This window comes from Dactylosporangium sp. NPDC000244, assembly GCF_040300725.1.
In the GTDB taxonomy this organism is placed as follows: Bacteria; Actinomycetota; Actinomycetes; order Mycobacteriales; family Micromonosporaceae; genus Dactylosporangium.
Genome location: NZ_JBEPEH010000048.1, coordinates 1 through 56203 on the forward strand (window position 1 = coordinate 1; position 56203 = coordinate 56203).

The window sequence follows — 56203 nt, forward strand, 5'->3', positions numbered from 1 at the left end:
CGCTCGACCGCGTCCTTCTCCATGACGACCTTGACGCCGTTGAAGGTGGGGGTGCTCGCCTTGCCCAACGACACCGGGAAGTCGAAGACCTGCTTGCCGTCGGAGGTCACGACCATCCGCAGGGTGCCGCCGTCGACCTTGCCGATGTTCGCCGCACCGGTCTTCATGTCGAGGGTCAGGCTGTTGTCGTACACCAGCCCGGTCCCGCCCGACTTCCCCTTCGTGTCGAGGCTCATCGCGATCGAGGCGTGCGCCGGCCAGTACTCGGCCGGGCGGTAGTGCGCCTCGATCGGGTAGCCGGAGTAGATCGTGGACTTCTGGAAGTACCACGCGCCCTGGGCGGGCTCTCCGTTGACGGTGACCTTGGTCGCCGCGCTGAAGTCCTTGGCGCTCGTGATCGACGCCGACAGGTACGCGATGATCGGCATGCCCACGCCGTACGTCGCCCCGTCCTTCTCGTACAGCCGCACGTGCACCGGCTTGCCGGTCGGCGCCGGCGACACCGACGGTGACGCGGCGCCGGCCGACGACGGCGCACCCGACCACGAAGCCTGCGGCGCGGAGTTCCCGCCGCACGCCGCCAGCCCCAGACCGAGACTGACCAGGAGCGCCGTCACCCGCCAACGGTGAGAAGATCTCATGGCCTCGACGATGCCCCCGATGCACGCCCGCCGCCACCTCTGCCCGGATCGGCCACATCACAATCGTCCGATCCTTCACCGTCCGTAGCCGCACGGACGCTATGCGCCCGCACCAGTGTCCCGACGCCCGATTGACGGCCGCCCGGAGTCAGGGCCAAACTGCGACTCATGCGGCTCGATGAGTATCTGGCCCGGAACGCCGTGCCCTCCGCCGACCCCGAAACGCCGCCCCGCACCGCCGACCCGGCCGAGCCGGTGCTGCTCGCCGGACGGCTGCTCAGCTCCACCGACGCCGAGCTGCGGGTGCTGCTCGGCAGCGTCGTCGCCCGCGTGCCGCACGACGCGGTGGTCGACATCGAGCCCGACCCGGCCCCGCCGACCGTCGAGCCCGGCGCCGCCTACGTGCGCCTGCGCGTGCGCGCCGATCAGGAACTCACGCTGGAGGCCGTCGCGGCGGCCCGGGCTCTGGCTGGGGCGGGGCTGCGCCCGATGGTGGCCGCGCAGGCGTCGCTCGCCCCGCTGTACCGCGTGTACGGCGACCGTGGCAACACCGGCGGCGACCTCAGCTCATCCTTCTGGCACACCGCGATGCGCACCGATCCGTGGGTGGCGCGGGCCGAGCCGCTGTCGTACAGCACCCGGGTACAGACGGCCGCCGAGTGCCGGGTCCCCTGCGACGTGGCCACGGTCGGCGACGGCGGCGTCGTCTCCACCGACCACGACATGTGCTACGTGGCCGACTGGCACTGGGACACGACGGTCGACACCGGCCCGCCGGCCCCGTGACGGCGATCTGCATCCTGTCCAGCGCCGAGGATGTCCACGCCCGGCGGGTCTTCGAGGAGGTCGCCGGGCTCGGGGCCGACGTCGCCATCGTCGATCTCTCCGGCGCCCGCGAGCTGACCTTCGACGGCGACGCCGTCCGGGTCGACGACGCCGTGATCGACGGTGGCACCGTGGTGTGGTCGCGGCGCCCGGGCCAGCGTGAGGTGGACGCGCGCGTGGTCGATCACCGCCTGGTCACGTTCGTGCAGCACCAGTGGCAGCACGGCTTCCACGGCGCGGTCGCGGCCACCGGCTGCCGGATCGTCAACGACCCGCAGCGGGAGCGGCGGGCGCAGTACAAACCGTGGCAGCTGGCCGTCGCCGCGGCGAGCGGGCTGCGGGTGCCGCGCACGCTCGTCACCAACGCGCCGGGCAAGGCCGAGGCGTTCCGGGCCGAGCTGGCCCGGCTCGGCCACCGCACGATCTTCAAGCCGCTGACCCCGCTGCTGTTCCACCTGGGCGAGACGCGCGAGTTCACCGAGGGGCTCGCGACCGGCGAGACGCTCGAACTGGCCCCGGTGATCTTCCAGCAGTGCGTCGAGCGGGGCGTGGACCTGCGCCTGTTCGTCGTCGGCGACCGGGTCGTGCCCGCGGCCGTGCGCAGCCGGCACGACGAGCTCATCGACTGGCGCGTCGACCCCGACGCCGCCTACGAGCCGGCCGAGCTGCCGCCCGCGACCCTGCGGTCCGTCGCCGCCGCGGTCGCCGCCATGGGCCTGGACACCGCGAGCGTCGACCTGCGTCTCGACGACCGCGGCGACCTGTACTTCTTCGAGGCCAACCCGGCCGGCCAGTTCCTGATGCTCGAGCCGCCGCTGCAGGTCAACCTCTCCCGGATACTCGCCGAGCACCTGATCGCCCAACGGACCGGCTGACAGCCGTCCAGTGGCGAGCGCCGGTGCCCGAATGCGGGACTGGGTCTTCGAGGTGTCGATGGAAGCCGTTCACCGCCAGGTATCCACACGTACAACTGGCCTCGGTTAGCTGCCGATCATGATTGGAGGGCTCCGGCCGACAACGGCCGAGCCGGTCCCGCTCGCCCCCGTCGCCGCGGACAGTCGCGGCTCGGCGAGGCGTGCCCGCCGGCGACGGACACTGCGCGAGGCGGCCGTGTTCGTCGCGCTGGCCGTGCCGAACATCGCGCTGATCGTCTGGTTCACCTACCGGCCGCTCGTGCTCAACGTGTACTACTCGACGCTCGACTGGACCCTGGGCTCCGACACGGCCCGGGCGGTCGGCCTCGACAACTACACGCAGTTCTTCCAGTCCGAGGAGGCCGGGCAGGTCTTCCTCACCACCGCGATGTTCACCGTCGCGACCGTGGTCCTGTCGATGGGTCTCGGGCTGCTCGTCGCGCTCGGGCTCAACCGCAAGGTCCGCGGCGCCGGGCTGGCCCAGGCGACGGTGTTCTCGCCGTACGTGCTGTCCGGCGTCGGCGTCGGGCTCGCGTGGCAGTACATCTTCGACCCGACCGTCGGCGCCCTCGGCGCGATCGTGCGCGGCTTCGGCGGCACCAGCCCGGAGTGGTTCAACGACGAGACGCTCAGCCTCGTCATGGTCGTCATCGTGTACGTCTGGAAGAACCTCGGCTACGCGGCGGTGATCTACCTCGCGGGGCTGCAGGCCATCTCGTCCGACATCCTCGAGGCCGCGGCCATCGACGGGGCGGGGCCGGTCCGCAAGTTCTTCTCCGTCACGTTCCCGCTGCTGTCGCCGACGACGTTCTTCCTGCTGGTGACGAGCATCCTCAACTCGCTGCAGGCCTTCGACCTCATCCGCGCGATGACACCGCTGGGCCGCGGCACCACGACCCTCATCTACGACGCGTACCTGCGCGCCTTCGGCGGGTACAACCAGGCGGGCTATTCGGCGATGCTCTCCACGGTCCTGTTCGTGCTGCTGGTCATCCTGACCCTCGTGCAGCTCGTCGTCCTCGAGCGGCGGGTGCATTACCGGTGAGCACCGCCGAGGCGAAACCGCTGTCCCGCCGCAACCTCGCGGCCACGCTGGTCACGGGGTACGTGCCGATCCTGCTCGCCATTCTCGTGGTGATCCTGCCGCTGGCGTACATGATCCTGTCGTCGTTCAAGACGCCGGCCGACGTCATCACGCGGCAGCTCGTCGTGCTGCCGAACCCGTGGCACCCCCAGAACTACGCGGACGCGGCCCGGGTGGTGCCGCTCGGGCGGCTGTTCCTCAACTCCGCGATCGTCACCGTCATCGGCGCCGGGATCAAGGTCCTGCTGTCCGTGCTCACCGCCTACGCGCTGGTGTTCGTCCGCTTCCCGGGCAAGCGGTACGTGTTCTTCGCCGTGCTCGCGACGCTCATGGTGCCGCCGCAGGTGAGCGTCGTGCCGAACTTCACGTTCATCAGCAGCCTCGGCGGCCAGGACACGTACTGGGGCATCATCCTGCCCGGGCTCGGCAGCGGATTCGGGACGTTCCTGCTGCGCCAGGCGTTCCTGCAACTACCCGCCGACGTGCTCGAGGCGGCCGAGACCGACGGCGCCGGGCACTGGCGGCGCCTCTGGCACATGGTGGTACCGATGGCCGCCCCGAGCATCGCCACCGTCGCGCTGGTCAACATCGTCTTCGAGTGGAACGACTACCTGTGGCCGCTGGTCATCGTGTCGAACCCGCAGATGATGACGCTGCCCGTCGGGCTCACCCTGCTGCACAACAGCGAGAGCGCCGCCGCCTCGTACGGCATCGTCATGGCCGGCACCGTCATGGTCCTGCTACCCGTCCTCGTCGTCTTCGCCGCGCTCCAGCGGTACATCGTCACCGGCCTGACGCAGGGCGCCGTCAAGGGATGACCACGCAAAACTGCGCTGTTCTCTAGAGAGGTAACCAACCATGTCCTTGTCCAAGCCGCAAGCCACCGAGCTCAGCCGGCGGCGGTTCCTCGGCCTCGCCGCCGGCGGGCTGTCGGCCGCGGCCCTGGCCGCGTGCGGCGGAGGCCCGTCGACGACCTCGACGGACTCCTCCGCCAAGCCGGATACCCTCGACTACACCGGCGTCAAGCCGGCGGGCAACATCACCTTCTGGTCGTCGAACCCCGGCTCGTCGCAGGAGGTGACCCAGCAGATCATCGACGCGTTCCACGCCAGCCAGTCCGACATCAAGGTGCAGCTGGTCTCCGCCGGGTCGAACTACGAGGACATCGCGCAGAAGTTCCAGGCCGCGCAGGCCGGCGGCACGCTGCCCGACGCGGTCGTGCTCTCCGACGTGTGGTGGTTCCGCTACTACCTGCAGGACTCGATCGTCCCGCTCGACGGGCTGTTCAAGGCGCTCAACTGGGACACCAGCGACTTCCGCGAGCAGCTGCTCACCGACTACAAGTACAAGGACTCGATCTGGGCCGTGCCGTGGGCGCGCTCCACGCCACTGTTCTACTGGAACAAGGCGCACTTCGCCGCGGCCGGGCTGCCGGACCGGGCGCCGAAGACCTGGGACGAGTTCGCCGAGTGGGCGCCGAAGCTCAAGTCGGCCAACGCCGGCCTGCAGAACGCGTTCCAGCTGCCGGCGCTGGCCGGATACGCCGGCTGGAGCTTCCAGAACAACCTCTGGGGCACCGGCGGCGGCTGGTCGGCCAAGGAGAGCTTCGACCTCACCTGCGACAAGCCCGAGTCGGTCCAGGCGCTGCAGTTCCTCGCCGACGCCGTCTACAAGGGCAAGTGGTCGGGCGTCGCCGGCAAGGACTCGACCCAGGACCTGTCGGCCGGCGCGGTCTCCGCGACCGTCGGCTCGACGGGCAGCCTCGTCGGCATCCTCAAGACCGCCAAGTTCGACGTCGGCGCCGGCTTCCTGCCCGGCGGCCCGAAGGACACCTCGCCGGTGTGCCCGACGGGCGGCGCCGGCATCGGCATCCCGAAGAAGATCAAGCCGGAGAACCAGGTCGCCGCGGCCACCTTCATCAAGTTCCTCACCTCGCCCGAGAACACGCTGAAGTTCGCGGCCGCGACCGGATACATGCCGGTGCGCAAGTCCGCCGACCCGTCGTCGCTGATCGCCAAGGCGCCCCAGTCGAAGGTCGCCATCGACCAGCTCGCGGTGACCCGCAACCAGGACTGGGCCCGGGTGTTCCTGCCGGGCGCCGACCAGGAGATGGCCAACGCCTGCGCCGAGATCCTGACCAAGAACGGCGACGTCCAGGCCCAGATGACCAAGCTCAAGGGCACCCTCGAGGGCATCTACAACTCGCAGGTCAAGCCGCACCTCAAGTAGCACGGTGTCACGGCGGCCGGCCCCGGCCGGCCGCCGTGACAGAGGCGTGACAGGCGGGTGTCAGGGCCCGCGCCGATCGTTGTCGGCATGAACGGATCAGCGATCACAGCCTCGGGGCTGCGCAAGACCTTCGGCCGCCAGGTCGTCCTCGACGGCATCGACCTCGACGTCCCGGCGGGCTCGATCTTCTCCCTCCTCGGCCCGAACGGCGCCGGCAAGACCACCACGGTCAACCTCCTCACCACCCTCATGCAGGCCGACGGCGGCACCGCCCGCGTCGCCGGGCACGACATCGCCGCCGAGACCAAGGCCGTGCGCAAGGCCATCGGCGTCACCGGCCAGTTCGCCGCCGTCGACGAACTGCTCACCGGCCGCGAGAACCTCCGGCTCATGGCCGACCTCAAGCGGGTGCCCGACGCCGATCGGGTCGTCACCGGGCTCCTGGAGCGCTTCGACCTCGCGGACGCCGCGCCGAAACTGGCGGCCACGTACTCCGGCGGCATGCGCCGCAAGCTCGACCTGGCGATGACGCTCGTCGGCCGCCCGCAGATCATCTTCCTCGACGAGCCGACGACCGGGCTCGACCCGCGCAGCCGCCGCACCATGTGGGACATCGTCCGCGAGCTCGTCGCCGACGGCGTCACGATCTTCCTCACCACCCAGTACCTCGACGAGGCCGACCAGCTCGCCGGCCGCATCGCCGTGCTCGACCACGGCCGCATCGTCGCCCACGGCAGCCCCGCCGAGCTCAAGCGCCAGGTCCGCGGCAACCACGTCCGGCTGCGGTTCCCCGACCACACCCAGCTCGAGGCGGCGGCCGGAATCCTGCCCGACGCCACCCGCGACGAACACGACCTGACCCTGCGGGTGCCCGGCGACAGCGACGTGCGCTCGCTGCGGGCACTGCTCGACCGCCTCGACACCCACGGCATCGCCATCGAGGAGTTCGCCGTGCACACCCCCGATCTCGACGACGTCTTCCTGGCCCTCACGGGCCGCCCGACCGCGGAGGTGACCCAGTGAGCGCTGTGACCGACTCGGCCATCATGCTGCGCCGCAACTTCAAGCACACGCTGCGCAACCCCGTCACCGTGTTCAACGCGGTGCTGTTCCCCATCGTCATGGCGCTGATGTTCGTGTACGTCCTCGGCGGCGCCTTCGACGTCGGCGTCAAGTACATCAACTACGTCACCCCGGGCCTGATCATCATGGCCGTCAGCTACGGCCTGGGCGCCACCGCGACGGCCGTCAACGCCGACATGACCACGGGCATCATCAACCGGTTCAAGGCCATGGACGTGTCCCGCGCCGCCGTGCTCACCGGGCACGTCGTCGAGACGACGCTGCGCGCGGTCGTCGCCGTGGCCGCCATCGTCGGCGTCGCGTTCGCGATGGGCTTCCGCCCCGCCGCGAGCCCCGTCGACTGGCTCGCCGCGGCCGGGCTCGTCGTGCTGCTCGCCTTCGCCGCCAGCTGGCTCACCGTCGCCCTCGGGCTGGCGGCCAAGAGCGCGGAGTCCGCCGGACTGGGCACCGTACCGCTGATCATGCTGCCGTTCCTGTCCAGCGCCTTCTCCCCGGCCGGGACGATGGCGACCGGCGTCAAGCAGTTCGCCGAATACCAGCCGTTCACGCCGATCATCGAGACCCTGCGGGGCCTGCTGACCGGCACCCCGTCGACCGGCACGGCCCTCGCCGCGGTCGCCTGGTGCGCGGGGATCGGGCTCGCCGGCTACCTGTGGGCGCTGCGCTCGTTCAAGCGGCGAGCGTAACCTCGGCCAGCTCCCGCCAGCTCGATTCCGCACCCTCCCGAGCCGCCTCGGCGTACCGCGCGTCGCCGAGGCGGCTCCGCGCGTCCCGCTCGATGCCCGCCATCCGCGGATGCGACCGGTCCGGCAGCCCCCGCACCGCCGCCGCGGCACCGAGCAGCCGGGCCGCCTCCTCCGGCCGGTCCAGCCGCAGCGCCAGATCCGCGACCCCGACCACCACGTGCGCGATCGTCTGCAGGTAGCCGATCTCGGCCGCCGCCGCGACCGCCGCCGCCCGGTGCACCCGCGCCTTGCCGAGATCGTCGGTGACGTAGCCGAGCAGATCGTGGACCACCGCCCGGTTGCTGGGCCAGTCGGCCTCCGGCCCGAGCAGCGTCCTCGCGACCGCGATCTGCCGGCGGGCCTCCTCGCCGTCGCCGGCCGTCGCCGCCAGACCGGCCTTCGCCAGCGCGAGATCGGCGAGCGCGTCCGGCCAGGTGACCCGCTCCGCGAGCCGCTCCGCCTCCGCGATCGTCGCCGCCGCGGCCGCCTCGTCCCCGGCCAGCCGGTACAGCGGCGCCAGGCGCGCCCGGGTGCGGATGATGTCCTCGGCCGAGCCGAGCTCGACGGTGACCGCGATCGCCTCCTCGAACAGCTCGCACGCGGTCGCGAACTCGCCCCGCGTGGCGACCCGGTCCGCCAGCTCCGTCAGCGCGAACTGGATCCCGTACCGCTCCCCGATCGCCCGGAACTCCGCCAGCGCCAGTTCGAGGAACGCGTCGGCGTCCCGCCCGCCGTGCCCGAGCACGATCCGCATCTTGCCCAGCTGCAGCCGGGCCAGCGCCCGCGCCCACGGATCCTCGGCGTCCAGCAGCGTCTCGAATGCGGGCAGCGCCTGATCCGCGCCCTGTAGCATCCGCTCCAGCGGCGCGATGAACTCCAGCAGCGGGTCGCTGGACTGGCCGCGCCCGCCGAGCTCGTACGCCTCATGGATGTACTCCGCCGCGTGGTGCTCGTCGTTGCGGCCACCGCTGGCGAACATCCCCATGAACGCCAGCGCCCGCGCCCGGATCAGGTCGGGCACCGCGCCCGGCAGCCGGATGGCGGCGCCCAGCAGCTCGATGCCCTCGGCCTTGTGCCCGGCGAGCCACCAGTAGAAGCCGGCGCCCGCCCCGAGCCGCATCGCCGCGTGCGCGTCACCGGCCGCGATCGCGGCGCGCATCGCCGCCGCGATGTTGTCGTGCTCCGCCTCCAGCACCGCCAGCCACTGCAGCTGCTCGGCCCGGCGCAGATGCGGGTCCGCGGCCTCGGCCAGCTCGATGCAGCACGCCAGGTGCGCGCGCCGGGCCAGATCCGTCTCCCCCGCCTCGGCGAGGCGCTGCGCCGCATACTCCTTGATCGTGCCGAGCAGCCGGTACCGCGGCGCGCCCCCGCCCGCGACGACCACCAGCGACTTCTCCGCCAGCGACGTGAGCAGCTCCAGGACCAGCTCCGCGTCGAGGCCGTCACCGGCGCACACCCGCTCGGCGCCCTCCAGGCTCGCCCCGCCTGAGAACACCGACAGCCGCCGCAGCACCGTGCGCTCGTCGTCGGTGAGCAGCTCCCAGCTCCAGTCGACCATCGCGCGCAGGGTGCGGTGGCGCGGCAGGGCCGTACGACTCCCGCCGGTCAGCAACCGGAAACGGTCATCGAGCCGGTTCGCGAGCTGCTCCACCGACATCGTGCGCAGCCGCGCCGCGGCCAGCTCGATCGCCAGCGGCATCCCGTCCAGCGCCCGGCACACTCGCGCCATCGTCGCCAGGGTGTGCTCGTCGGCCGTCAGATCCTGCCGTACCGCCCCCGCCCGGTCCCGCAGCAGCCGCACCGCCGGCGAGGCCTCGATCGCGTCCGGCCCGGCATGCCCGTCCGGCAGCCCCAGCGGCTCGACCGGCCACAGCGCCTCACCGGTGATGCCCAGCGGCTCCCGGCTCGTGGCCAGGATCCGCAGCCGCCGGCACCGGCCCAGCACCCGGTGCGCGAACCCGGCCGCGGCCTCGATCACGTGCTCGCAGTTGTCCAGGATCAGCAGCGCCTCCCGGTCCCGGACGGCGGCGATGAGCCGGTCCTCCGGGTCCGCGTCGGGCGCGCCGCCCAGCAGTGTGTCCCGCAGCCCCAGCCCCGCCAGCGCCGCCTGCGCCACATCGGCGCCCGCCCCGATCGGCGCGAGCTCGACCAGCCACACCCCGTCCGGCATCGCCCCGGCGAGGGTCCGCGCCGTCTCCGCCGCCAGCCGCGTCTTGCCCGCCCCGCCCGGCCCGGTCAGCGTCGTGAGCCGGTGCCCGGCGACGAGTTCCCGCACCGCGGCCACGTCGGCGTCCCGCCCGATGAATGTGGTCAGCTCGGCCGGCAGGTTCGTCTTGCGGTTCTCCTCCCGCCGCCCCAGCTCGCCCCGCAGCAGCGCCACGTGCAACGCCGACAGCTCCGGCCCCGGATCGACCCCCAGCGAGTCGGCCAGGGCCTCCTTCGCCCGCTGGAACACCAGCAGCGCCTCACTGTCGCGCCCCGCCGCCGCCAGCGCCCGCATCAGCGCCCCGGCCAGCCGCTCCCGCACCGGGTGCGCGGCCACCAGATCGGTCAGCTCGGTGACCAGCTCGGCCCCGCCCCCGTGCCCGGTCTCGGCGTCGAAGCGCTCCTCCAGCGCCGCCAGCCGCATCCCCTCGAGCCGCCCCGCGGCCGCGTCGAACGCCGCACTGTCCGGCAGCCCCACGTCCTGCATCGCCGCGCCCCGCCACAACGCCAGCGCCTCACGCACCTGCCCGGCGCCCAGCAGCCGCTCGAACCGCACCGCGTCCACGTCATCGGCCGGCACCGCGAGCCGATACCCGTCCGTGTGCCCCTCGATCGCCCCGTCCGGCAGGTCCTTCAAGGCCTTGCGCAGCCGCGACACCAGCCGCTGCAGCGCGTTCGACGCGTCCGCGGGCGGCTGCTCGCCCCAGATCCAGTCGACGAGCGTCGCCTTCGGCACCGCGTGCCCCGCCCGCAGCGCGAGCGCGGCCAGCAACCCGCGCAGCCGGGCCCCCGGCACGTCGGCGAGCACGCCGTCGTCCGCACGCACCTCAAACGGTCCCAGGAGCCGGATCTGCACGCGCAGATTCTGCCACGCGCCCCGCTGGCCGGATTCCGCCGGTCTGTGGCACTCTCGCCACTCCCGCCCCGTTACGAACCGATCTACGGTCGATCGCCGTGACCAAAGTCCTGCTGTCCATCCACGTCCTGGCCGCGATCGTCGCCGTGGGCCCCGTCACGGTCGCGGCGAGCATGTTCCCGCCCGCCGCCCGCCGCGGCGACACCGCCACGCTGCGGCTGCTGCACCGCATCTGCGTCGTCTACGCGCTCATCGGCGTCGCCGTGCCCGTGTTCGGCCTGGCCACCGCCGCGAACCTCGGCGTGCTCACCGACGCGTGGCTGCTCACGTCCATCGCCCTGACCGCCGCCGCGGCCGCCCTGCTCGGCCTGGTCATCCTGCCCCGCCAGCGCCGCACCGCCGACGGCACCGACGGCACCGACCCCGGCCCCCTGGGCATGCTGACCGGCGTGTTCAACCTGCTCTGGGCCGTGGTCGTGATCCTGATGATCGTCCGCCCCGGCTCCACCACCGGCGCGTGACGTGGCACCGATCACGCTGCTGCGCACCGCTGCCCTCGCCGAGCTCGCCAGCCTCGCCGTCCTCCTCGCCAACCTCGCCACCGTCCACCTGGCGCCGGTCGCCTCCCTCGTCGGCCCGATCCACGGCTGTGCCTACCTGCTCGTCATCGGCACCACCTGGCATCTGACCCGCACGGCGCCCGCCACCCTGCTCGCCGCGGTCCCGGTCCTCGGCGGCGTCCTCGCCCTGCGCCGAATTCGGGACCTTCGGCCCTGACGGCCGGGCGCGGCCCACGCGCACGCTCGGGACATGAGACGAGACGCGAGGTGCCCGTTGCGCAGGGGCGAGCCGTGCACGCTGTGCGTGCCGGGCGCGACCGGGCCGGCCGACTGCCCGACGGTCTACCTCGTGATGTCCGACCCCGAGCTGCGCGACCAGCTCCACGCGTTCCAGCGCACCGCTCAGGAGGTGAACACGCCCCAGCCGCGCGGCGGGAGCTGAATCCGGGTGCCGTCCAAGGTGGCGGGGCCGGCCGCGCGGGACTCGGCGCCGGCCGACGGCACCGCCGCCGGGTCGTCGGCCAGGTTCAGCGCCGTGATCAGGGCACCCGAACCGGTCGCCGTGCGCAGGACCGCCTGGCGGTTGTCGAGGTGCACCACATCCGTGTGGGCCCGCACGACCCACGGACGCGCCCGGCGCACCGCCAGCAGCTCCCGGTGCAGGCGCACCACGTCGTTGTCCTCCGGCGGATGTTCCGGAAACTCCGGTCGTACGGCGTCGTCGCCGCCCAGCCGCTGCTCCTTCACGCCCGTCCAGCCGTACTCGTCCCCGGCGTAGACGCTCGGCACGCCCGCGACCGTGAGCAGCACTGCCAGCGCGTGCGGCACGAAGTCCGCCCCGACCGCCGAGGCGATGCGCGTCACGTCGTGGTTGCCGACGAACGTCGCCGGGACGAACCCGGCGAGCAGGTCGTTGTGGCGCTTGAGCGCGTGCGCGAGCTCGAAGAGGTTCCGGTCCGCGATGCCGTGCCAGATGCCCTGCCACAGCTCGTACTGCGTCACCGAGTCCATGGTGGACTCCCGCACGATCGCGGCGTAGTCGCCGTGGATGACCTCGCCCACGAACCAGGCCCCCGGATGCCGCTCGCGGACGCGGGGCAGGACGGCGGCCCAGAAATGGGGCGGCACCGCGTACGCCGCGTCGAGCCGCCACCCGTCCGCGCCCCGGTCGAGCCAGTGCTCCATCACCCGCACCACGAGATCGGCGACGGCGGGACTGTCGTGGTCGAGCACGACCAGCGAGTCGTGGCCCTCGAACACCTCGTCCCTGGTCCCGGGCCGCCCCACGAGGGGGTGCGCCCGGCCGACGTGGTTGAACACCCCGTCGAGCAGGACCTTCAGCCCGCGCTCCCGGGCCGCGGCGACGAGCCGGTCGAAGTCGGCGTCGTCCCCGAGCCGCGGGTCGATGCGGAAGTGGTCCACGGTGTCGTAGCCGTGCGTCATCGACGCGAAGACCGGCCCGAGCGCGATGCCGTCCAGCCCGAGGCCCACCACGTGGTCCAGCCAGTGCTCGATCCGCCCCAGCCGGTGCACGACCTGTTCCGCGGCATCGGTACCGTCCGGGCGCACCGGGGAACCGACGAAGCCCAGCGGGTACACCTGCCACCAGCTCATGAATGCCCAGCATAACGGCCCCGATCCGTCCGGGCCCGGCTCGGTGGGCAGCGAGTACCGGGCCCGGACGGGTCATCCACGCCCTACACCAGGCCGCGCGCCGAGAAGGCGGAGCGCGTGGCCTGAGCGGCCGCGGAGCCATAGAGCCGCCGCGCGGCGGGTGCCGGGATGGCGGCGGCCGCCACCGCCACCAGAGCAATGCTTCGATGCATGCACCAAGTGGCGGGGCGGGCGGCCGGAGCGTTACACGCGCCCGGTGCGCCGGCTGCTCGGCGGCACCGGCGACCGGGGGCCGCGCGTCGGCGACGCCTCCGGTGCGGCACCGCCCAGCAGCCGCCGGCAGAACTCGTCGATCGCCGGCTCGCCCGGCCCGCCCGCGAGTTCGGCCAGCTCACGGCGCTGCGCGGCGGTGATCGGCCCTGACCGCGGATCGGCGCGGAACGCCTGCCAGGCCCGGCAGGCCTGCGCCGGCGGCACCGGGTCGGCGCCCGCGGAGCCGCTCGGCTCGGGTCCGGCCGGGACGGCGCGGGGGCTCGGCGACCGCTTCGGCCCGGGTGGTGCCGTGCTCGGGACCGGGCTTGCACCACCACCACCGCCACCACCGCCGCCGTCGTCGAGCCACGAGCGAACGGCGGCGGGCAGGTGACCGGTGCCGGCCGCGAACGCCGTGCCGCCGACCGACACCGCGGCGAGCGCCGCCAGCGCCGCGGCGACAAGCCGGCGACGGCGCCGGACCGGGCGGTAGGCGCCGCGGAACCCGGCCACGGCCTCGGCCTCGCCCGCGACCTCGTGTGGCTGACCCGGGGCGGCCGCCGCCCTCAGCAGTGGGCGGAGCCGCGGGTCGCGCACCTCATCAAGATCCATATTCGCCGTCCTCATCGCGGTGCGCCAGGACCTCGGGATGATCGGCGAGCCGCCGCAGCCCGCGCATGGTGGCCACCCGGACGGCGCCGGGGCGCTTGCCCAGCACCCGGGCGGTGCCGGCGACGTCCAGACCGGCCACCACGCGGAGCATGACGGCCTCCGCCTGTTCGCGGGGCAGGGTGGCGATGATCCGCACGGCCCGGTCGGTGTCGCTGAGCTCCACGACGTCGGCGGCGACATCGCGCGCGACGTCGCCGCCGGGCACGTCGTCGACGGACCCGTACGACTCCTCGTGGCGGCGCCAGGCCCGCCGGTTCTCGTCGATGCCGCGATGCCGGGCGACCCGGAACAGCCACACCCGGAACGCGACGGCACCCCCGCGGAAGCCGGCCAGGTCCCGCGACACCTGAAGCCACGTCTCCGACGCGACATCCTCGGCGACATCGCCGCAGACGACCCGCAGGTACCGCAGCATCGGCGGGTGCAAGGCGCGCCACAGCACCGCGAACCCGCCCGGGTCGCCGCCGACCGCCGCCGCGAGCGGGCCGGCGAGCTCCTCGTCGCGAATCTCGCGCATCGATGCGGTCATCTCGCCGCCGCGGCGAGGCCCGTCCGCGCCACGGCCTTCCAGCGCTGCCGCCCGCCCAGCAGCGCCGCCACGGTGCCCTGCACGACGACCAGGTACAGCAGCTGCCGGTAGACCACCTGCTGCAGCGGAACGCTCCACAGCGGGGCGAGCCGCTCGCCGTCGAGCCGCAGCGCGTACGCGGTCGTCGCCAGCTGCAACGCGGTGAACCCGCCCCAAACCGCGAGCACCTGCGCCCACGGCAGGAACACGGCGCCGTACACCGCGTAGACGTCGACCAGCGGCGCGGCCAGCGGCAACAGCACCTGGAACAGCACGAGGTAGAGCAGCCCCCGCCGGCCCATACGACCGGCGCCGCCCCGCTCGAACACCGCCCCGCGGTGCTTCCAGGCCGCCTGCATGGTGCCGTAGCACCAGCGGTACCGCTGCCGCCACAGCTGCCGCAGCGACCCCGGCGCCTCGGTCCAGGCGACGGCGTCGTCCGCGTACACCGCCCGCCAGCCGCAGCGCTGCACCGCCATGGTCAGATCGGTGTCCTCGGCCAGCGTGTCGCCCGCCACCCCGCCGGCATCGCGCAGCGCCTCCCTGCGGAACGCACCGATGGCGCCGGGAATGGTCGGCATGCACTCACCCAGATCGAACAGGCGCCGGTCCAGGTTGAACCCGACCACGTACTCGAGGTGCTGCCATCGCCCGAGCAGCCCGCCGCGGTTGGCCACCTTGGTGTTGCCGCTGACCGCGCCGACCGCCGGATCGGCGAACGGCTGCACCAGGCGCCCGACCGCGTCCGGCTCGAAGACGGTGTCGCCGTCGACGAGCACGAGCAGGTCCCCGCCGGCCGCGGCGATCCCGGCGTTGAGCGCGGCCGGCTTGCCCGCGTTCGCCTGTCGCCGCAGCCGCACCGCGGGCAGCTGCCGGGCCAGCCGGTCCACGATCGCCGCGGTGTCGTCGGTCGAGCCGTCGTCGACCACGACGATCTCGCAGCCCGGGTAGTCGTTCGCGGCCAGTGACCGGACGGTCGCGGCGATGTTCGCGGCCTCGTTGAAGGCCGGCACGATGATCGACACGCGACCCAGGTAGCGGGCCGGCCCGCGGCGGCGCCGCACCCGGCGGGCGTGCCGGCGAGCCGCCCAGACCTGCGCCGAGAGCCGCACCAGCGCCAGCACGGTGCCGACGATCACGATCCATTGGACGGCGGCCGCCAGCAGGCGTCCGGCCGTCTGGCTCCACCGCAGCGCGGTGCCCCGCGCGACCATCCCGGCGCTCGCCGCCGGTGCGGACAAGCCGAGCCCCTCGGACACCGTGACGAACCGGCCGCCGGCCCCGGCCAGGATGCGGCGCGTCGCCTCCACGGTCTGCGAGCGGTCGCCGCCACCGTCGTGCAGCAGGATCACCGCCCCGGCGCCGGCCGGGTGGCCGGCGGCGTTGTGGACGATCGCCTCGACGCCGGGCCGTTCCCAGTCGCGGGTGTCGCGGTCGGTCAGCACCGCCAGGTAGCCGTCGACGGTGGCCGGCATCGACAGGTACGGCGGGCGCATGAGCACCGGCAGGCGCCCGGTCGCCGCCGCGATCGCGTTCGCGGTGAGCGCGAGCTCGGCCCGCTGGCGCCACGACGGCAGTGCGGCGAGATCCGCGTGGGTGAACGTGTGCACCCCCACCTCGTGACCCTCGTCGACCATCCGGCGCACCAGCTCCGGGTTCCGGTTCACCTGGGCGCCGACGACGAAGAAGGTGGCGTGCGCATGGTACTGCCGCAGCACGTCGAGCACCTGCGGCGTCCACCGCGGGTCCGGCCCGTCGTCGAAGGTGAGCGCGAGCGTCCCGGCCGGCAGCCGCAGCGCCTCCGTGCCGCCGGTGCCGCCAGTGCCAAAAGTGCCGAAGCGCAGCACCGGACCGTCGGCGGCGGCGCGCGGGCCCGGGGCGGCCGGCCCCTCGGCGGCGACGCCGCCCGCGTATCCGTTGAGACACAACTCGGCCAGCACGATGGCGACGCCGAGCAGGAACAGCAGCCAGTGCGCCCGCGGCTCGCGGCGGGCTCGATGCCGTCGCACCCTTACCGGGTCCGGCTCGGCTTCGGATTGCCGGGCTTGCTGGAGGGGCGGTTCCCGGGCCGGGCGGTCGTGGTCGCGCCGGTCGGCGCCGGGGTGGTGGAGGCGCCGGTGACGGCCCGGCCGACGGGCGGCGCGGACGTGCGCACCCGTGACTCGGGAGTTGTGGCGGGCGCCACTCCCGCCCCGCCCACGTCGCCGCGTTCCAGCAGCCCTTGGCGGCCGCTCGGCAGTCCGGGCAGCGGCCCGGGCGACCAGCCGACCAGGCCGGCGACGAGCAGCGCTCCGCCGGCCGTGAGCAGCAGGCCGAAGGCGGCGCCGAGCACGGTGAACAGCCGCCGGCGCCGGCCGCGACGATCCATGAACACAGGTTCCACGAGGCAAATGGCGGACCGGTGCCTCTGTGCGTTACACCGGCCGGATCACATGTCGACCGCCACAAACACGTCGAATAGATGGCGGACGGGCGGGTAACCCTGATGGTGCAAGCAGCACGCACGAGCGAGGAAGGAAGGAAATCCCCCGTGACTTCCAACCAGACCAATGGCGCCACGTTGCTGGGCCGCGAGGTGTACGACCGCGACGGCGACAAGATCGGCAGTGTCGGCCAGGTGTACGCGGACAACGCGGGCCGGCCGACGTGGGCGAGCGTCAGCACCGGGCTCCTTGGCATGCGCCAGTCACTGGTGCCGCTGGCCGGGGCCACGAGCCGCGAGGACGGCGTGCAGGTGCCGTTCGACAAGGCCACCGTCAAGGACGCGCCCCGCGTGGACCACGAGGCCGACCAGCCGCTGACGAGCGAGCAGGTGCAGGAGCTGTACCGGCACTACCAGCTCCAGATGGACCCGGCGAGCACGACGCGGTACGACCGCAACCGGAACGTCTACACGGACACCGAGCCGATGGACGTCATCGAGACGGAGGACGACCTCCCCGGTGACGAGGGTCGCCGGCGTCTCGCCTGATCGGCCGGCGTAAACGGACACGGTGCCGCCCCGGGATCCCCGGGGCGGCACCGTTTCACATGTTCGCCAGCGCGACCGCGAACACCGCGGCCGACGCCGCGAGCAGCCCGCCCAGCGTGCCCCCATGAGATCCGGCGGCGACGCGACGGGGCACGGCGGTGACGCGTCTCACCGGCCCGCCGGGACGTCGGCCGCCCAGGACGCGAGCAGCGCGAGCGCGTGCGCCGTCGGCGAGTCGGGCTCGGCGGCGTAGATGGTCAGCGTCAGGCCCGGGTCGCCCTGCAGGTCCATGCTCTCGTACGCGAGCGCGAGGTCGCCCACGACGTGGTGGTGGAAGTGCTTGACCCCGGCGCCGTGGATGCGCACGTTGTGCGCGCCCCAGCGGCGGCGGAACTCGTCGCTGCGGGTCGACAGCTCGCCGACCAGGTCGTGCAGGCCCTTGTCGTGCGGGTCGATGCCGGCCGCCGTGCGGAGGTTGGCCACACTCATGTCGGCGAAGCGGCTCCAGTCCGGGTAGAAGCGGCGGGCCGCGCTGTCGAGAAACGTGAACCGCGCGAGGTTCGGCGGGTTCGCCGGGTCGGCGTACAGGTCGGCGTGCATGGCCCGGCCCAGATGGTTCGCCGCGAGCAGGTCGGCGCGGTTGTTCACCACGATCGCGGGCGTCGTGATGGCGTCCAGCGCCCACTGCAGGCTCGGCCGCACGCCCCGCGCCTTCGGCCGCCGGCTCGGCCGCAGCAGCGCGCCGCCGCCGTTGGCCTCCTGCGCGAGGCGCATCAGGTGGGCCCGCTCGGCGTCGTCGAACCGCAGCACGCGGGCGATCGCCTCGAGGACGCCGGCCGACACCCCGGCCAGCGAGCCGCGCTCGACCTTGGCGTAGTACTCGACGCTCATCCCGGCCAGCGCGGCGACCTCGCTGCGGCGCAGCCCGGGCACGCGGCGCTGCCCGGCGGCCGGCAGCCCGGCCTGCTCCGGCGTGACCCGGGCCCGGCGGGACGTGAGGAACTCGCGCACCTCGACTCGGTTGTCCACCCCTCGAAGGTACGGCCCGCCGGTCCGCCCTGGGGTGTACCGCTGGTACACCTCTCGCTGGAAACTCCCGCAAACGCGCCGGACAGGGTTGACTGGACACCGCTACCTGAACGTCTGCACCGGAGGACACCTTGCTCACCGTCAACGCCATCGCCGCGACCTCGGCCACCGACCCGCTCGTGCGCACCACCGTCGAGCGTCGCGACCTCGGCCCGCGCGACGTGCTCATCGAAATCCGCTACGCCGGCATCTGCCATTCCGACATCCACACGGTCCGCGGCGAGTGGGGCACGGTGCCCTACCCGCTGACCGTCGGGCACGAGATCGTCGGCCGGGTCGCCGAGGTCGGCGCCGAGGTCAGCCGGCACGCCGTGGGCGACCGGGTCGGGGTCGGCTGCATGGTCAACTCCTGCCGCGAGTGCGAGAACTGCCGGGCCGGGCAGGAGCAGTACTGCCTCAAGGGCAACGTCGGCACCTACGGCAGCCTCGACCGTGACGGCACCGTCACGCAGGGCGGCTACTCCACGCACGTCGTCGTCGACGAGGACTTCGTGCTGCGGGTGCCCGAGGCGATCCCGTACGAGGCCGCGGCCCCGCTGCTGTGCGCCGGCATCACCACGTACTCGCCGCTGGCCCACTGGAACGCGGGCCCGGGCACGAAGGTCGCCGTGGTGGGGCTCGGCGGGCTCGGCCACATGGCCGTGAAGATCGCCGTCGCGATGGGGGCCGAGGTGACGGTACTGTCGCAGACCCTCGGCAAGAAGGACGACGGTCTCGCCTTCGGCGCCGGCGACTACCAGGCCACCAGCGACCCGGCGACCTTCGAGGCGCTCAAGAACCGGTTCGACCTGATCATCAACACGGTCAGCGCCCCGATCGACATGGCCGCCTACCTCGGCCTGCTGCGCCTGAACGGCACCCTGGTCAGCGTCGGCGCCCCGCCGCAGCCGCTCGAGGTGCCGGTGTTCGCCCTGTTCCGCAACCGGCGCACGTTCGCCGGCTCCAGCATCGGCGGCATCGCCGAGACGCAGGAGATGCTGGACTTCTGCGCCGAGCGCGGGATCGCCCCGGAGGTCGAGGTCATCGGCGCCGACGCGGTCAACGAGGCCTACGAGCGGGTGCTCGCCTCCGACGTGCGGTACCGCTTCGTCATCGACATCGACACCCTGCGCTGAACCGGAAAGCCCCGCACACCTGGCATTGATGTTGCACAATGCCAGGTGTGCGGGGCATCGTCGCGCCCGGGGCGTACTGGGTCGGGGTCATCGCGGTCGTGCTCTTCGGGGCGCTGACCGCCGGGGTGATGGCCGTCCTGGTCGTGCACGGCTCGCAGGCGTGGCGGTACGGCCGCGCCCCGCTGTGCTCGGCGACCGTCGCGTCCGGGTGCCGGGACCGGGAGACCGTGACGGTGCTCGACGCCGGTCCGGTCGACACCCGCGAGGGCCGCAGCCGTGACCTCTTCCGGCTGAACACTGCGAACGGCGTCGAGGTGCTCGTCCCCGATCCGCCGCGCGAGTGGCGGTCGGTGCCGCCCGGCGGGATCGTCGTCACGCTGGAGCGCTTCGACGACGCGATCGTCGCCGTCTCCGCCGGCGGGCAGACCCGGAGCACCATCGACAGCCCCGGCGACCAGTTGCCCTTCTTCGTGCCGGCGGTCCCCGTCGCGGCGGGATTGACGTGGTACGCCGCCGCGTTCGCGGGGGCGGCGCGGGGCGGCCGGCGCGTGACGCGGCGGCCACGGGCCCGGCGGGTCGCGCTGGCGATCGTGATCGGCGGGTTCGTCGCGTTCTTCGCGGACCTGTTCACCGGGGTGTCGCTGTCGATGCCGGTCGTGCTGGCCGTGCAGGGCGCGGGCACCGTGCTGGCGCTGGCGGTGCTCATGCGCCGGCGAACGGCCAGCGCCCCTCCTCGCCCGACTCGACGAGCGGGATCATGCTGAACGCCCCGTCGGACAGCCCGCCGAACGTGTGCCGGTTCGGGCCCGCCGGGGCGTGCGCGACCCGGTACCCGGCGAGGTTCCACGTGTAGACCGGCACCTCCTTCGGCACCGCGGCCGCCACGTTGCCGGAGCCGTGGTAGTGCGCCTGCTCGTCGGTGAGGATGACGACGCGGTCGTGCCCGTCGTAGTGCTCGCGCACCGCCCGCTCGGTCATGGTGCCGTGGCCGATGAAGTACCCGCCCTGGCGGAACCGGCGCACCCCCGCGAGGACCGGCTCGCCGGGCACGGACGGGAACACCTTGCTGCCCCACGAGTACGACACGATCGTCGGCTCCTGCGCGCGGGCGGCGAGCGCGATGCCGAACACCACGGCCGCGTCCCAGAACTTCAGCGTGCCGTCCCTGCTGAACGGGTTGTCCATCGAGGCCGACGTGTCGATGAGGACGAGCAGCCGCCCACCGAGCGCGGGCACGTTCGGCAGCGCGTGCTGCAGCGCGGTTTCCAGCGCGCCGGACCACCGCGACCGCCGCACCGCGTTGGACGCGGACAGGAAGCGCATCGGCAGCACCCGCGACGCCGCGACCTCGCGGGGATCGGCCAGCCGCGCGGCCACCTGCGCGGCGACGGCGTCGCTCACCCCGGCCGCGTCGAAGTTGCGCAGGTTGCGCAGCAGCGCGAAGTAGCCCATGGTCGGCGCGATCGACTCCCACGCGCGAGCGTCCATCGTGGACTGACGCCACCCGGCCAGCGCCTCCCATGTCATGCCGGCCGCGCGCAGCAGCGCCGGATCGCCGGCCGCCGCCCGCTCCTCGACCGGCACCGCCATGAGCGCGGCCCGCGCCGCGACGACCGGCAGGGACGCCGGCGGGTCGCCGCCGCGCCGGTGCCGCCGGTCGAGCGCGTGCCGGAACAGCTCGCCCTGCCGCTCGTCCCGCGCGACCGGATGGGTCAGCTCGATGACGTCGCCGAAGCGCACCGCGCGCTGGTCGGAGTCGTACTTGAGCAGGCTCCGCTCGTGGTAGAGCCGCACCACGGCGTCCGCGATGCCGCGCTTCACCGGCTTCGGCAGCGAGCGGCCGTAGCGCGACAGCCAGTACGCGACCGCCTCGCCGGGCTCGTCGGCCCGCCGCAGCGCCGAGCTCACCACCGCCCGCGACCCCGGAATCCCGGCGGCGAGCTGCGCGCGGGCCCCTTCGAGCGCCGCGACGACCGAGGCCGTGCGCAGCATCGCCCCGGTCCTCAGCCACGGCACGAACCGCGCGAACCACTCGGGATCGGCCACGGCGACGTCGGCCACGAGCGCCCGGAACCGCGCGTCGCGCGCCTCGGCGGCCTCGTAGAACGTGTCCTCACCGACCATGTTGGACACTGCGAGCAGGAACAGCTCGGCCCGCGGCTCGCGCTCGAACCCGGCGGCGCCCTCCTCGGTGCGCAGCGGCTCGACGACGGGCTGCCACCGCACCGGCCACGGCCGCCACACGACCTTGACGTCGAACTCGGAGCCGTAGTCGGGCCGCTCGTGCTGGTTCTCGCGCAGCTTGAGGTTGAATCTGGGCACAGCGATCCCCCGGAATGACACCACATGTCGACTGCGAAGCATGGTTGGAGGGGTCGAACCTCCGCCGGGATGCTGTGCTGGGCGCTCCCCGAGACCAATGCGGCGACGGTGCTTTGTTTTCGGTAAAAGGAAGGAACCGTAGCCTTCGCACCGGGAAGCGCCCGATCACCCTAGGCGCGCGAAGTTCGCAGACGCAAACCATTTATTCCATGGCTCGGGCCGCGTCACCTGCGGACCGTTGCTCCCGCCAGACATCCCGGCCTCCGTGGGTGGCAAGAACCGCACCGGGTCCGACGCGCAGCCGCATGCGCATATCGCAATGCGATGTCTCGTTATCCGAAATGACAACGCGTATCGTCTCCGCGTCCACCCCGGTCGTCGAGGAGCGCCGATGCCGTACGCCGCGCACCACGAGCGCATCAGCGCACTGTTCCGCGCGCTGGCCGCGCCGCTGCGGCTGGCCATCGTCGAGCTGCTCATCGTCCACCACCAGCTGCACGTCCACGAGATCGTCGCGGCCACCGGCGCCCCGCAGACGCTGACCTCCCAGCACCTGCGCATCCTGCGCCACGCGCAGCTGGTCGAGCGCGCCCAGGACGGCCGCAGCATCGTGTACCGCCTGACCGACCCCGAGGTCGCGAGCGTCCTGGCCGCGGCGGTGCGCTTCTTCGGCGACCTGCCGTGACGCGGCCCGGGTCCGGCGCGGTCCGCGAGTTCAAGGACCTGCTGCACGGGCTCTACGTCGAGGCCGGGCGCCCGGCGTTCGCCGCCGTGGCCGAGCACGCCCGCAGCGTCGCCGCCCGCTTCGGCGCGGCACACGGCCCGACCCGCACCGCCATCGGCGCGATGCTGCGCGGCGACTCGGGGCTGCCGAGCGAGCAGTACGCGGTCATCGTGGGCGCCGCCCTGGCCCGAGCGGCCGGCCGCGACCCGTCGGCGGCGGGCGAGACCGTCCGGGCGGCCTGGCGAACGGCCCGGGCCGCCACCCGAACCCTGCACGGCCGCCGCCCCGGCATACCCGTGAGCGAGGCCGACCCAGCCACCCTCGACGCGCCCGCAACGTCTTCCCCCGACGAGACCGACACCACCGCCAAGCGCGAGTCCGACGAGACCGACACCGCCACCAAGCACGGGTCCGACGAGACCGACGCGCTCGACACCACCGCCAAGCGCGAGTCCGACGAGACCGACACCACCGCCAAGCACGGGTCCGACGAGACCGACGCGCTCGACACCACCGCCAAGCGCCAGTCCGACGAGACCGCGGCCCGGATCGTCGCCGCGGCCCGCTCCGGCGCGAGCCGCATCCTCGCGCTCGTCGGCCCGCCGGGACCCGCCCGCGCCCGCCCCGCGTGGACGGCGGTCCGGTCGCTGCCCGGCCTCTGGCGCCTCTGGCGGCCCGAGCGCGGCGCGGCACTCGACGCCGCCGGACCGTACACCGTCATCTGGCTGGCCGATGCCGCGCCCCGCGTGCACGTGGACGCCGCCCTGGAGCGGCCGGGCCTGCTGGCGCAGGTGCTCGCCCGGCTGCGCGACCCGGACCGGGCCCCGGTCCTGATCGTCCTGCCGCTGTGGCCCGCAGACTGGGCCCGGCTCACCGCACCACCCCCGCCGGGCACCCCCGACACCCCGATCCGGCCCCTGCTGCGCGACGCCGGCGTCCTCACGCCACAGACGCCCATCCCCGCCCCGGCGCTCGACCCCGGGCGCTTCGGTGGCACCGCCCACCCCGGCGTGCTCCCGCCCGGGCCGGCCCTCGACGCCGGGCGCTTCAGTGGCGCCGCCGTCCCCGAGCACGCGCCGCACAACGGGGCCACCCGCCAGGCCACCGAGTTCCCACCCGGGCCGGCGCTCGATGCCGCAATCGACGCCTGGCGATTCGGTGGCACCGTCGACCCCGCCGTCCCCGAGCACGCGCTGTACGACGGGGCCATCCGCCGGGCCGCCGTGTTCCCGCCCGCGCCGTTCTGGGCCGGATGCGCCGACCGGACCATCGGCGAGCAGGCCGAGCGACGGGGCCGGTACGCGCGGGCCGCCCAGGTGTACCGGCTCGCCGCCGCGCGCGGGGACACCACGGCCCTCGTGCGCCTGGCGATGCTGCGCGAGCGGGCCGGCGACCCGCGCGGGGCGGCCCGGCTCGCCATCGCCGCGGCCGAGCGCGGGGACGGCCTCGCGCTGCGGCGCCTGGCCGTGCTCGCCGACGACCGCGGCGACGCCGGGCGGGCCGACGCGCTGGCCAGGGCCGCGGCCGCGAACGGCGATCCGGAACTGCTGTGCGAGCTGGCGCGCCGGCAGCCACAACGCGACCCGACTGCGGGCACAACCCGGGCGGCGGCCGAGCACGCGTCAGTCCCGGCGGCGGGCACGACCCGGGCCGAGGCGCTGTACCGGGCGGCGGCCGAACACGCATCGGTCCCAGCGGCGGGCGCGCTGGCCCTCATCTCGCACGAGCGCGGCGAGGACGCCGAGGCCGAGCGGTTCGCGCGCCGGGCGGCCGCCGGCGGCGACACCACGGCCCTGCGGCGCCTCGCGGACCTGCACCGCCGGGCTGCGGCGACCGGCGCGGCGGGGCGTCCCGGGGCCACGGGGGCCACGGCGGAACGGTCGGGCGCCGCAGCAGAGCCGTCGGGCGCCACGGCGGGGCGGTCCGGCGCCACAGCAGAACGGTCCGGGGCCACGGCAGAACGGTCCGGCGCCACGGCGGGGCGGTCCGGGGCCGCGGCGGAGCGGTGCGCGGTCACGGCCGCGTCGTACGGGCACGCCGCCGAACTGCACGCGCTCCGCGACGACCAGCGGCGGCTCGGCAAGGCGGGGGCCGTCGCGGCGCTGCGGCAGCGGACGGCCGACATCACCGCGCCCGGCGCCCGGCACCGGCTCGACGCCTGCCTGGCGATCAGCGTCACGCGAGCCCTGGCGATGGCGCTGCGGCTGGCCTGCGCCCGCCACACCGGCCCGCTGCGGGGCCTGGCGGTCGAGCGCTTCCGCCGGGGCGAGCACGCCGACGGCCTGCGCCTGGCGGTGATCGCGGGCCGTTACGGCGACCCGTCCGCGCTGGCCGACATCGCCGTGCTCACCGCCGCCGCGGGGCGCGCGGCCGAGGCCGAGGATCTGGCCGGGCGGGCGGCGGTGCTGGGCGACGGCTCGGCGCTGCGGCGGCTCGCGCGGCAGCGGCGGCGCGGCGGGGACGCCGACGGGGCGGTACGGCTGCTGGAACGGGCCGTCGCGAGCGGCGACCCCGATGCGCTGTTCGACCTCGGGCGCATCCGGCAGCACCAGGGCGACGCCGCGGCGGCCGAGGAGCATTTCCGCGACGCGGCCCGGCGCGGGGTGGCCGACGCCGCGAGCGCGCTCGTGCGGCTCCTGCACCGCGACGACCCGGCGGCCGCGGGCACGTACGCGCGGCGCGCCGCCGAGCTCGGGCACACTGCGGCGCTGGTCGAGCTCGGGTCGGCCCGCGCGGCCGCCGGCGACGTGGCCGGGGCCGTGACGCTGCTGCGGCTGGCCGTCGAGCGCGGCGACGACGCCGCCGCGCAGTGCCTGGCGCCGCTGGACGACGCGGCCGGGCACCCCGCGGTGCTGCGGCACCGGGCCGCGCTGCGCGACCGGCAGGGGCGGGCCGCGGAGGCGGAGGCGCTGCGGTGGGCGGCGTACGAGGGCGGCGACGCGGAGGCGCTGAGCGGCCTCGCCCACATGCGGGCCGAGGACGACGGGGAGCCGGACCGCGCCGAGCGGCTCGCCGTCGCGGCCGCCCGCGACGGGCACCCGCGCGCGGTCGACGATCTCTGTGCGCTGCGGGCCATGACGGGCGACCTGGCCGGGGCCGAACGGCTCGGCCTGCGGGCGCGGCCCGCGAACCTCGCCCCGCTCATCGCCCGGCGCCTGGCCACGGACGAGCCGCCGGCGGTGCGGGCGGCGCCGCTGTACGCGCACGCACCGCTCGTGCTGGCCCGCATCCACCCGGACCGGGGCGAGGCGTACTGCGTGCGCGCGGCGAACCTCGGCGACCCCGCCGCCCTGCCCGAGCTCGCCCGCCTCCACCGCAGCCGCGGCGACCGGGTCACGGCCGAGATGGTGGAGCGCTACGGCCTCGACGACGACGGCGCACCCGCCCAAGCCTGGTGACCCGGTCAGCGAGGGTTGGCGGCGCGCCAGGCGACGTAGTCGGCGACCGCGGCGCGCACGTCGAAGGCCGGGGTGAAGCCGGTGTCGGCGGTCAGTCTCGTGATGTCGAGGTACGGGTCCTCGCCGGGGCCGTGCTCGCGGCCGGGGTGCAGTTCCAGCCGCAGGCCCGGGATCGCGGACTCCAGCGCGGCGGCGAAGTCGCCGTTGGTGGACGGCACGCCGCTGGAGACGTTGTACGTGTCGTACCGCAGGGTCGGCGCCGTCATCAGCAGCGCGATCGCCCGGCCGGCGTCGGGTGCGTAGCAGCGGTCGCCGCCGTCGGAGCCGTACAACCGGGGAGGCTGCTCGCCGCGGAGCACGGCGCTGATGTAGGACGGGATGTGGAAGAACGGCGACTCCGGGTCGACGAGCGGGCCCCAGATGGTGCCGATCCGCAGCACGACCGGCTGGATGCCGGTGCCCTGCAGGGCGTGCAGGGTGAGCGGCTCGACCGCCTTCTTGAAGGCGATGATCAGGTGCGGCAGCTCCGCGGCCGGCAGCGCCAGGTCCTCGTGCCAGGGGATTTCGGGGCGGCCGAGGTACACCCCGAGGCTGCTCGCCACCGCGAAGCGGCGCACCCGCCGGGCGCGGGCCGCGTCCAGCGCGTTCAGCAGGCCGGCCAGGTCGTGGCGGAAGAACGCGACCGGGTCGTCGCCGGGGATGCTGCCGGCCAGGTGGACGATGTCGCTGACGGCGTGACGGTCGGCGAGGGCCAGGAAGGCGGCGCGGTCGGTGACGTCCAGCGGCTCGACGGTCACCCGGCCCTCCAGCCACGCCGGGACCTCGGCACGGTGATGGGTCGTGACGAGGACGTCGTGGCCCAGGTCGGCCAGGGCGCGGGCGGTGTGCGCGCCGATCATGCCGAGCCCGCCTGTCACGAGGATCACCGGATCACCTCGTAGTGCAGGTGCGTGACGCCGTCGGCCGGGACGATCTCGAGCAGGCGCAGGCGGACGTGGCGGGGCAGCTCCCGGAAGTAGCGGTGGCCGCCGCCGAGCAGGACGGGCACCTGGTGCAGCACGAGCTCGTCGACCAGTCCGGCCTCGAGCGCCGCGGTGACCACGCCGCCACCCATGAGGGCGACGTCCTTGGCGCCGGCGGCCTCGCGCGCCGCGGCGACCGCGTCCTCGATGCCCGCCGCGAGGGTCTGGCTCGCGCCGAGGCCGGGCACCGGGCGGTGGCTGACGACGAAGAGCGGCGCGGTCGGGTGGGGGCTGCCGCCGCTCCAGCCGCTGGAGTGCTCGTACGTGGTCCGTCCGGCCACGGAGGCGCCGACCCGGGCGGCGAGGGCGTCGAAGACCCGGGCGCTGGGCGCGCTGAGCTTGAAGCCGTCGAACTCGCGGCTGGGGGTGTCGCCGGTGAAGTACCAGTCGAAGAGCATCGGGGCGTCACCGAGACCGCGGCCGAACTCCGGCTCGCCGGCCGGGGTGCGGCCGCTGATGAAGCCGTCGACGGAGACGGCGAGGGCGCTGAAAACCTTGGGCACGTATTCGGACCCTAGCGGTCGCGGCGCCGGCCGGTCTGGAACGAATCGCGCACGCCGCGCAGGAACGGCCGGTACGAGGCCGAGTGGTCGTGGCCGCACGCGCACCGGTCCAGCGACCCGGTGCCGAGCAGCTGCCGCGGGGTGAGGCCGCTCAGGCGCAGGCACTCGCGGCCGAGGTGGGCCTGGTCGGCGTACCCCACGTCGACCGCGAGCGTGGAGACGCCGTCCGCGCCCGGACGCCCCGGCGCGGCGGCCCCGGCCGCGGCGGCCGCTCGACGTACGACTCGCTCATTTCGCCCCCGGTCCGCGGTCGATGCGCAGGTCGCGTTCCAGCTCCTGCACGAGCGCGCGCAGGTCGTCGAGGCGCTGGCTGACCGCGATCCGGTCGATCTCGTCGGGCACGCCGTCGCCGTCGACGTCGTAGCCCGGCGACAGGCCGTCGGTCATCTCGAGCCGGCGCGCCTCCTCCATGGAGTTGACGATGACGGCGATGAGGATGTTCATGAGGAGGTTGGCGGCCAGCAGCACGTAGCTCACGTAGTAGACGAGCGTCCACGGCGACAGCTGCACCCCCTGCTGGATCAGGTCCGGCAGGTTCTCCAGTGACAGCAGCACGAACAGGGTCACCACCGCGCGGCCGATGGTCCCGTACTCGTTCGGATACGTGTCGCCGAAGATCAGCCAGCCGACCATGCCGTACACGTAGAGCGTCACCAGAGCCAGCGCGAGGAAGCCGCCGACGCCGGGCAGGCTGCGCAGCAGCGCGGTCACGATCGTGCGCAGGCCGGGCGAGAACCGGACCAGGCGCACCACGCGGGCGATGCGGATCACGCGCAGCGCGGCCGAGTCGCCGTGCAGCCCCGGCACGAACGCCGCCGCGATCACGACGAAGTCGAAGACGTTCCAGCCCTGCTTGAAGAAGTCCTGCGGCCGCCGCCCGTGCGCGAGGATGCGGATCGCGATCTCGGCCACGAACACGACCCGGAACCCCCACTCGAGCTCGTCGAGCAGGTCGCCGAGGGCGCCCGGATGCGGGTACGTCTCGACGGCGAGCACCAGCGCGTTGGCTCCGACGAGCAGGACGATCGCCACCTCGAACGCCCGCGACTTCGTCACGCCCGCACACCACTGAGCCACCCGCGCCGTATCGACCATTCGACGATCTCACCGTTACCGACCACCGCGCGGCAAGTGCTCAGGGGCCAGATCGGCCATATGTCACGAGGTCGCAACCCGGCGGCCCGGCGCCGGCGTGGAGCGCTCCCGCCGCGATCTGCGACGCTCGACCTCTACGCCCCGCTGTTCGAGCCGCCGGACGCCGAGGAGCTCGCCCTCTTCGACGCGGCCCCTACTCCACCTCGATCCTGAGAGCGCTCAGGCGGCGGAGCGTTCGGCGAGCGGGCGGCGGCGCAGGTGCGGTGTCTGCAGGGGCGGCGGGACGTAGGCCTGGTCGACCATGCTCACGTCGGTGCCGGGCGGGACGATCTCGTCGATGCGGTCGAGCACGTCGTCGGTCAGGGCGACCTCCAGGCCGGCCAGCAGGTCGTCGAGCTGGGCCTCCGTGCGGGCGCCGAGCAGGGCGCTGGTCACGCCGGGGTGCGCGATCGTGAAGGCCATCGCGAGGTGCGTCATCGGCAGGCCCGCCTCCGCGGCGAGCGGGATGAGCCGCTCGACGACGTCGAGGCGGCGCTCGTCGTTGAGGTGCTTGAAGAAGCGGGCGCGGCTCAGGTCGTTCTCGCCGCCCTTGCGCACGCGGCCGGTCAGCAGGCCCTGGCCCAGCGGGCCCCAGACGAGGGTGCCGAGGCCGAAGCGCTGGGCGACCGGCAGCACCTCGCGCTCGATGCCGCGGTTCAGCAGGGAGTACACCGGCTGCTCGGTCCGGAACCGCTCCAGTCCCCGGCGTTCGGCGACCCACTGAGCCTCGACGATGTCCGACGGCGGCAGGCCGGAGGTCCCGATCGCCCGCACCTTGCCGCTGTGGATCAGGTCCGACAGCGCCGACAGCGTCTCCTCGATGTCGGTGGACGGGTCGGGGCGGTGGACCTGGTACAGGTCGATGTAGTCGGTCTGCAGCCGGCGCAGGGAGTGCTCGACCGCCCGCATGATCCAGCGCCGCGAGCCGCCCTGGTGGTTCGGGTCCTCGCCGGTCGGGCGGGCAAACTTGGTGGCGAGCACGACGTCGTCGCGCCGGCCCCGCAGCGCCTTGCCGACGACCTCCTCCGAGTCGCCGTACGCGTCGGCGGTGTCGATGAAGTTGATGCCCGCGTCGAGCGCCTTGTGCAGGACCCGGGCCGAGTCGGCGGGATCGGCGTTGCCGACGGACGTGGCGAACATGAGCGTGCCGAGCGCGTACGGGCTGACCTTGATGCCCGTCCGGCCGAGTGTGCGGTACTGCATGGCGGTCTCCTGCCGTATGGTGAACCGGAAAGCCCTTCCGCTTCACCATACGGAAAGCCTTTCCGTTTCCGCAACCGCACTTCGCAGAGAGCAACAGCACTTTGCGACAGAATGTGACAGAACAGGAGCACCTTGGTGTCCAGCCCGCGGCGCGCCGATGCCCAGCGCAACCTCGGAGCCCTGCTCGAGGCCGCGAAGATCGTGCTGGCCGAGTCGGGCGTCGACGCGCCCGCGAAGGAGATCACCGACCGGGCCGGCGTCGGCGTCGGCACGCTCTACCGCCACTTCCCGCAGCGCTCGGACCTGGTCATCGCCGTGCTCGAGCACGAGATCGACGCGTGCGCCGCGGCGGGCGCGCAGCTGAGCGCGGCCCAGCCGCCCGCCGCGGCGCTCGCGATGTGGGTGCGGCGCTACACCGAGCTCGTCGCGACCAAGGCCGGGCTCGCCTCGGCGCTGCAGGCCGGCGACGCCGCGCACCAGCGCCTGCGGGTGTACTTCTACGAGCGCATGTCCCCGGTGCTGGACGCGCTCATCGAGGCCGCGGCGCGGGCCGGCGAGATCCGCCCCGGCGTGCGCGCCGTGGACATCCTGCACGCGGTCGCCCTGCTGTGCCAGCCGGTGCCGGGCGAGGAGCCCGGCTACGGCCGCCGCCTGGTCGACGTGTTCCTGGCCGGCCTGCGCCCCTGACCGGCGCCGGCGCCGGTCTACTCGGGCCGGACGATGTCGCGTTCCCTGCTCGCACGTCAAAGCCCGCCGATGCCGAAGAGATAAGCCCGCGCACGCCGAATCCGGGGGCGCGAGCGGCGCGAAAAAAGCATAGGGTCGGCTCGGCACGGCGACCTTCGCGAGACCGGGACGGGGCAGGACATGGACCGAGGAAGCCGCGACGAGGTGCTGGCCCGCCTGGCCGAGGCGGTCGGGTCCGTCACCGTCGCACACCCGACGCGGGTGGCCATCGACGGAGCGCCCGCCGCGGGCAAGACCACGCTCGCCGACGAGCTGGCCGTCGTCCTTCGCGCACAGGGCCGCGAGGTCATCCGCGCGACGATCGACGATTTCCTCGTTCCCCGGGCACAGCGCTATCCGCGCGGCGAGTTCTCGGCCGAGGGCTGCTATTTCGACGCCCACGACCACCACGGGCTGACCCGGGTCCTGCTCGATCCGCTCGGCCCGGGCGGAGATCGACGCTTCCAGCACGCGGTCTACGACCACACCGCGGACGCCGTACTGTCCCCGCCGGTCGCGACCGCACCCGCCGACGCCGTGCTGGTCTTCGACGGCGTCTTCCTCATGCGCCCGGAACTCATCGACCGGTGGGACCTGCGCGTCTTCGTGTCGACCGAACTCGAGAAGACGGTGGATCGTGCCGTGATCCGGGAGCGCGGGGTGTCATCTCGCGCCGACGTCGAACGACGATGGCGCGAGCGTTACATTCCCGCGCAGCAGTTCTACTTCGCCACGGTCCGCCCGGCCGATCACGCCGACATCATCGTGCACAACGACGAGGCCATGCGACTCACCCGCGGGTCAAGTCGCGGGTGAGTCGGCCTTGCGAACCCTGCTGTTAACACTCGTCGCCTATGTTGGTTCGCGTGACCCGCCTGCTGCTCGTCTCGGAGGACCCGTCATCGGCCGCCGCGCCGGCCGCGCTGCTGCGCGGTGAGGGTTACGACGCCCGGGCCGTCGCGTTCGGCGACGCGGTCCCGGAGCTCGCCGAGCACGGCGCCGATCTCGTGCTGCTCGACGTCGCCCGGATCGAGCGGCGGGGGCTCGAGCTCTGCCGGACCATGCGCGGCCGCCGGGGCGTCGGGATCATCGTGGTGAGCGCCCGCGCCGGCGAGGACGACATCCTGCTCGCCCTGGAGCACGGGGCCGACGACTGCGTCATCCGGCCGCTCGGGACGCGCGAGCTCGTGGCCCGCATCCGGGCGGTGCTGCGGCGGCGGCCCGGCACCGCCGGGAACCGGCTGCCGGCCGTCATCGCCGCCGGGCCGGTCGCGCTCGATCCGGCCGCGCGCACCGCGACCGTCACCGGGGAGCGGGTCGAGCTGGCGGGCAAGGAGTTCCGGCTGCTGGAGGCGTTCGTGCGCAACGCGGGCCGGACGCTGCCGCGCGAGCAGCTGCTCGCCTCGGTCTGGGACGGGGTCGCCGGCGACAGCAACACGCTCAACGTGCACATCAAGCGGCTGCGGGACAAGATCGAGCCGGAGCCGGCGGCGCCGCGGCATCTGCTCACGGTGCGCGGGGTCGGCTACCAGTTCCTGCCCTATCCGCCGGACGACCGGTCGGCCCGCGACGTCGTCACGGTGCTGCGGGAGGCCCTCGCCTGGAGGCTGCCGCCGGACGGGTGGCTGCTCCTCGACGGCCTGACCGAGCATCTCGACGCCGCGCTGCGCGACGGGGACCGGGAGCGGCTGGGCCTGCTGCACCAGCGGATCGAGCTGCTCGCGCCCGGCGCCGGCGACTCGTCGCGGGTGGACTCGTGCCCGTCTGCGCTCCAGCACCGGATCGTCGCGCTGATCGCGCGGGCGGAGCGGACCGAGCGAGCCGACGGGGCCGTAACGTAATGGAGACCGGCATCCACGGGGGAAGATGCCGGTCTCGCAGAGAAGATTAGCCCGAGTCGGCGCGGTTGCGCCAGACCCGATTTTGCGGTCAGACCCGGCGCAGGAGGAACTGGCGGGCGCTGACCGGGTTGCCGTTCATCGTGCGCACCGGGATCTCGCGGGAGTCGACGGGGTCGAAGGCGGCGAAGAGGTCCGCGAACCACGCGTCGGTGTGATGCCGTACGACCGCGCCGTCACCGGTCTCGAAGACGCCATAGGTGCCGTGGACGGCCGCGAACCGCTCGTAGCGGGCCCGGTTGCGCTCGTCGTCCTGCAGGCCCATGTCACTCACGTAGAGCAACGCGCCCGGGGCGAGGACCCGGTGCAGCTCCGCGAGCAGGGCGCGCTGGCCCTCGTCGGTGGGGATGCAGGTGAGGACGGCGAAGAGCAGGGCGGCGTCGAACGCGGCCGCGGCGTGCGGCAGCCGCGGCGGCTCGTCGAGCACGGTGAACCGGGCCGCCGGGTGCGCTGCGCGGGCACGGGCGAGGAGCTGCGGGGCCACGTCGACGCCCTCGACGCCGGTCCAGCCGTGGCCGGCGAGCTCGCCGGTGAGGCGGCCGTAGCCGCAGCCGTAGTCGAGGATGCGGGCGGTGGGCGCGAGGCCGGCGAGCCAGGCCGGGTCGAACGGGTGGCCGAAGGTCTTCGTGGTGCCGGTCGTGTCCCAGTACTCGCGCTGCCGATCAAGATCGCCCATGCCGAACCCTAACGCAGCCGGGATTCGATCATGCGGGCGACGACGCGCAGGGCGTGGGCGGCCCGCGGGACGTCCAGCGAGTCCTCGGGGCCGGCCAGGGTCACGGCGGCCAAGGGGCGGCCGGCGACGCGGACGGGTGCCGCGACGCCGAGCATGCCCGACTGGAACTCGCCGCGGTCGACGGCGTAGCCGCGGCGGCGGGTCGCGCGCAGGTCGGCCGCGAGGCGGGACCGGTCGGTGATGGTGGCCGGGGTGCGGGCCGGCAGCGGGAGGTGTTCGGCGGCCTCGGGCGGCCCGAACGCCAGCAGCGCCTTGCCGGCCCCGGTGCAGTGCGGCGGGAACCGTCCGGCGACGCGGGTGCCGAGCCGGGGGCGGCGGTGGGAGTCGACCTTGAGTAGGTAGATCACCGCGTCGCCGTCGAGCGCGGCGAGCTGGGCCGTCCAGCCGAAGGCGCCGTGCAGGTCGACGAGGTACGGGCGGGCGACGTCGAGCAGGCTGACCCCGGACTCGCCGGCGAGGGTGCCGAGCTCGAACAGCCGCAGGCCCAGGCGCAGGCCCGCGGGCGACTCGGCGAGCAGGCGCTGCTCGAGCAGGGTGGCCACGATCCGGTTGGCCGTCGCCTGGGGCAGGCCCGCCGCGCGGGCGAGGTCGCGGCGGCCGATGGCGCCCGCGCCGGCCACGGCGTCGAGCAGCGCCAGGACCCGGCCGATCATCGTGTGACTCACTCAGTGATTCTGGACCTCGCCGCCGGCCTCGGGTCCTCGTACGGTCACCACCCATGCAGGCTGTGTACGTCATCACCGGCGGGACCCGTGGGATCGGCGCGGGCGTGGCCCGCCGGCTCGCCGGGGTGCCCGGCCGGGGGCTCATCCTCGGGTACCGCGGCAACGCCGAACGCGCCGAAGCACTGGTCGCGCAGCTGCACCGCGCGGACAGCCCGGTGCGGGCGGTCGCCTGTGACGTCGGCGACCCGGCCGGGGCCGGCGAGCTGTTCGCGGCCGCGGACGCGATGGGCCCGCTGGCCGGCCTGGTCAACAGCGCCGGCGTGCTCGAGCGGCAGTGCGCGTTCGAGGAGATCTCGGCCGAGCGGTGGGCGCGGGTCCTCGCCGTGAACGTCGTCGGGCTGGCCCTGTGCTGCCGGGAGGCCGTGATCCGGATGCGCGACAGCGACCGGCCGGACCGGGCGATCGTGAACATCTCGTCGAAGGCGGCGCAGCTCGGGGCGCCGGGCGAGTACGTCGACTACGCCGCAAGCAAGGCCGCGGTGGACACGCTCACCCGGGGGCTGGCGCTGGAGGTGGCCCAGTTCGGCATCCGCGTCACGAGCGTCCGCCCGGGCATCATCGACACCGAGATCCACGCCGACGGCGGGGAACCGGGCCGCGCCCGCCGCCTCGGCCCGCACCAGCCGCTGGGTCGCGCCGGCACGGTCGAGGACGTCGCGGGCGCGGTGGCGTGGCTGCTCTCCCCCGACGCCGCCTACGTGACGGGCACGACGATCGACGTCACCGGCGGCCGTTGAGCCCGGGTCAGGCGCTGCTCGCGGCGGCCTCGCGGGCGACGCGGGCGACCGCGCCGCTCCACCGCTCGACGGCCGCGGCGAGCTCGGGCTCGCCGGTGCCATCGGCCTCCAGCACCAGCCGCGCGCCGTGCCCGGTGCCGGGACCGAGCGCCAGGCGCACGCCCGGGCACGCGAACGTCTTGGCGGGGTCGGCCGCGGTGACGGTGCCGTATCCCTGGAACGGCTCCCCCACGCCGGGCGCGTCGCCGCCGAAGAAGCTGCTCCAGGCCTCCTCGGCCGGGCCGGTCAGCTGGCGCTCGAAGCGCACGTGCCAGCCGGACCCGGAGCGGGTCACCTGCGGGCGGTCGAGGCCGAAGCGGCCCACCAGCTCCTCGTGGCGGGCCACGGCGCGTCCGGGCGGAGGCGGGGGCTCATCGGCCAGTACCGCCGAAAGCGCCCGCAGGCAGGTCTCCCATCCGGACGCGAAGCTGGCGGCGCCGGCCCGGTCGTCGAAGTGGTGCACGAGCGTGAAGCGGGTGCCGGCCCCCTCGGGCGCCAGGCGGAACTCGAAGCGCTGCCCGCCCCACAGGAAGTCGAGCCGGTGCGGCGGTTCGACGGCGAGCACCTCCCCCTCGGAGCCGCCGTCGCCGAGGTCGCCGAAGCGGATCCGGCCCCCCGGCCGCAGATCGAAGTCGGCGGCGGTGGGGAACCACTGCTCCAGGTGCTCCGGCGTGGTCACCGCTCGCCAGACCCGCTCGATCGGATGGTCATAGACACGCATCACCTGTACGGCCGGTCGCGGCCCGGTTTCGATGAGCTCGGGTTCGGTCATGATCGCGGCCCTCCTGTTTCCTCGTCGCGCATCGCGTCGAGCCGGTCACCGAGCCGGTCGAGGCGGTGCTCCCACATCCAGCGGTACGGCTCCAGCCATTGCGCGACCTCGATGAGTGGTTCGGCGCGCAGCTCGTACCACCGCCGCTGCGCATCGGCGCGCACGCTCACGAACCCAGCATCGCGCAGGACGCGCAGGTGCTTCGACATGATCGGCTGACTGACCCCGAGCTCGTCGGCGAGCTCGCTCACCGACCGCGGCCCGAGCCGCAGCCGCTCGATGATCTCCCGCCGCGCGGGCAGCGACAGCACCTCGAAGATCGAAAGCACCCCTCGAACATACCCCCAACGGTATATACCGTCAACGGCACGGACCCGGGCGGAGCATCACGACGCCGCCACGGTGAACGTCGTCGTGATGACGCGGCCGTCGGGGAGGCGGAACTGGCCCCACAGGCGGTACAGGCCGGGGCGCGGGAAGTCCGCGTGCATCCGCAGCTCGGGTCCGAAGGTGGCGCCCGGCAGCGCGTAGACCGTCCGGCCCTCGTCGTCCACCGCCTCGGCGTGCTCGTGGGCGAAGCCGGAGCCGTCCAGCGGCATGACCACCACGTGACCCGCGGCGGCCAGATACGGCCGCAGCCCGGTGAGCGGCTCACCCGTGGCCGTGTCGGCGAACCAGTAGCTGAACCGGCTCGGCGCGCCGACGGTCGCGGTGCCGGCCAGGATCACCTGGACGCCGTCGACGACCTGGTCGCGGGGTGAGGGCGCGGGCGCGGGGCCGGCGGGCGCCCCGGACGGGTTGCCGACGACGATCTCGTGCCGCTCGACGAGGTCGCTCATGGCCCCCTTGCGGCGGAACTCGGTGTGCACGAGGTAGCGGCCGGCGGTCGGGAACGTCACGCGCACCGCGAACGCGCCGGGGCGGCCGGTCGGCTCCGGATGGACGTGCGCGAACGTGCCGAGGTCCGCGCGGGTGGCGATGAAGTGCATCCAGGCCTCGTGGCTGCGGCCGACGTCGCCGATCGGGCGGCCGGTCGCGGCGTCGGCGACCCGGATGCCGATGGTCGCGGGTTCGCCGGGCACGATGCCGGCGGGCACGTCGAGCGTGACCCGCACGCCGTCGTCCTCGGCGGGCCGGGGCGCGATGTCGGCGCCCATCATGACGCTCATCGGCGGCCGCATCGGCATGCCGGTGCCCTGCGTCCAGGCCAGCACGCCGTTCATGCCGCGGCGGGCGGCGGCAGTGTGGCTCAGGCCGGTGAGTCCGGCGCCGACGGCGACGGCCAGGGCCGCGACGCCGGCCAGGTACCCGAGATCGGCGAGCCGGGCACCGAGCCGGGGCCGCAGCCGCGCGGCGGTGGTGGGACGGCGGAACCGGCGCAGCCGCAGCGCGTTGGTGACGACGCTGACCGAGCTCATCGCCATCGCGGCGGCGGCCAGGGACGGGTCGAGCAGGGTGCCGTTCAGGGGGTACAGCATTCCGGCGGCCACCGGGATGAGCAGGACGTTGTAGGCGAACGCCCAGCCGAGCCCCTGCTTGATCGTGGCGACGGTGCGGCGGGACAGCGCGATCGCGGTCACGATGCCGCGCAGGTCGCCGCCGACGAGCGTGATGTCGGAGGCGGCGATGGCCACGTCGGTGCCGGTGCCGATGGCGACGCCCAGATCGGCCCGGGCCAGCGCGGGGGCGTCGTTGATGCCGTCGCCGACCATCGCGACCACGGCGCCGTCGCGCTGGAGGGCCTCGACGTGCGCGGCCTTGCCGTCCGGGCGCACCCCGGCGACGACCCGCTCGATGCCGACCCGGCCCGCGACGACCTCGGCGGTGCGCCGCTCGTCGCCGGTCAGCATCCAGACGTCCAGCCCGAGGGCGCGCAGCTGCGCGACGGCCGCCGGCGCCTCGGGCCGCACGGTGTCGGCGACCCCGATCAGGCCCGCGAGCTCGCCGTCGAGGGCGGCGTAGACCGCGGTCCCGCCCGCGCCCGCGACCTCGGCGGCTGCCGCGGCCAGCGGATCGGTGGGCACGCCGTGGGCGTCGAGGTGGGCGGCGTTGCCGATGACGACGTCGCGGCCGCCGGCCCGGGCGCGGATGCCGTGGCCGGGCACGGCCTCGAACGCGTCGAGGAGCGGCAGCGCCAGGCCGCGGTCGCGGGCGTGCGCGACGATGGCCTCGCCGACCGGGTGCTCGGAGCCGGCCTCCGCGGCGGCGGCGCACGCGAGCAGGTCGCCGGGGTCGGTGCCGGGCCGCGCCACGACGGTCGTGACGGCGGGCCGGCCAAGGGTCAGGGTGCCGGTCTTGTCGAGCACGACGGTGGTGACCCGCCGGGCCTGTTCGAGGGCCTCGCCGCCGCCGATGAGGATGCCGAGCTCGGCCGCCTTGCCGGTACCGACCATGATCGCCGTCGGCGTGGCCAGCCCGAGCGCGCAGGGGCAGGCGACGATGAGCACGGCGACGGCGGCGCCGAGCCCGGCGGTGAGCGAGCCGGCGACGGCCCAGACCGCGAACGTGAGCACCGCCAGCGCGATCACGGCGGGCACGAACCAGCCGGAGACGCGGTCGACGAGCCGCTGCATCGGCGCCTTGCCGGCCTGGGCTTCCTCGACGAGACGGACGATCTGGGCCAGGGTCGTGTCGCGGCCGACGGCGGTGGCCCGCATGACCACGGCGCCGGTGCGGTTGACCGTGGCGCCGATGAGCACGTCACCGACGGTCTTCGCCGCGGGCAGGCTCTCCCCCGTGAGCATGCTCTCGTCGACGCTGGAGGCGCCCTCGGTGACCACGCCGTCGACGGGCACCCGCTCACCGGGGCGGACCCGGACCAGCTCACCGACGGCGACGGACTCGACGGGGACGTCGAGCTCCTCGCCGCCGCGCAGCACTCTGGCGGTGCGGGGCTGCAGCCCGACCAGGGTCCGGATCGCCGCCGCGGTCTGCCGCCGCGCCCGGGCCTCGAGCCATCGCCCGGCGAGGACGAGGGCGGTGACGATGACGGAGATCTCGAAGTACACGTGCAGCGGCAGTCCCCATCGTTCGGCCTGGGCGGGCCAGAGGGTCACGAAGGCGCTGTAGCCGTAGGCGACCGTCGTGCCGAGGACCACGAGGGTGTTCATGTCGACCGCGCGGTGCCGGGCGGCCGCCCACGCCGCGGCGTAGAAGGGCCGGGCGGGCCCGATCTGTACGACCGTCGCGACGACGAGCAGCAGCGGCATGAGCCAGTCCATCGCGTCGAGCGGCAGCGGGACGTACATCAGGATCATCATGGCGAGTCCGGCGGCAAGGGTCGTGATCCACGTCCAGCGGCCCGGGCCCGGCTCGGCCCGCTCGGCCGGCTTCGGCGTCTCCGGCGTGGGTGCCTCGGCCCGGTAGCCCGCCCGGCCCACGGCGGCGGCCAGCGCGGCGGGCGTGACTCGGGACGGGTCGAAGGTGATGGTCGCGCGCTCGGTGGCGAGGTTGACGGTGGCCGTACCGACGCCGTCGACCCGCAGCAGGGCCTTCTCCACGCGTCCCACGCACGACGCACAGGTCATGCCGCCGATCTCCAGGGTGCAGTTCTCCATGCGCCGGACGATCCCGGGCCGCGCTGTCCGGCCCCTGCCCGCGCTCGGACAGCGGCCGGACAGCGGCCCCTCGCAGGCTGGCCGGCATGAACGAGATCCTGCTCAACGTCCCCGGTATCACCTGCGGCCACTGCGTCGCCGCCATCACCGCCTCCGTCGGCCGCGTGCCCGGCGTCACCGAGGTCCGCGTCGACGTCGCCGCGAAGACCGTCCGGACCCTCGGCACCGCCGATCCCGCCGCGGTGCGGGCCGCGATCGACGACGCCGGCTACGAGACGGTGTGAGGCCGCGATGCTCGACGTGGTGATCGTCGGCGGTGGCCAGGCCGGGCTCGCGCTGGCCTGGCACCTGCGCCGGGCCGGGCGCGAGTTCGCCGTGCTCGACGCGCACGCCCGGGTCGGCGACGCGTGGCGGCGGCGGTGGGACTCGCTGCGGCTGTTCACGCCGAACCGGTTCAACGCCCTGCCCGGCCTGCCGTTCCCCGGCGACCCGGACGCCCATCCCACCAAGGACGAGGTCGCCGACTATCTGCAGGCGTACGCGGACCGCTTCGACCTGCCGGTGTGCCTCGACAGCCCGGTGAGCGCGGTCCGGCCCGAGCCGGGCGGCGGGTTCACGGTGCGGACCCCGGGCCGCACCTACGCGGCCCGGCGGGTCGTCGTGGCCGCGGGGGCGTTCCACACCCCGCACGTCCCCGCGTTCGCCGACCGGCTCGCGCCGCAGGTCGTGCAGGTGCACAGCAGCCGGTACCGCAACCCGGACCAGGTGCCCGGCGCGGACGTCGTCGTGGTCGGGGCCGGCAACACCGGGGTCCAGATCGCGCAGGAGCTCGCCGCGGCCGGCCGCCGGGTCGCCCTGTCGGCCGCGGCGATCGGCCCGGCCATGCCGCAGCGCTGGCTCGGCCGCGACATCTTCTGGTGGTTCTCGCGCCTCGGCACGATGGGCCTCGGCCCCCACAGCCCGCTGGGCCGCCGCATCCGGGCCGCCAACCCGATCATCGGTACCGACGTGCGCGCCCTGCTGCGGCAGGTGGACCGGCTGGACCGGGTCACCGGCGCCGAGGGCCGGAACCTCCTGCTCGCCGACGGCTCGGCCCGGCCGGTCGACGCCGTCGTGTGGGCGACCGGATTCCGGCCGCACTACCCGTGGCTGGAGGTGCCCGTGCTCGACGGGGCGGGTGCCCCGGTGCACCGCCACGGCGTGACCGACTGGCCCGGCCTGTTCTTCCTCGGCCTGCCGTGGCAGCGCACCCGCGGCTCCGCGGTGCTCGGCTGGGTCGGGCGCGACGCGGCTCGGCTCGGCGACCGGCTCCTGCGCGGCGATTAGCATGATCCCCCGTGACGCTGGACAGCACCGAGGTCGTCTTCCGCCTGCTCGGGCCGGTCGAGGTCCGCCGGCCGGGGCGGCCGCCGGTCGCGCTGGCGCCGTCGGTGCGCCCGCTGCTGGCCCGGCTCGTCCTCGCCGCGGGCCGGGTGGTCTCCGTCGACACCCTGACCGACGCGCTCTGGGGTGAGGACCTGCCCGTCGACGTGGCCAACGCCCTGCAGACGCGGGTGTCGAAGCTGCGGCGGGCGCTCGGCGAGGCGGGCGACCGGCTGCTCACCCGCGCGCCCGGCTACCGGCTCGCGGTGCCGCCCGAGTCCGTCGACGTCCACCGGTTCGAGGCGGCCCTCGGGCTGGCCCGCGCGGCCCGCGACGCCGGCGACCCGGTCGCCGCCGAACACGCGCTCGACGAGGCGCTGGCCTGGTGGCGCGGGCCGGCGCTGGCCGACGTCGGCGACGCCGAGTGGGCCGGGCGGGAGCGGCACCGGCTGGAGGAGCTGCGGCTCGGCGCCGTCGAGGACCGCCTCGAGCTGCTGACCGCGACCGGCCGGCCCGGCGGCGCCGTCGCCGACCTGGAGCGGCTCGCGGCCGAGCACCCGCTGCGGGAGCGCCCGGCCCGGCTGCTCATGCTCGCCCTCCACGGCGCCGGGCGGCAGGCCGACGCGCTCGCCGCGCACCGGGCGCTGCGCCGGCGGCTCGCCGACGAGCTCGGCATCGATCCCTCCCCCGAGCTGGAGGCGCTCGCCGGGGCCATCCTGCGCCAGGAGGTGCCGGACCGCCCCGCGGCCGTGCCCGTGCCCGTGCGGACCGGCCCGGCGCTGCCGGCCCGGCTCACCTCGCTGCTCGGCCGGGACGACGACCTCGCCCTCGTGCTCGACCAGCTGCGCACGGCCCGGGTCGTCACGCTGGTCGGGCCCGGCGGCGTCGGCAAGACCACCCTCGCCGTCGAGGCCGCCCGCCACCTGGCCGCCGACGTCGGAGTGCGGCTCGTCCGCCTCGCCGCGCTGCCGCCCGGCGCCGAGATCGCCGAGGCCGTTGCCGTGCAGTTCGGTGTACCCGACGGGGAAGCCCTCGCCGGTCACCTCGCCGGCGCCCGCATGCTGCTCGTCGTCGACAACTGCGAGCACGTCGTCGACAGCGCCGCCGCGCTCGTGGACCGGATCGTGCAGGCCGCCCCGGGCGTGCGGGTGCTGGCGACCAGCCGGGAGGCGCTCGCCGTCACCGGCGAGGTGCAGGTGCCCGTCGCGCCGCTGGACCTGCCGTCGGCGACCCGGCTCTTCGCCGACCGGGCGCGGGCCGTGCGCCCCGGCTTCGCGCTCGACGCCGGCACCACGCCCGCGGTCGAGGCCATCTGCCGCTCGCTCGACGGCATCCCGCTCGCCGTCGAGCTGGCCGCGGCCCGGGTCAAGGCGCTGCCGCCGGCCGAGATCGCCGAGCGCCTCGGCGACCGGTTCGCCCTGCTGACGGGCGGTCCCCGCACCGCCGAGGCCCGGCACCGCACGCTGCGGGCCGTGCTCGACTGGAGCCACGACCTGCTGCCGGAGCCCGAGCGGGTGCTGCTGCGCCGGCTGGCGGTGTTCCGGGGCGGCTGGGACCTGGCCGCGGCCGAGGACGTGGGCGCGTTCGGGGCCATCGGGGCCGGCGACGTGCTGGATCTGCTGCTGCGCCTGGTCGACCGTTCGCTGGTGGTGCCCGACCCGGCCACCGGGCGGTTCCGGCTGCTCGCCACGGTGCTCGAGTACGCCGCCGACCGGCTCGCCGAGGCCGGCGAGACGGGCACCTGCCGCGACCGGCACCTCGGCCACTACACCCGGCTCGCCGAGCGGTTCGGGCCGTCCGTGCGCTCCGCCGCGCCCGCCTGGCAGCGGCTGCGCGAGGACGCCGACAACCTGCGCGCCGCGGTCGAGCGGGCCCTGGAACTGGCGCCCGGGGACCTGCGGGCGGGGATGCGCCTGGTGGAGGCGCTCATGCCGTACTGGAACTACGGCGTGCGGTACGAGGGCGTCCGGGCGCTGACGGTGCTGCTCGCCACCGGCGACCCGCCACCCGCCGAGCGGGCGAGGCTGCTGCAGGGCGTCGGCCTGCTCGGCGTGTACTACCCCACCGCCGAGTCCCGGGCCGCGGCCCGGACCAGCCTCGCGCTGTTCGAGCAGCTCGGCGATGCGGGCAACGCCGCGATCTCCCGGCTCGTCGTGGCGTGGGAGGGGCAGTACAGCGGCGACCCCGAACACCACCGGGCCCTCGTGCGCCGCAGCCGCGACGAGCTCGACGACGCCTACTGGCTGGCCACGGCGGAGTACCTCGAGGCCATGCTCGACCTGCGCATCGGCGACTTCGACACCGCGGTGACCCGGTGGCGCGGCGCCGAGTCGCGCTTCCTCGACGCCGGCGACTCGATGATGGCCGAGGCGGCCGCGGCGCACCTCGGCGTCGCGCTCTTCGGCGCGGGGCGGCCCGGCGAGGCGGAGCGGGTGCTGGTGCGGGTCGTCGAGCGGTCGCGCCGGCTGCAGGCGCCGCACGGGCTCGCGTTCGCCCTCGTGCACCTCGCCCACGCCCGGCTCGACGCGGGCGACCCGGCCGCCGCGGCCCCGCTGCTCGCCGAGGCCGACGCGGTGGCCCGGCAGGCCCGCAACCCCCGCTGCCAGGCGTGGGCGGCGTGGGGCCGGGCCCGGATCGCCCGCACGGACGGCGACGAGGCGACCGCCGCCGCGGAGGGCCGCCGGGCGCTGGACCTGCTCGGCGAGCACGAGTTCCCGTGGGCCCTGGAGAAGCTGCGGGCGTTCACGGCTCCCTGACCACGGCCAGCAGCGCCGCCCGGCCGGCCTCGCCCCGCACGCGCAGCCGGCCGCAGGCCCCGCACAGCTCCAGCGACACCACTCCGGGCAGGTCCCGCACCCGGGCGCTGATCCGCCGTACGCAGCGCCGGCAGACCGGTCCGCCGATCATCACCGTCGTCACCCGGGCAGCCTTCCGCAGGCCGCTGTCCGCCCGCTGTCCGCGCCGCGCCAGGGGCCGGACAGCGCCGGGCCGCAGGCTGCCGGGCATGCAACCAGACCTGGCCGCACAGGCCCAGAACCTCGTCAAGATCTACGGCCGCGGCGACACCGCCGTCCGGGCGCTCGACGGCGCGAGCGTGGCGATCACCGCCGGCAGCTTCACGGCCGTCATGGGCCCGTCGGGCTCCGGCAAGTCGACCCTCATGCACGCCCTCGCCGGCCTCGACACCGTCGACTCCGGCCGGGTCCTGCTCGGCGGCACCGACCTGACCGCGCTCGACGAGCGCCGCCGCACCCTGCTGCGCCGGGAACGGCTCGGCTTCGTGTTCCAGGGATTCAACCTGATCCCGGCCCTGAGCGCCGCGGAGAACATCGGCCTGCCGCTCGCCCTGGCCGGCCGCCCGGTCGAACGCGCCTGGTTCGACGAGCTCGTCGCCACCCTCGGGCTCGCCGACCGGCTGCACCACCGCCCGGCCGAGCTCTCCGGCGGCCAGCAGCAGCGGGTCGCGGTGGCCCGGGCCCTGATCGCCCGGCCCGACATCGTCTTCGCCGACGAGCCTACCGGCAACCTCGACTCCCGCAGCGGCGAGGCCCTGCTGGCGTTCCTGGGCCACGCCGCGCGGGACCTCGGCCAGACGATCGTGATGGTCACCCACGACCCGCGGGCCGCCGCCCACGCCGACCGGGTCGTCTTCCTCGCCGACGGCCGCGTGGTGGACGAGCTCGGCGAGCCGACCGCCGACGCGGTCCTGTCCCGCATGACGCGCCTGGACGCGCCGGCGCGGGCGGGGCGGTGACCGCGATGTGGCGCCTGACCCTGCGCAACGCCGTCGCCCACCCGGCCCGGCTCGCGCTCACCCTGCTCGCCGTGGCCCTCGGCATCATGTTCGTCACCGGCACCCTCGTGCTCACCGACACGTCCGGCCGCGCTCTGGACGCCCAGTTCCGCACCGCCGCCGCCGGCACCGACCTGACCGTCCGGCGCGCCACCGCGTTCGACGACGCGATGGGCGTCGAGGTCGAGCGCGACCCGCTCCCGGCCGCGACCCTCGAGCGCGTCCGCGCGGTGCCCGGCGTCGCCGACGCCCAGCCGGCCGCCCGGGGCCAGGCGCTGCTCACCGCCGGCGGGCGCACCCTCGTGCCGTCCGGGGCGTCGCTGCTGCGCTCGTGGACGCCGGAGCCGTTCAACGCGTTCGCCGTGCGCACCGGCCGCCCGCCGCTGACCGGCGACGAGGTCGTGCTCGACGCGGCCACCGCGCGCGAGTACCACGTCGCGCTCGGCGACACGGTGACCGTGCAGGCCGCGTCGACCGCCGCGCTGCGGGTGGTGGGGCTCGCCTGGTTCGGCGACCGGCCCGGCCTGCCGGACACGACGGTCGCGCTGGTCACCCTGCCGGCCGCGCAGCGACTGCTCGGGCTCGGTGACGGCGTGCCGGAGATCGCCGTCGCCGTCGCCGAGGGCGCGACGGTGGCGCAGGTGCGCCAGCGCCTCGCGGAGCGGCTGGGCGCCGACGCCGAGGTCGTCACCGGCCAGGACGTGGCCGCGGCGAGCGCGTCGGCGGCCAAGGGCCAGGTCGGGTACCTGCGCGCGATGCTCCTCGCCCTGGCCGGGGCCGCCCTGCTCGTCGGCGGGTTCCTCATCGCCAACACGTTCGCGGTCGTCGTCGGCCAGCGCACCCGCGAGCTGGCGGTGCTGCGGGCCGCCGGGGCCACCGGGCGGCAGCTGCTCGGCTCGGTGCTCGGCGAGGCCGCGCTGGTCGGCGCCGCCGCCTCGGCCGCGGGCATCGGGCTCGGCGTCGCCGCCGCGGCCGGGCTGCGCGCGCTCGCGGGACAGGTGGGCGTACCGCTGCCGGACGGCGACCTCGTCCTGCTCCCCCGCACCGTGGCCGCGGCGGCCGTCATCGGCGTCCTGATCACCGTCGCCGCCGCCGTCGCGCCCGCCCGCCGGGCCGCGCGGATCGCGCCCGTCGAGGCCATGCGCGAGGCCGCGACCGGCCCGGCGGCGAACCGCGCCCGCGCGCTCGGCGGGGCGGTCGTCACCCTCGCCGGCGCGGCGGCCCTCGGGGTGGTCCTGGCCGGGCGCGGGTCGCTCGGCCTGCTCGGCGCCGGGGCGCTCGTCACCGTCGGCGGCCTGACGCTGCTCGGCCCGGCGATCGCCCCCGTCCTGGCCCGGATCGCCGGACGGCCGCTGGATCTCGCCGGAGTGCCGGGCCGCCTCGCCCGGCAGACCGCCGCCCGCGCGCCCCGGCGCACCGCCGCGACCGCGATGGCCCTGGCCCTCGGCCTGGCGCTGATCGGCTTCATGGCGGTCGTCGGCACGTCGGTCCGGTCGGCGATCCGCCAGTCCTACGGCGAGACCATCACCGCCGACTACGTCATCGAGAGCAGTCGCAACGAGATGCTCGGCGGCCTGCCGCCGGACGTGCAGCACCATGTCGCGGCGCTGGACGAGGTCGCGGTGGCGTCGCGGCTGCGGTACGGCCATTGGAAGGACGGCACCATGACCAGCGCCCTGACCGCGGTCGACCCCGCGACCCTGCCCCGGGTCACGTCCCTGCACCTGGTCGCGGGCCGGCTCGACGCGCTGGCCGGCGGCGGCGTCATCCTGGCCGAGCGGGTCGCCCGCGAGCGCGGCCTCAGCGTCGGCGACACGTTGCCGATGACGTTCGCGCGCACCGGCGAGCAGCGCCTGCCGGTCGCCGGGCTGCTGCGGGACGCGGACGCGCAGGCGCTGTCGACCGACTACATCATCGGCCTGGACACCTACGCCCGCCTGTACGCCGAGAACGTCGACGCGAGCGTCTTCGTCCGGCTCGCCGACGGGGCGGACCCGGCCGCCGCCCGGCGCGCGATCGAGGCGGCGCTGGCCGGCACGCCCACCGCCCAGCTGCGCGACCAGGCCGAGGCGGTGGCCGGCCGGACCCGCGGCGTCGACGAGATCCTCGGCGTGACCACGGCCCTGCTGCTGTTCACCGTGGCCATCGCGCTGCTGGGCATCACGAACACCCTCGCCCTGTCGATCGTCGAGCGGACCCGCGAGATCGGCCTGCTGCGGGCGGTCGGCATGAGCCGGACGCAGCTGCGCTGGATGGTGCGGGGCGAGGCGGTGCTCGTGGCCGTGCTGGCGGTGGTGATCGGCGTGGCCCTCGGGCTCGGCTTCGGGGCCGGCGCGGTGACCGCCCTCGGCTCGACCACCCCGCTCGCGGTGGAGGTGCCGTTCGGGCGGCTCGCGCTGATCGTGGCGGTCGCGACCGTGGCCGGGCTCGTCGCCGGCCTGCTGCCCGCGCGCCGGGCCACCCGGCTGGACGTGCTGGACGCCATCAGCCGGGCCTGACGCGGATCCGGGGGCGGGCCGCCGCCCCCGGATCCGTCATGATGATCGGGTGAACCCCGGTGAGGCCCTGCTCCTGCTCGGCGGCGGCCTGCTGGCCGGCACCGTCAACGCGATCGCGGGCGGCGGCTCCCTGATCACCTTCCCGCTGCTCGTGGGCCTGGGCCTGCCCGGCGTGGCCGCGAACGTCACCAACGCGCTCTCGGTGGCGCCCGGCTACGCCGCCAGCGCGGTCGGCAGCCGCCCGGAGCTTACGGGCCAGGCGGGCCGCATCCGCGCCATCCTGCCGACGATCGTCGCGGGCACCCTGTGCGGCAGCGCCCTGCTGCTGTTCACCCCGCACGAGGTCTTCGACGTCGTCGTGCCCTTCCTGCTGCTGGGCGCCGCGGCGATGATGGCCTTCCAGAAGAGGCTGCGGGCCCTGGCCGGCCATCCACACGACATCTCGCCACGGCGGGCCGCGGTGCAGACCCAGCTGTCGGTCTTCGGCTGCGGCCTCTACGGCGGCTACTTCAACGCCGCCATGGGCGTCCTGCTGATCGCGTTTCTGTCCCTGGTACTGCCCGAGCCCCTCCGCCGCCTGAACGCCCTGAAGAACGTGTTCTCGGCCGTCGTCGGCGTGACCACGGTGCTGCTCTACAGCGTCTTCGGCCCGGTGAACTGGGCCGTGGTGGCGATCCTGGCCCCGGCCACGATCGCCGGCGGCTACCTGGGCGCGCGCGTGGCCCGCCGCCTCCCGGGCGAGGTGCTGCGCTGGATCATCGTCGTCTTCGCCGCGACGGTGGCGGTGGTCCTCTTCCTCACGTGAGCGGCGCTCGCCGGCGGGCGCTACGGGGCGTCGAGCAGATCGGCGATCGCCTCGATGCCCGCCTCGATCGCCCGCTGGGACGTGTCGCCGAACCCGAGGACCAGGCGCGGGCTCGATGCGCCCGTTGCGCGGTACATCCCGGACATCCCGTACAGGCCGACGCCGCGAGCGCGGGCGCGCTGGATCAGGCGCGCCTCGTCGGTGCCGTCCGGCAGGGTCAGCACGGCGTGGAAGCCCGCCGCCAGGCCGGTCACCGGCAGCCGCGGGGCGTGCCGCGCCAGGGCACGCAGCAGCGTCTCGCGGCGCGCGGCGTACTCGGTGCGCATCCGGCGCAGATGCCGGTCGTAGCGGCCCGACTCCAGCAGCGCCGCCAGCGCCAGCTGGTCGATGCCCGGGCTCCCGCGGTCGGCCAGGTGCTTGGCGTGGGCGACGGCGGGCAGCCAGCGGTCCGGCGCGACGATCCAGCCGAGGCGGATGGCCGGGGCCAGGGACTTGCTCACGGTGCCGAGGGAGATGACCCGGTCCGGCGCCAGGCCCTGCAGCGAGCCGACGGGGTCGCGGTCGTAGCGGAACTCGGCGTCGTAGTCGTCCTCGATGATGATGCCGTCGCGCTCGCGGGCCCAGGCGATGAGCTCCTGCCGCCGGGGACCCGACAGCACCACGCCCGTCGGCCACTGGTGGGCCGGGGTCACGAGCACCGCGCGCGCGTCGCCCAGCGCCTCGGGCCGCAGGCCGTGCTCGTCCACGGGCACGGGCAGCACCCGCAGGCCGGCCGAGGTTGCCTGGTCTGCCGTCGACGAGCCCGGGCCCGGGTCCTCCACCGCCAGCGTGTCCACCCCGTCCGCCCGCAGCACCGGCAGGATCAGGGACAGGGCCTGGGCCATGCCGGCGCAGACGATCACGTGGCCGGGAGTCGTGGCCGTCGCGCGGACGCGGATCAGGTAGGCGGCCAGGACCTCGCGCAGGCCGCGCTGACCGGACGGGTCGCCGTAGTCGAAGGCGGCGTTGGGCATGGTGCGGCAGGCCTCGCGGACCGCCCAGGCCCAGTCCTCGCGCGGAACGAGGCCCAGGTCGGGCACGCCGGTGCGGAAGTCCGCGATCGCCGGCGGCACCGGTGACGACGGCCGCCGCGGCGGGGGTCCGGGGCGGGTGGCCGCGCCGGGGGCGACGCGCGTCGCGGAGCCGGGGCGGCTGGTCAGGTACCCCTCGGCCTGCAGTTGCGCGTAGCAGTCCTGCACCAGGCCGCGGGACAGGCCGGTGAGCTGCGCCAGCTCGCGGGACGACGGGAGCTTGTCGTTGCCGGCCAGGCGGCCGGTGCGGATCGCGGCGCGCAGGGCCTCCTCCAGCTGGGTGCGCAGGCCGGTGCCGCTGGTCCGGTCGATCGTCACCAGCAGCTCCGGGCCCAAACCGGCCCACTCCACAGGCATGGAACTGGACCTTACCAGTGTGCCGGTCCACGCATAGCGTGCTGTCCATGGCCCTTCAGACGCTCCCCCGCCCGCGCCTCGTGACCCGTCCCGTGCTGCTGCGCCTGGTCTCCATCGCCGGGTCGGCCGTCGGGTTCTACCTGCCGCTGTCCGTGGTGCCGATGCTGGCGCACTCCTCCGCCGGCGCGGGCCTGGCGACCGTGGCCCTGCTCGTGGCCACGGTGGTGGTCGAGCTGGTGACGCCGCAGCTGGTGGGCCGGATCGGCTACCGCTGGTCGCTGGGGCTGGGGCTGTTCCTGCTGGGCGCCCCGACGGTGGTGCTCGCGTTCGAGTCCTCGCCGCTGGCGATCATCGCCGTGAGCCTCGTGCGGGGCGCCGGATTCGCCGTCTGTACCGTCGCCGGCGGCGCCCTCACCGCCACCCTGATCCCCGCCGAGCGGCGCGGCGAGGGCCTGGCCCTCATCGGCGTGGTGAGCGGCGTGACGAGCCTGATCGCCTTGCCGCTGGGCGTGTGGGCGGCGCACCGCTGGGGCTTCGGCCCGGTCTTCGTCGCGACCGCGGCGGCCACGCTGCTCGCGCTGCTGTCCGTGCCGGGCCTGCCGGCTCGCACTCCGGCGGCCGAGGGGCACCGCGGCGTGCTTTCGGGCCTGCGCAGCCCGGCGCTGACCCGCCCGGCGCTCATCTTCGCGGCATCGACGACGGCCGTGGGCGTGATCGTGACGTACCTTCCGCTCGCCGCGGCCGGACTCCCGGCGTGGGTGGCCCCGGCGGCGCTGCTCGCCCAGCCGGCCGCCGCGACCGCCGCGCGCTGGCTCGCCGGCCGCCTCGGCGACCGCCGCGGCCCGGCCCGCCTGCTCACGCCGGGCATCCTGCTGGCCGCGGCCGGCACCGCCGCGCTCGCCCTGACGAGCAGCCCCGCCGCGATGGTCACGGGCTCGCTGCTGCTCGGCGCCGGCTTCGGCGTGCTGCAGAACGCGACCCTGACGCTGATGTTCAACCGGGTGCCCGCCGGCGGCGAGAACACCGTGAGCGCGATCTGGAACAGCGCGTACGACCTCGGCATGGCCGCGGGCGCGATGGCCGCCGGCCTGATCGTGGGCGCGGCCGGCTACCCGGCGACGTTCCTGCTCACCGCCGCGCTGATGCTGCCGGCCCTGCCCCTGATCCGCCGCGACCGCCGCGCCGCGCGGTAGCTACTTGTTGTTCAGCACGTCGTACAGCGCCGCCGGCGCCTCCATGACGTCCGCCGCCGCCGGGGCGGTCGCGGCGACCGGCTGGCCGAAGCCCGCGAACGTCACCTCCGTGTCGGACGCCGGCGTGTCCGCGTACGCGGGCAGGCTGACCTTCAGCGCCGCGAGGTGCCCCTCGGCGTCGACGGTCGCGGTGAACGGCACCGCCTTCGCCTTGTCACCGAGGCCCGTGATCAACTCGGGGTCGTTGAACGGGCCCCAGGCCTTCTTCGTGAGGTCGAGCGTGCCGGTGAACGACTTGCCGTCGGTGCTCTGCGCGGCGGCGATGCTCGCGGGCATCGCGGAGAGCTGGACCGGGTCCTTGGCGTCGCCGAGGCCGAGCGCGTTGTCCGCGGAGACCTTCGCCGGGTCGTACTTGAACCACTTCGACCCGTCGATGCCCGGGATCGGCAGCCCGCCGATCTTCACGTAGTACCCGCCCGCGACGAGCAGGGTCTCCACGGACATCTTGGTGCTCGCGTCGAGGCCGACGGAGAGCTTGCCGGTGGCGGTGGACGCGGCCGGGTCGATCGCGCCCTCGATGGTGCCCTCGACGCTCGGGTCGGCCGCCTTGTACGTGTACGCCGCCGCGCTCGTCTTCGCCGCCGCGGCGGTCAGCTGCTCGGTGGCGCTGGCCGCCTTCGGCGTCGCCGCCCCGGTGGTGGCCGGTGTCGTCGTGCCGGCGTCCTCCGTCTTCGAACCGCAGCCGGCCAGCAGCACGACGGAGGTGGCGGCAACGGCCGGCCAGGTCAACCCGTTCATCCGCATATTGGTCACGGTATACGGCAAATGCTCGGGTTTTACCGGTTTCCGATGATCGCGGAGTGGAGCGGACGGCGCCGAGGCGTTACGGTTCTCGATCGTCGACACGAGGGATTTGCGGGGGCGGGCGGCATGACGGGGTACGGCAGCGGCGGCGACGGTTCCTCCCCGTGGGCGGCCCCGCCCGGGATCAACCCCGGCGACCTGGCCACCACCGAGCTCCCCGTGGTGGCGCCGTTCACGCCGCCGGTCGCCCCGGTGCGGCGCCGGCCGGTGGGGCTGTGGCTGGCGGGCGCCGGGCTCACCGTCGCGGTCGCGGCCGGGGCGGTCGTGGCCGTCAAGCTCGTCGGATCCCATGACAGCACCCCCACGCCGGCCGCGGCCCAGCAGGGGAACCCGTCGGCGGCCGCGAGCCAGTCGGACTTCGCGGGCGAGATCCCGACCGGCGGCGACCGGGACACGGCCTCGCAGGCGGTGCCGGCGGAGCTGAAACCGGGCGCCAAGCTGAGCTCGGGGCAGGCGCTGCGGTCGCCGAATGGGAAGTACACCCTCACGCAGCAGCCGGACGGGAACCTCGTGCTCGCCGATGACCAGAAGCGGGTGCAGTGGTCGTCCCAGACGTCCTCGAACCCCGGCGCCACCGCCAGCTTCGACCGCAACGGGGACCTCGTCGTCTACGGCAAGGGCGGCCTCGCGCTGTGGCGCAGCGCCACCGGCGGCCAGGGCGCCCTGCTCGAGGTCCACGACGACGGCAACGCCGTGGTGTCGCGGACCGACCGTCAGGAGGCGTGGTCGAGCCGGGCCGAGCGGACGCGGCTCTACCCCGGCCAGGGGCTGACGTCCGGCCAGCAGCGCCGCACGGCCGACGGGAAGTTCACGCTGACCCAGCAGCCCGACGGCAACCTCGTGGTCGCGGGCGCCGACAAGAAGGTCGTCTGGACCGCGCAGACGGGCGGCCACCAGGGCGGGTACACGCTGATGCAGCCGGACGGCAACCTCGTCGTCTACAGCGCCGACAAGCAGCCCCAGTGGTCCTCGGGCACGTTCGGCAGCACCGGCGCGGCGGCCGTGCTCGGCGACGGCGGCAACCTGGTCGTCACGGCCGGCGGCAAGACGGTCTGGTCCACCGCGACCGACGGCATCAGCCGGCTGACGGTGGGCCAGCGCCTGCACGCCGGCCAGTCGAGGACGTCCCCGAAGGGCGGGTTCACGCTGCTCATGCAGCCGGACGGGAACCTGGTGCTGCAGAACGCGGCCAAGACCGTCGTGTGGAAGAGCGTCACGAGCGGCCACCCCGGCGCGTCGGTGATGCTGCAGGGCGACGGGAACCTGGTTGTGTACGACAGCGCGAACAAGGCGCTGTGGAGCACGAAGACCACCGGCAAGGCCACGGCGTACCTGCAGGTCGAGGACGCCGGGGCGGCCGTGCTCTACACCGCCGCCAAGCAGTCCGTCTGGACCAGCAAGACCGCCTGAGCGACTCTGGCCCTGACCTAGGCCCAGTCCTAGCCGAGCAGGTGGCGCAGATACCGGTCGGGCTCGCCGAGGAATGCCCGGAAGTGGTCCACCACGGCGAGGTCGGACCACGCCGTGGCCCGGATGCCGTGCTCGCCGAGCTCGAGCACGGTGGCCCCGGGCAGCGCGGTGAGCACCGGCGAGTGCGTGGCCACCACGATCTGCGCCCCGGCCTCGGCCAGCACCGACAGGCGCGCCATGAGCCCGAGGGTCGAGGTGAACGACAGCGCGGCCTCCGGCTCGTCGAGCAGGTAGAACCCCGGCCGCGCGAAGCGGCGCTCCAGCAGCGCCAGGAACCCTTCGCCGTGGCTGCGCTCATGCAGGTCCCGATCGGGCGAGTCGGGCAGCCCCTCCAGATATGTGTACAGGCCGTGCGTCGTCTCCGCGCGCAGGAAGTACGCGTCGCCTCGCCCGCCCGCGCCGCGAACCAGCCGCAGCACGTCGCCGAGCGGCGACTCGGTGCCCCGGGTACGGTGCATCGCGCCGCGCGAGCCGCCCTCCGCGTTGAGGCCGTACGCCTGCGCGAGCGCCTCGATCAGCGTCGACTTCCCGGAACCGTTCTCCCCGACGAGGAACGTCACGCCGGCCGGGAGGTCGAGCCCCGCGTCCAGCACCACGCGGACCGCGGGAATGCGGGCCCACCACGCGTGCTCATCCCAGTCGGCGGCCGGGTCCCGTTCGACCCGCCGCACCGGGCGACCGGCCCGCCGGCTACCAGCGTCCACACCGACGAACCCTACCTACCCGGGCCGGCCGCTACACGCTGCTGTACTGGGAGGCGGCGGCCAGCACCGGGGCGCGGCGGGCGTTGAGGGACGCCAGGTCGGCGATCCGCACCCGGCCGTCGGCGAGGCGGCGGGCCTGCCAGAACGGCTCGTCGGCGACCGAGGTGCCCGGGCGGAGCCGCACGAGGAGCGTCTGGCGCAGGTCGACCCCGCGGCGGTGCACCTCGGCCTTGTCCACCCGGGACCACTCGAGGCGGTGCGGGCGGCCGCCGACGTCGACGGTGACGCCGCTGTCGTCGAGCAGCATCGCGGTGGCCTGGCCGCCCATGGTCGCTAGGCGCCCGATGGTCACCAGGACGTACGCGGCGCCGTAGCCCCAGATCGGCCCGGCCAGGAACCAGGGGGCGGCCTCGCTGTCGGTCACCGCGAAGACCAGCCCGCCGCCGAGGCCGCCGGCGGCGAAGAACAGCGCCCCGAACAGCAGGCGCAGCGCGGTCCGGGTGGCCATGGAGCCGCGGGTGGTGAGGAACTCGGCGGGCTTGCGGTGCGACACGTCGTGCCACGCCGGCCCCGCCGTCGCCGGCCGCTCCAGGACCGGGCTCACCGGGGCGGGCTGCGGCGTGGCCATCGGGCTCATCGGCGCGACGGGGCTCACCGGGGCGGTCGGAATCGCCGAGACCGGGTACGGGCTCCCCGGGCTCCCCGGCGCTGCGATCGGTCCGGTCCCCGGGCTCACCGGTGCCGGGGAGATCGGGGAGATCGGAATCGGCGTGGTCGGCGCCGGGGTGGTCGGCATCGGGCTGGTGGGCGCCGGAACCGGGGCGGCGGGGGCGGCGTCGGCCAGCAGAGCGCCCTCGGCGACGACCAGTTCGGGCTGATCGAGAACGGTCGGGGCGATCGCCGTCGCCCGGTGCAGCTCGGTCGCGACCAGGGGCATCCGGGTGGAGCCGCCGACCAGGAACAGCCCGGCGATCGCGTCGCGGGGCGTGCGGGCGGCCTTGATCGTCGCGGTGGTCACGGCGACGGTCTGGGCGACCAGGTGCAGCGCCTTGGCCTCCAACTCGCCGCGGGTCACGTGCAGGTCCCGGTCGACGATCGGCACGATGATCGCGGCCGAGGACTCGCGGGAGAGCCGCTCCTTGAGCATCCGGGCGTCGTCGCGCAGCTGCCGGGCGGCCCGGCGGTCGGCCAGCGTCTGCGGGGCGAGGAGCCGCCCCCACTCCAGCGGCGCGTCCGGCGCCACGACGGCCCCGATGAGCTGGACCACGAGATCGTCGACGTCCACGCCGCCGATGTCGTCGAGGCCGCGGTACGCCAGCGTCTCGAACCCCCCGGCCGCCCGCCGAACCACGGAGGCGTCGAACGTCCCGGCCCCGAGGTCGTACACGACGACGCATCCGCCCTCGGCCACCCCGTGCCCGAGCACCCGGGTGAAGTAGGTCCCGGCGGCGACCGGCTCGGGCACCATCCGCGGCGCCGGCAGCCCGGCGGCCCGCGCCGCGTCGAGCAGCACCTGCCGGCGCGCCGAACCCCACTCGGCCGGATGGGTCATGACGAGCTCGCCGACGCCGTCCCCGGCCACGTTGCGGGCCTCCTGCGCCACCCGCGCGAGCGTGGCCGCCACGATCTCGGTGAGCGGCACGGACGCGCCCCCGAGCAGCAGGTCCAGCTCGTCCACGTGCCGCTTCGGGTTCGGCTCGAAGCGGGTCGGGTCGAGCCGCGCGCTGTGCACCGCGTCGCGCCCGGTGGCCAGGTGCCCCTCCGGCATCGCGTACACCGCGGACGGCAGCAGCGGCGACCCGTCGAACAGCAGCGGCCGGGTCTTCCCGTCGGGCCACCGCAGAACGGCGACGGTGTTGGACGTGCCGTAGTCGATCGACAACGCGTACGCGCTCACGCCTCGGAAACGTAGGGTGCCCGCTGCCGGATCGCATCCGGCATTCGGCCGCACTTCCCCGCCCCCTTCGCTCGTTCGCTCAGGCCGGGGTCAGCTCGCCGAGCACGTCGGCTGCGAATTCCCGCATCCCGGATTCGTCTTCGAGCCGGCCCAGTCGGTTTCGTCAAGGATTCCGCGCGGGTCGGGAAGCTCCTCAGCCACTTCGGCATTACGCAACGGGCCGGGATCCGGGATACTGGAGATCTCATGACCGTGTTCGCGTGCGCGGGGTGCGGCGCCGTCCTCACTGTGCCGGTGTCGCAGGTGGCGCTGCCGGTGCATGCCCATCAGGTGTACGGCAACGGCTACCCCCTCGGCACGCTGATGGAGCCGGGGACGTTCGCCGTGGATCCGGCTCGGCACGGTCCCGCGTCGCTGCAGGGTGCCGGTGGAACCGTCGCGCTGGCGCCCGGCGATGTCCACGGGGCCGTGCTCGTCCTCGGGCTCGACGGATTCTGTTGCGGACTGGACGGCCGGGACGGCCCGAACATGAACTGCGCCCGATGCGGGCGACCGGTGGCGACCCGAGTCGACGACTGCTCCCTGTGGCAGGCGACTTGGCTCGACCCGACCGCCGTGCGCCGGATCGACGACGCCGCGCCGGCTCGGATCGCCGACTGGGCAACGCTGATCGCGCAGCGGCCCGGAACGCCACCGGCTCTCCCGAACGGTCACTGGGAACCGATGTGGACGGCTGCCGTCGCGGCCTCGCTGGCGCATCTGGTGGCCGCCTCCGGTGGTGCCCCGGTCACCGTCCCCGACGGCCTTGTCGCCGCCACGTTCCGCCGGGCGCTGGAGCGCCTCCTGCCGCCTGGACCCGGCGCCAAGACGCTCGCCGTCGCCGGACCGAATCTGCCGGCGGTCGCCGACATCCTGCTGGTGCCGCAGCATCCGCAGACCGGGGCGGCGTGGTCACCGCAAGACGGCCAGGTCGCCGTGCCGATCGCCTTCGACGTCTGGGCCGTCCTGGCGGCTCAACGGGACCGCAGGCCGGTTCCCGGCGCCGGGCTCCCGCCCGGGGAGGTGTATCACGACGACCCGCCTCCGCCCGAGCTGTACCGCTTCTCGCCGGACGGCCGCGTCTTCCTGGCGACCCTGGCCGGCTTGCCGGAACTCCGCCAGCCGTGGCTCCGCGCGATCTACGACAAAGTGCGGGAGAACCCCTACCGAGCGCTGTTCTGACGGGTCATCA

Annotated in this window: 54 protein-coding genes (1 of these 54 cut by a window edge); 28 read left to right on the top strand and 26 right to left on the bottom strand. The window is 74.8% G+C overall.

Translation table 11 applies throughout. The annotated features are described in order from the left end of the window. The coding region (locus ABT369_RS47855) for an Ig-like domain-containing protein (RefSeq protein ID WP_350623535.1) at nucleotides 1-617 on the bottom strand (617 nt) is incomplete at its 3' end. Nucleotides 618-809: 192 nt separating this feature from the next. On the opposite strand from ABT369_RS47855, the gene ABT369_RS47860 reads away from it, so the two are divergent. The 7 genes from ABT369_RS47860 to ABT369_RS47890 all read left to right on the top strand — a co-directional run bounded on the left by ABT369_RS47860 (nucleotide 810) and on the right by ABT369_RS47890 (nucleotide 7462). Continuing rightward, entirely contained in the window at nucleotides 810-1427 is a 618-nt protein-coding gene (locus ABT369_RS47860) for a hypothetical protein (RefSeq protein WP_350623537.1), read from the top strand. Continuing rightward, nucleotides 1424-2341, top strand: coding sequence for an MvdC/MvdD family ATP grasp protein (locus ABT369_RS47865; protein ID WP_350623539.1), 918 nt, complete (start codon nucleotides 1424-1426; stop codon nucleotides 2339-2341). Before ABT369_RS47860 ends, ABT369_RS47865 begins: the two co-directional genes overlap by 4 nt. A gap of 118 nt (nucleotides 2342-2459) precedes the next feature. Beyond that, on the top strand, nucleotides 2460-3425 hold the full coding sequence (locus tag ABT369_RS47870; RefSeq protein WP_350623541.1) for a carbohydrate ABC transporter permease: 966 nt from the start codon (nucleotides 2460-2462) through the stop codon (nucleotides 3423-3425). Continuing rightward, nucleotides 3422-4282, top strand: a complete 861-nt coding sequence (locus tag ABT369_RS47875) for a carbohydrate ABC transporter permease (protein ID WP_350623543.1) — start codon at nucleotides 3422-3424, stop codon at nucleotides 4280-4282. Before ABT369_RS47870 ends, ABT369_RS47875 begins: the two co-directional genes overlap by 4 nt. Before the next feature lie 40 nt (nucleotides 4283-4322). Next, a complete protein-coding gene (locus tag ABT369_RS47880) occupies nucleotides 4323-5693 on the top strand; it encodes an ABC transporter substrate-binding protein (RefSeq protein WP_350623545.1) in 1371 nt (456 codons plus the stop codon). An 87-nt stretch (nucleotides 5694-5780) separates the two neighbouring features. Further along, the gene (locus ABT369_RS47885; RefSeq protein WP_350623547.1) at nucleotides 5781-6716 is read left to right on the top strand and encodes an ATP-binding cassette domain-containing protein; all 936 of its coding nucleotides are present in this window, start codon (nucleotides 5781-5783) and stop codon (nucleotides 6714-6716) included. 23 nt (nucleotides 6717-6739) lie between these two features. After that, nucleotides 6740-7462 carry an ABC transporter permease gene (locus ABT369_RS47890; RefSeq protein WP_502891922.1) on the top strand — a complete coding sequence of 241 codons (723 nt, stop codon included), beginning with the start codon at nucleotides 6740-6742 and terminating at the stop codon, nucleotides 7460-7462. Here ABT369_RS47890 and ABT369_RS47895 read toward each other — a convergent pair. Next, a complete protein-coding gene (locus ABT369_RS47895) occupies nucleotides 7446-10562 on the bottom strand; it encodes an ATP-binding protein (RefSeq protein WP_350623551.1) in 3117 nt (1038 codons plus the stop codon). The genes ABT369_RS47890 and ABT369_RS47895 overlap by 17 nt on opposite strands. A 98-nt stretch (nucleotides 10563-10660) precedes the next feature. Between ABT369_RS47895 and ABT369_RS47900 the strand changes: the two genes are divergently transcribed. Genes ABT369_RS47900 through ABT369_RS47910 form a run of 3 tightly spaced genes read left to right on the top strand, consistent with a single transcriptional unit; the run spans nucleotide 10661 to nucleotide 11564 of the window. After that, on the top strand, nucleotides 10661-11083 hold the full coding sequence (locus ABT369_RS47900) for a hypothetical protein (RefSeq protein ID WP_350623553.1): 423 nt from the start codon (nucleotides 10661-10663) through the stop codon (nucleotides 11081-11083). A 1-nt stretch (nucleotide 11084) separates the two neighbouring features. Further along, nucleotides 11085-11339 carry a DUF3817 domain-containing protein gene (locus ABT369_RS47905; protein ID WP_350623555.1) on the top strand — a complete coding sequence of 85 codons (255 nt, stop codon included), beginning with the start codon at nucleotides 11085-11087 and terminating at the stop codon, nucleotides 11337-11339. A gap of 33 nt (nucleotides 11340-11372) precedes the next feature. Next, nucleotides 11373-11564, top strand: coding sequence for a DUF6767 domain-containing protein (locus ABT369_RS47910; protein WP_350623556.1), 192 nt, complete (start codon nucleotides 11373-11375; stop codon nucleotides 11562-11564). Here ABT369_RS47910 and ABT369_RS47915 read toward each other — a convergent pair. From ABT369_RS47915 to ABT369_RS47940, 6 genes are all read right to left on the bottom strand, one after another. Next, entirely contained in the window at nucleotides 11525-12736 is a 1212-nt protein-coding gene (locus ABT369_RS47915; protein WP_350623557.1) for an alpha-amylase family glycosyl hydrolase, read from the bottom strand. The two genes, ABT369_RS47910 and ABT369_RS47915, sit on opposite strands and share 40 nt — an antisense overlap. A gap of 83 nt (nucleotides 12737-12819) precedes the next feature. Continuing rightward, complete coding sequence (locus ABT369_RS47920; protein ID WP_350623559.1) at nucleotides 12820-12948, bottom strand: hypothetical protein; 129 nt, start codon at nucleotides 12946-12948, stop codon at nucleotides 12820-12822. Between the two features lie 31 nt (nucleotides 12949-12979). Next, nucleotides 12980-13600: a hypothetical protein gene (locus ABT369_RS47925; RefSeq protein WP_350623561.1), complete on the bottom strand. Its 621-nt coding sequence runs from the start codon at nucleotides 13598-13600 to the stop codon at nucleotides 12980-12982. Next, nucleotides 13590-14189, bottom strand: a complete 600-nt coding sequence (locus tag ABT369_RS47930; protein WP_350623563.1) for an RNA polymerase sigma factor — start codon at nucleotides 14187-14189, stop codon at nucleotides 13590-13592. The genes ABT369_RS47925 and ABT369_RS47930 overlap by 11 nt, the downstream gene beginning before the upstream one ends. Further along, nucleotides 14186-16237 (bottom strand): bifunctional polysaccharide deacetylase/glycosyltransferase family 2 protein, encoded by a 2052-nt coding sequence (locus ABT369_RS47935; protein WP_350623565.1) that lies wholly within the window; start codon nucleotides 16235-16237, stop codon nucleotides 14186-14188. Before ABT369_RS47935 ends, ABT369_RS47930 begins: the two co-directional genes overlap by 4 nt. Nucleotides 16238-16239: 2 nt before the next feature. Then, on the bottom strand, nucleotides 16240-16596 hold the full coding sequence (locus tag ABT369_RS47940) for a hypothetical protein (protein ID WP_350623567.1): 357 nt from the start codon (nucleotides 16594-16596) through the stop codon (nucleotides 16240-16242). A gap of 162 nt (nucleotides 16597-16758) precedes the next feature. Here ABT369_RS47940 and ABT369_RS47945 point away from each other — a divergent pair, with 162 nt between their 5' ends. Further along, nucleotides 16759-17199, top strand: a complete 441-nt coding sequence (locus ABT369_RS47945) for a PRC-barrel domain-containing protein (RefSeq protein ID WP_350623569.1) — start codon at nucleotides 16759-16761, stop codon at nucleotides 17197-17199. 168 nt (nucleotides 17200-17367) lie between these two features. On the opposite strand, the gene ABT369_RS47950 is transcribed toward ABT369_RS47945, so the two are convergent. Then, nucleotides 17368-18228, bottom strand: coding sequence for a helix-turn-helix transcriptional regulator (locus ABT369_RS47950; RefSeq protein ID WP_350623571.1), 861 nt, complete (start codon nucleotides 18226-18228; stop codon nucleotides 17368-17370). A 131-nt stretch (nucleotides 18229-18359) separates the two neighbouring features. Here ABT369_RS47950 and ABT369_RS47955 point away from each other — a divergent pair, with 131 nt between their 5' ends. Beyond that, nucleotides 18360-19403 carry an NAD(P)-dependent alcohol dehydrogenase gene (locus ABT369_RS47955; protein WP_350623573.1) on the top strand — a complete coding sequence of 348 codons (1044 nt, stop codon included), beginning with the start codon at nucleotides 18360-18362 and terminating at the stop codon, nucleotides 19401-19403. A gap of 47 nt (nucleotides 19404-19450) precedes the next feature. Next, nucleotides 19451-20167 carry a hypothetical protein gene (locus ABT369_RS47960; RefSeq protein ID WP_350623575.1) on the top strand — a complete coding sequence of 239 codons (717 nt, stop codon included), beginning with the start codon at nucleotides 19451-19453 and terminating at the stop codon, nucleotides 20165-20167. Here the strand turns inward: ABT369_RS47960 and ABT369_RS47965 are convergent. After that, nucleotides 20106-21725, bottom strand: coding sequence for a TROVE domain-containing protein (locus tag ABT369_RS47965; RefSeq protein ID WP_350623577.1), 1620 nt, complete (start codon nucleotides 21723-21725; stop codon nucleotides 20106-20108). The genes ABT369_RS47960 and ABT369_RS47965 overlap by 62 nt on opposite strands. A gap of 391 nt (nucleotides 21726-22116) precedes the next feature. Between ABT369_RS47965 and ABT369_RS47970 the strand changes: the two genes are divergently transcribed. Together ABT369_RS47970 and ABT369_RS47975 are read left to right on the top strand one after the other, a co-directional pair. Continuing rightward, nucleotides 22117-22410 carry an ArsR/SmtB family transcription factor gene (locus ABT369_RS47970; RefSeq protein WP_350623579.1) on the top strand — a complete coding sequence of 98 codons (294 nt, stop codon included), beginning with the start codon at nucleotides 22117-22119 and terminating at the stop codon, nucleotides 22408-22410. After that, nucleotides 22407-25847 (top strand): hypothetical protein, encoded by a 3441-nt coding sequence (locus ABT369_RS47975; RefSeq protein WP_350623581.1) that lies wholly within the window; start codon nucleotides 22407-22409, stop codon nucleotides 25845-25847. The genes ABT369_RS47970 and ABT369_RS47975 overlap by 4 nt, the downstream gene beginning before the upstream one ends. Nucleotides 25848-25852: 5 nt before the next feature. On the opposite strand, the gene ABT369_RS47980 is transcribed toward ABT369_RS47975, so the two are convergent. The 5 genes from ABT369_RS47980 to ABT369_RS48000 all read right to left on the bottom strand — a co-directional run bounded on the left by ABT369_RS47980 (nucleotide 25853) and on the right by ABT369_RS48000 (nucleotide 29769). Then, on the bottom strand, nucleotides 25853-26773 hold the full coding sequence (locus ABT369_RS47980) for an NAD-dependent epimerase/dehydratase family protein (RefSeq protein WP_350623583.1): 921 nt from the start codon (nucleotides 26771-26773) through the stop codon (nucleotides 25853-25855). Next, nucleotides 26770-27372 (bottom strand): dihydrofolate reductase family protein, encoded by a 603-nt coding sequence (locus tag ABT369_RS47985; protein WP_350623585.1) that lies wholly within the window; start codon nucleotides 27370-27372, stop codon nucleotides 26770-26772. The genes ABT369_RS47980 and ABT369_RS47985 overlap by 4 nt, the downstream gene beginning before the upstream one ends. 11 nt (nucleotides 27373-27383) lie before the next feature. Beyond that, a complete protein-coding gene (locus ABT369_RS47990) occupies nucleotides 27384-27572 on the bottom strand; it encodes a hypothetical protein (protein ID WP_350623587.1) in 189 nt (62 codons plus the stop codon). 88 nt (nucleotides 27573-27660) lie between these two features. After that, nucleotides 27661-28488: an ion transporter gene (locus ABT369_RS47995; RefSeq protein ID WP_350623589.1), complete on the bottom strand. Its 828-nt coding sequence runs from the start codon at nucleotides 28486-28488 to the stop codon at nucleotides 27661-27663. A 258-nt stretch (nucleotides 28489-28746) separates the two neighbouring features. After that, a complete protein-coding gene (locus ABT369_RS48000) occupies nucleotides 28747-29769 on the bottom strand; it encodes an aldo/keto reductase (protein WP_350623591.1) in 1023 nt (340 codons plus the stop codon). A 135-nt stretch (nucleotides 29770-29904) separates the two neighbouring features. Here ABT369_RS48000 and ABT369_RS48005 point away from each other — a divergent pair, with 135 nt between their 5' ends. From ABT369_RS48005 to ABT369_RS48015, 3 genes are all read left to right on the top strand, one after another. After that, nucleotides 29905-30456 (top strand): TetR/AcrR family transcriptional regulator, encoded by a 552-nt coding sequence (locus tag ABT369_RS48005; RefSeq protein WP_350623593.1) that lies wholly within the window; start codon nucleotides 29905-29907, stop codon nucleotides 30454-30456. 180 nt (nucleotides 30457-30636) lie between these two features. Continuing rightward, the gene (locus ABT369_RS48010; protein ID WP_350623595.1) at nucleotides 30637-31311 is read left to right on the top strand and encodes a cytidylate kinase family protein; all 675 of its coding nucleotides are present in this window, start codon (nucleotides 30637-30639) and stop codon (nucleotides 31309-31311) included. Between the two features lie 50 nt (nucleotides 31312-31361). Continuing rightward, on the top strand, nucleotides 31362-32336 hold the full coding sequence (locus ABT369_RS48015; protein WP_350623597.1) for a CATRA system-associated protein: 975 nt from the start codon (nucleotides 31362-31364) through the stop codon (nucleotides 32334-32336). Between the two features lie 88 nt (nucleotides 32337-32424). Here ABT369_RS48015 and ABT369_RS48020 read toward each other — a convergent pair whose 3' ends face one another. Together ABT369_RS48020 and ABT369_RS48025 are read right to left on the bottom strand one after the other, a co-directional pair. Beyond that, nucleotides 32425-33069 (bottom strand): class I SAM-dependent methyltransferase, encoded by a 645-nt coding sequence (locus ABT369_RS48020; RefSeq protein ID WP_350623599.1) that lies wholly within the window; start codon nucleotides 33067-33069, stop codon nucleotides 32425-32427. Nucleotides 33070-33077: 8 nt separating this feature from the next. Next, nucleotides 33078-33794 carry an IclR family transcriptional regulator gene (locus ABT369_RS48025; protein ID WP_350623601.1) on the bottom strand — a complete coding sequence of 239 codons (717 nt, stop codon included), beginning with the start codon at nucleotides 33792-33794 and terminating at the stop codon, nucleotides 33078-33080. Between the two features lie 53 nt (nucleotides 33795-33847). Between ABT369_RS48025 and ABT369_RS48030 the strand changes: the two genes are divergently transcribed. Further along, the gene (locus tag ABT369_RS48030; RefSeq protein WP_350623603.1) at nucleotides 33848-34591 is read left to right on the top strand and encodes an SDR family oxidoreductase; all 744 of its coding nucleotides are present in this window, start codon (nucleotides 33848-33850) and stop codon (nucleotides 34589-34591) included. Nucleotides 34592-34598: 7 nt separating this feature from the next. Here the strand turns inward: ABT369_RS48030 and ABT369_RS48035 are convergent, their stop codons facing one another. Genes ABT369_RS48035 through ABT369_RS48045 form a run of 3 tightly spaced genes read right to left on the bottom strand, consistent with a single transcriptional unit; the run spans nucleotide 34599 to nucleotide 38959 of the window. Next, complete coding sequence (locus tag ABT369_RS48035) at nucleotides 34599-35402, bottom strand: SRPBCC family protein (RefSeq protein WP_350623605.1); 804 nt, start codon at nucleotides 35400-35402, stop codon at nucleotides 34599-34601. After that, nucleotides 35399-35731 carry an ArsR/SmtB family transcription factor gene (locus ABT369_RS48040; RefSeq protein WP_350623607.1) on the bottom strand — a complete coding sequence of 111 codons (333 nt, stop codon included), beginning with the start codon at nucleotides 35729-35731 and terminating at the stop codon, nucleotides 35399-35401. The genes ABT369_RS48035 and ABT369_RS48040 overlap by 4 nt, the downstream gene beginning before the upstream one ends. Nucleotides 35732-35788: 57 nt before the next feature. Then, nucleotides 35789-38959 (bottom strand): heavy metal translocating P-type ATPase, encoded by a 3171-nt coding sequence (locus ABT369_RS48045; protein ID WP_350623609.1) that lies wholly within the window; start codon nucleotides 38957-38959, stop codon nucleotides 35789-35791. A gap of 86 nt (nucleotides 38960-39045) precedes the next feature. Here ABT369_RS48045 and ABT369_RS48050 point away from each other — a divergent pair, with 86 nt between their 5' ends. From ABT369_RS48050 to ABT369_RS48060, 3 genes are read left to right on the top strand one after another with little or no spacing between them, the layout of a single operon-like run. Then, nucleotides 39046-39243, top strand: a complete 198-nt coding sequence (locus ABT369_RS48050) for a heavy-metal-associated domain-containing protein (RefSeq protein WP_350623611.1) — start codon at nucleotides 39046-39048, stop codon at nucleotides 39241-39243. Nucleotides 39244-39250: 7 nt separating this feature from the next. Then, complete coding sequence (locus ABT369_RS48055) at nucleotides 39251-40285, top strand: flavin-containing monooxygenase (protein ID WP_350623613.1); 1035 nt, start codon at nucleotides 39251-39253, stop codon at nucleotides 40283-40285. Between the two features lie 11 nt (nucleotides 40286-40296). Further along, the gene (locus tag ABT369_RS48060) at nucleotides 40297-43077 is read left to right on the top strand and encodes an AfsR/SARP family transcriptional regulator (protein WP_350623615.1); all 2781 of its coding nucleotides are present in this window, start codon (nucleotides 40297-40299) and stop codon (nucleotides 43075-43077) included. Here the strand turns inward: ABT369_RS48060 and ABT369_RS48065 are convergent. Further along, nucleotides 43064-43240 carry a hypothetical protein gene (locus ABT369_RS48065; protein WP_350623617.1) on the bottom strand — a complete coding sequence of 59 codons (177 nt, stop codon included), beginning with the start codon at nucleotides 43238-43240 and terminating at the stop codon, nucleotides 43064-43066. The genes ABT369_RS48060 and ABT369_RS48065 overlap by 14 nt on opposite strands. A gap of 85 nt (nucleotides 43241-43325) precedes the next feature. On the opposite strand from ABT369_RS48065, the gene ABT369_RS48070 reads away from it, so the two are divergent. Genes ABT369_RS48070 through ABT369_RS48080 form a run of 3 tightly spaced genes read left to right on the top strand, consistent with a single transcriptional unit; the run spans nucleotide 43326 to nucleotide 47417 of the window. After that, a complete protein-coding gene (locus ABT369_RS48070) occupies nucleotides 43326-44075 on the top strand; it encodes an ABC transporter ATP-binding protein (protein WP_350623619.1) in 750 nt (249 codons plus the stop codon). A 5-nt stretch (nucleotides 44076-44080) separates the two neighbouring features. After that, nucleotides 44081-46612, top strand: a complete 2532-nt coding sequence (locus ABT369_RS48075) for an FtsX-like permease family protein (RefSeq protein WP_350623621.1) — start codon at nucleotides 44081-44083, stop codon at nucleotides 46610-46612. Between the two features lie 49 nt (nucleotides 46613-46661). Further along, the gene (locus ABT369_RS48080) at nucleotides 46662-47417 is read left to right on the top strand and encodes a sulfite exporter TauE/SafE family protein (protein WP_350623623.1); all 756 of its coding nucleotides are present in this window, start codon (nucleotides 46662-46664) and stop codon (nucleotides 47415-47417) included. A 20-nt stretch (nucleotides 47418-47437) separates the two neighbouring features. Here the strand turns inward: ABT369_RS48080 and pdxR are convergent, their stop codons facing one another. Next, nucleotides 47438-48844 (bottom strand): MocR-like pyridoxine biosynthesis transcription factor PdxR, encoded by a 1407-nt coding sequence (gene pdxR, locus ABT369_RS48085; protein ID WP_350623624.1) that lies wholly within the window; start codon nucleotides 48842-48844, stop codon nucleotides 47438-47440. Nucleotides 48845-48891: 47 nt separating this feature from the next. Here pdxR and ABT369_RS48090 point away from each other — a divergent pair, with 47 nt between their 5' ends. After that, entirely contained in the window at nucleotides 48892-50037 is a 1146-nt protein-coding gene (locus ABT369_RS48090; protein ID WP_350623626.1) for an MFS transporter, read from the top strand. Here the strand turns inward: ABT369_RS48090 and ABT369_RS48095 are convergent, their stop codons facing one another. Further along, entirely contained in the window at nucleotides 50038-50841 is an 804-nt protein-coding gene (locus ABT369_RS48095; protein WP_350623628.1) for a hypothetical protein, read from the bottom strand. It lies immediately after the preceding gene. 126 nt (nucleotides 50842-50967) lie between these two features. Here ABT369_RS48095 and ABT369_RS48100 point away from each other — a divergent pair, with 126 nt between their 5' ends. After that, a complete protein-coding gene (locus tag ABT369_RS48100; RefSeq protein WP_350623630.1) occupies nucleotides 50968-52311 on the top strand; it encodes a hypothetical protein in 1344 nt (447 codons plus the stop codon). 29 nt (nucleotides 52312-52340) lie between these two features. On the opposite strand, the gene ABT369_RS48105 is transcribed toward ABT369_RS48100, so the two are convergent. After that, entirely contained in the window at nucleotides 52341-53075 is a 735-nt protein-coding gene (locus tag ABT369_RS48105; RefSeq protein ID WP_350623632.1) for an AAA family ATPase, read from the bottom strand. 31 nt (nucleotides 53076-53106) lie between these two features. Continuing rightward, a complete protein-coding gene (locus ABT369_RS48110) occupies nucleotides 53107-54972 on the bottom strand; it encodes an Hsp70 family protein (protein WP_350623633.1) in 1866 nt (621 codons plus the stop codon). A gap of 246 nt (nucleotides 54973-55218) precedes the next feature. Between ABT369_RS48110 and ABT369_RS48115 the strand changes: the two genes are divergently transcribed. Then, entirely contained in the window at nucleotides 55219-56193 is a 975-nt protein-coding gene (locus ABT369_RS48115) for a hypothetical protein (protein WP_350623635.1), read from the top strand. Here the strand turns inward: ABT369_RS48115 and ABT369_RS48120 are convergent. After that, a protein-coding gene (locus ABT369_RS48120) for a TetR/AcrR family transcriptional regulator (protein ID WP_350623637.1) crosses the window boundary here: on the bottom strand, nucleotides 56175-56203 show its 3' end. The gene runs 565 nt beyond the window's last position; the window shows 29 of its 594 coding nt (coding positions 566-594); its start codon lies off the right edge, out of view; its stop codon occupies nucleotides 56175-56177. The genes ABT369_RS48115 and ABT369_RS48120 overlap by 19 nt on opposite strands.

Coding starts and splice junctions, on each gene's coding strand:
- ABT369_RS47860 (WP_350623537.1), top strand. CDS start 810: ATGCGGCTCGATGAGTATCTGGCCCGGAACGCCGTGCCCTCCGCCGAC.
- ABT369_RS47870 (WP_350623541.1), top strand. CDS start 2,460: ATGATTGGAGGGCTCCGGCCGACAACGGCCGAGCCGGTCCCGCTCGCC.
- ABT369_RS47880 (WP_350623545.1), top strand. CDS start 4,323: ATGTCCTTGTCCAAGCCGCAAGCCACCGAGCTCAGCCGGCGGCGGTTC.
- ABT369_RS47885 (WP_350623547.1), top strand. CDS start 5,781: ATGAACGGATCAGCGATCACAGCCTCGGGGCTGCGCAAGACCTTCGGC.
- ABT369_RS47890 (WP_502891922.1), top strand. CDS start 6,740: ATGCTGCGCCGCAACTTCAAGCACACGCTGCGCAACCCCGTCACCGTG.
- ABT369_RS47910 (WP_350623556.1), top strand. CDS start 11,373: ATGAGACGAGACGCGAGGTGCCCGTTGCGCAGGGGCGAGCCGTGCACG.
- ABT369_RS47915 (WP_350623557.1), bottom strand. CDS start 12,736: ATGAGCTGGTGGCAGGTGTACCCGCTGGGCTTCGTCGGTTCCCCGGTG.
- ABT369_RS47920 (WP_350623559.1), bottom strand. CDS start 12,948: ATGCATCGAAGCATTGCTCTGGTGGCGGTGGCGGCCGCCGCCATCCCG.
- ABT369_RS47925 (WP_350623561.1), bottom strand. CDS start 13,600: ATGGATCTTGATGAGGTGCGCGACCCGCGGCTCCGCCCACTGCTGAGG.
- ABT369_RS47930 (WP_350623563.1), bottom strand. CDS start 14,189: ATGACCGCATCGATGCGCGAGATTCGCGACGAGGAGCTCGCCGGCCCG.
- ABT369_RS47940 (WP_350623567.1), bottom strand. CDS start 16,596: ATGGATCGTCGCGGCCGGCGCCGGCGGCTGTTCACCGTGCTCGGCGCC.
- ABT369_RS47970 (WP_350623579.1), top strand. CDS start 22,117: ATGCCGTACGCCGCGCACCACGAGCGCATCAGCGCACTGTTCCGCGCG.
- ABT369_RS48000 (WP_350623591.1), bottom strand. CDS start 29,769: ATGCAGTACCGCACACTCGGCCGGACGGGCATCAAGGTCAGCCCGTAC.
- ABT369_RS48010 (WP_350623595.1), top strand. CDS start 30,637: ATGGACCGAGGAAGCCGCGACGAGGTGCTGGCCCGCCTGGCCGAGGCG.
- ABT369_RS48020 (WP_350623599.1), bottom strand. CDS start 33,069: ATGGGCGATCTTGATCGGCAGCGCGAGTACTGGGACACGACCGGCACC.
- ABT369_RS48030 (WP_350623603.1), top strand. CDS start 33,848: ATGCAGGCTGTGTACGTCATCACCGGCGGGACCCGTGGGATCGGCGCG.
- ABT369_RS48035 (WP_350623605.1), bottom strand. CDS start 35,402: ATGACCGAACCCGAGCTCATCGAAACCGGGCCGCGACCGGCCGTACAG.
- ABT369_RS48045 (WP_350623609.1), bottom strand. CDS start 38,959: ATGGAGAACTGCACCCTGGAGATCGGCGGCATGACCTGTGCGTCGTGC.
- ABT369_RS48050 (WP_350623611.1), top strand. CDS start 39,046: ATGAACGAGATCCTGCTCAACGTCCCCGGTATCACCTGCGGCCACTGC.
- ABT369_RS48055 (WP_350623613.1), top strand. CDS start 39,251: ATGCTCGACGTGGTGATCGTCGGCGGTGGCCAGGCCGGGCTCGCGCTG.
- ABT369_RS48070 (WP_350623619.1), top strand. CDS start 43,326: ATGCAACCAGACCTGGCCGCACAGGCCCAGAACCTCGTCAAGATCTAC.
- ABT369_RS48075 (WP_350623621.1), top strand. CDS start 44,081: ATGTGGCGCCTGACCCTGCGCAACGCCGTCGCCCACCCGGCCCGGCTC.
- pdxR (WP_350623624.1), bottom strand. CDS start 48,844: ATGCCTGTGGAGTGGGCCGGTTTGGGCCCGGAGCTGCTGGTGACGATC.
- ABT369_RS48090 (WP_350623626.1), top strand. CDS start 48,892: ATGGCCCTTCAGACGCTCCCCCGCCCGCGCCTCGTGACCCGTCCCGTG.
- ABT369_RS48095 (WP_350623628.1), bottom strand. CDS start 50,841: ATGCGGATGAACGGGTTGACCTGGCCGGCCGTTGCCGCCACCTCCGTC.
- ABT369_RS48100 (WP_350623630.1), top strand. CDS start 50,968: ATGACGGGGTACGGCAGCGGCGGCGACGGTTCCTCCCCGTGGGCGGCC.
- ABT369_RS48115 (WP_350623635.1), top strand. CDS start 55,219: ATGACCGTGTTCGCGTGCGCGGGGTGCGGCGCCGTCCTCACTGTGCCG.